General features: G+C 63.1%; 50 protein-coding genes (1 of these 50 running past the window's edge). 24 read left to right on the top strand and 26 right to left on the bottom strand.

Annotated elements, in window-relative coordinates; genetic code table 11:
* The first annotated feature begins 1,013 nt into the window (after positions 1–1,013).
* The 7 genes from QQL24_RS23330 (at position 1,014) to QQL24_RS23300 (ending at position 8,329) form a co-directional block, all read left to right on the top strand.
* On the top strand, positions 1,014–2,078 hold the full coding sequence (locus tag QQL24_RS23330) for an efflux RND transporter periplasmic adaptor subunit (RefSeq protein WP_431310743.1): 1,065 nt from the start codon (positions 1,014–1,016) through the stop codon (positions 2,076–2,078).
* A 4-nt stretch (positions 2,079–2,082) separates the two neighbouring features.
* The gene (locus QQL24_RS23325; RefSeq protein ID WP_284314691.1) at positions 2,083–5,292 is read left to right on the top strand and encodes an efflux RND transporter permease subunit; all 3,210 of its coding nucleotides are present in this window, start codon (positions 2,083–2,085) and stop codon (positions 5,290–5,292) included.
* Complete coding sequence (locus QQL24_RS23320) at positions 5,289–5,711, top strand: hypothetical protein (protein WP_284314690.1); 423 nt, start codon at positions 5,289–5,291, stop codon at positions 5,709–5,711. Before QQL24_RS23325 ends, QQL24_RS23320 begins: the two co-directional genes overlap by 4 nt.
* A 62-nt stretch (positions 5,712–5,773) precedes the next feature.
* Complete coding sequence (locus QQL24_RS23315; protein ID WP_284314689.1) at positions 5,774–6,235, top strand: hypothetical protein; 462 nt, start codon at positions 5,774–5,776, stop codon at positions 6,233–6,235.
* Between the two features lie 17 nt (positions 6,236–6,252).
* Entirely contained in the window at positions 6,253–7,047 is a 795-nt protein-coding gene (gene ppk2, locus QQL24_RS23310; RefSeq protein ID WP_284314688.1) for a polyphosphate kinase 2, read from the top strand.
* Between the two features lie 121 nt (positions 7,048–7,168).
* Positions 7,169–7,741, top strand: a complete 573-nt coding sequence (locus QQL24_RS23305) for a hypothetical protein (protein ID WP_284314687.1) — start codon at positions 7,169–7,171, stop codon at positions 7,739–7,741.
* A 138-nt stretch (positions 7,742–7,879) separates the two neighbouring features.
* On the top strand, positions 7,880–8,329 hold the full coding sequence (locus QQL24_RS23300; protein ID WP_284314686.1) for a hypothetical protein: 450 nt from the start codon (positions 7,880–7,882) through the stop codon (positions 8,327–8,329).
* Positions 8,330–8,512: 183 nt separating this feature from the next.
* On the opposite strand, the gene QQL24_RS23295 is transcribed toward QQL24_RS23300, so the two are convergent.
* The 4 genes from QQL24_RS23295 to QQL24_RS23280 form a co-directional block, all read right to left on the bottom strand.
* Positions 8,513–10,276 carry a SulP family inorganic anion transporter gene (locus QQL24_RS23295; RefSeq protein ID WP_284314685.1) on the bottom strand — a complete coding sequence of 588 codons (1,764 nt, stop codon included), beginning with the start codon at positions 10,274–10,276 and terminating at the stop codon, positions 8,513–8,515.
* Positions 10,277–10,466: 190 nt separating this feature from the next.
* Positions 10,467–11,363: a DUF2950 domain-containing protein gene (locus QQL24_RS23290; protein ID WP_284314684.1), complete on the bottom strand. Its 897-nt coding sequence runs from the start codon at positions 11,361–11,363 to the stop codon at positions 10,467–10,469.
* 33 nt (positions 11,364–11,396) lie between these two features.
* Positions 11,397–12,731, bottom strand: coding sequence for a DUF3300 domain-containing protein (locus QQL24_RS23285; RefSeq protein ID WP_284314683.1), 1,335 nt, complete (start codon positions 12,729–12,731; stop codon positions 11,397–11,399).
* 155 nt (positions 12,732–12,886) lie between these two features.
* Positions 12,887–13,396: a DUF992 domain-containing protein gene (locus QQL24_RS23280; RefSeq protein ID WP_284314682.1), complete on the bottom strand. Its 510-nt coding sequence runs from the start codon at positions 13,394–13,396 to the stop codon at positions 12,887–12,889.
* 548 nt (positions 13,397–13,944) lie between these two features.
* Here QQL24_RS23280 and QQL24_RS23275 point away from each other — a divergent pair.
* Entirely contained in the window at positions 13,945–14,889 is a 945-nt protein-coding gene (locus QQL24_RS23275) for a tetratricopeptide repeat protein (RefSeq protein ID WP_284314681.1), read from the top strand.
* 73 nt (positions 14,890–14,962) lie between these two features.
* Positions 14,963–15,121: a hypothetical protein gene (locus QQL24_RS23270; protein WP_284314680.1), complete on the top strand. Its 159-nt coding sequence runs from the start codon at positions 14,963–14,965 to the stop codon at positions 15,119–15,121.
* Positions 15,122–16,080: 959 nt separating this feature from the next.
* Here QQL24_RS23270 and QQL24_RS23265 read toward each other — a convergent pair.
* Positions 16,081–17,202 (bottom strand): ATP-NAD kinase family protein, encoded by a 1,122-nt coding sequence (locus QQL24_RS23265; protein ID WP_284314679.1) that lies wholly within the window; start codon positions 17,200–17,202, stop codon positions 16,081–16,083.
* A 247-nt stretch (positions 17,203–17,449) separates the two neighbouring features.
* Between QQL24_RS23265 and gcvPA the strand changes: the two genes are divergently transcribed.
* The gene (gene gcvPA / locus QQL24_RS23260; RefSeq protein ID WP_284314678.1) at positions 17,450–18,841 is read left to right on the top strand and encodes an aminomethyl-transferring glycine dehydrogenase subunit GcvPA; all 1,392 of its coding nucleotides are present in this window, start codon (positions 17,450–17,452) and stop codon (positions 18,839–18,841) included.
* Positions 18,841–20,409 (top strand): aminomethyl-transferring glycine dehydrogenase subunit GcvPB, encoded by a 1,569-nt coding sequence (gene gcvPB, locus QQL24_RS23255; protein ID WP_284314677.1) that lies wholly within the window; start codon positions 18,841–18,843, stop codon positions 20,407–20,409. Before gcvPA ends, gcvPB begins: the two co-directional genes overlap by 1 nt.
* A gap of 35 nt (positions 20,410–20,444) precedes the next feature.
* On the opposite strand, the gene QQL24_RS23250 is transcribed toward gcvPB, so the two are convergent.
* The 9 genes from QQL24_RS23250 to QQL24_RS23210 all read right to left on the bottom strand — a co-directional run bounded on the left by QQL24_RS23250 (position 20,445) and on the right by QQL24_RS23210 (position 30,194).
* Positions 20,445–21,179 carry an SDR family NAD(P)-dependent oxidoreductase gene (locus QQL24_RS23250; protein ID WP_284314676.1) on the bottom strand — a complete coding sequence of 245 codons (735 nt, stop codon included), beginning with the start codon at positions 21,177–21,179 and terminating at the stop codon, positions 20,445–20,447.
* 1 nt (position 21,180) lies between these two features.
* Entirely contained in the window at positions 21,181–21,963 is a 783-nt protein-coding gene (locus QQL24_RS23245; RefSeq protein ID WP_284314675.1) for an SDR family oxidoreductase, read from the bottom strand.
* A gap of 80 nt (positions 21,964–22,043) precedes the next feature.
* On the bottom strand, positions 22,044–23,480 hold the full coding sequence (locus tag QQL24_RS23240) for a diaminopimelate decarboxylase family protein (RefSeq protein WP_284314674.1): 1,437 nt from the start codon (positions 23,478–23,480) through the stop codon (positions 22,044–22,046).
* A gap of 40 nt (positions 23,481–23,520) precedes the next feature.
* Positions 23,521–24,426 carry a dihydrodipicolinate synthase family protein gene (locus QQL24_RS23235; RefSeq protein ID WP_284314673.1) on the bottom strand — a complete coding sequence of 302 codons (906 nt, stop codon included), beginning with the start codon at positions 24,424–24,426 and terminating at the stop codon, positions 23,521–23,523.
* A gap of 31 nt (positions 24,427–24,457) precedes the next feature.
* Entirely contained in the window at positions 24,458–25,864 is a 1,407-nt protein-coding gene (locus QQL24_RS23230; protein WP_284314672.1) for an aminotransferase, read from the bottom strand.
* A gap of 20 nt (positions 25,865–25,884) precedes the next feature.
* Positions 25,885–27,006 carry an ABC transporter ATP-binding protein gene (locus QQL24_RS23225; protein WP_284314671.1) on the bottom strand — a complete coding sequence of 374 codons (1,122 nt, stop codon included), beginning with the start codon at positions 27,004–27,006 and terminating at the stop codon, positions 25,885–25,887.
* Between the two features lie 22 nt (positions 27,007–27,028).
* The gene (locus QQL24_RS23220) at positions 27,029–27,865 is read right to left on the bottom strand and encodes a carbohydrate ABC transporter permease (RefSeq protein WP_284314670.1); all 837 of its coding nucleotides are present in this window, start codon (positions 27,863–27,865) and stop codon (positions 27,029–27,031) included.
* Entirely contained in the window at positions 27,862–28,773 is a 912-nt protein-coding gene (locus tag QQL24_RS23215; protein WP_284314669.1) for a carbohydrate ABC transporter permease, read from the bottom strand. The genes QQL24_RS23220 and QQL24_RS23215 overlap by 4 nt, the downstream gene beginning before the upstream one ends.
* A gap of 56 nt (positions 28,774–28,829) precedes the next feature.
* Entirely contained in the window at positions 28,830–30,194 is a 1,365-nt protein-coding gene (locus tag QQL24_RS23210) for an ABC transporter substrate-binding protein (RefSeq protein ID WP_284314668.1), read from the bottom strand.
* Between the two features lie 284 nt (positions 30,195–30,478).
* Between QQL24_RS23210 and QQL24_RS23205 the strand changes: the two genes are divergently transcribed.
* Positions 30,479–31,933, top strand: coding sequence for an NAD-dependent succinate-semialdehyde dehydrogenase (locus tag QQL24_RS23205; protein ID WP_284314667.1), 1,455 nt, complete (start codon positions 30,479–30,481; stop codon positions 31,931–31,933).
* On the top strand, positions 31,933–32,769 hold the full coding sequence (locus QQL24_RS23200) for an IclR family transcriptional regulator domain-containing protein (RefSeq protein WP_284314666.1): 837 nt from the start codon (positions 31,933–31,935) through the stop codon (positions 32,767–32,769). The genes QQL24_RS23205 and QQL24_RS23200 overlap by 1 nt, the downstream gene beginning before the upstream one ends.
* Before the next feature lie 13 nt (positions 32,770–32,782).
* Here the strand turns inward: QQL24_RS23200 and QQL24_RS23195 are convergent, their stop codons facing one another.
* Genes QQL24_RS23195 through QQL24_RS23185 form a run of 3 tightly spaced genes read right to left on the bottom strand, consistent with a single transcriptional unit; the run spans position 32,783 to position 36,602 of the window.
* The gene (locus QQL24_RS23195) at positions 32,783–33,943 is read right to left on the bottom strand and encodes an NAD(P)/FAD-dependent oxidoreductase (RefSeq protein ID WP_284314665.1); all 1,161 of its coding nucleotides are present in this window, start codon (positions 33,941–33,943) and stop codon (positions 32,783–32,785) included.
* A gap of 5 nt (positions 33,944–33,948) precedes the next feature.
* Entirely contained in the window at positions 33,949–35,637 is a 1,689-nt protein-coding gene (locus tag QQL24_RS23190) for an FAD-dependent oxidoreductase (RefSeq protein WP_284314664.1), read from the bottom strand.
* Entirely contained in the window at positions 35,634–36,602 is a 969-nt protein-coding gene (locus QQL24_RS23185; protein ID WP_284314663.1) for a 3-hydroxyacyl-CoA dehydrogenase, read from the bottom strand. The genes QQL24_RS23190 and QQL24_RS23185 overlap by 4 nt, the downstream gene beginning before the upstream one ends.
* Before the next feature lie 141 nt (positions 36,603–36,743).
* Between QQL24_RS23185 and QQL24_RS23180 the strand changes: the two genes are divergently transcribed.
* The 6 genes from QQL24_RS23180 (at position 36,744) to QQL24_RS23155 (ending at position 41,611) form a co-directional block, all read left to right on the top strand.
* A complete protein-coding gene (locus QQL24_RS23180) occupies positions 36,744–37,502 on the top strand; it encodes an SDR family NAD(P)-dependent oxidoreductase (protein ID WP_284314662.1) in 759 nt (252 codons plus the stop codon).
* 19 nt (positions 37,503–37,521) lie between these two features.
* On the top strand, positions 37,522–38,289 hold the full coding sequence (locus QQL24_RS23175; RefSeq protein ID WP_284314661.1) for an SDR family NAD(P)-dependent oxidoreductase: 768 nt from the start codon (positions 37,522–37,524) through the stop codon (positions 38,287–38,289).
* Positions 38,290–38,595: 306 nt separating this feature from the next.
* Positions 38,596–39,405 carry a transporter substrate-binding domain-containing protein gene (locus tag QQL24_RS23170; RefSeq protein ID WP_284314660.1) on the top strand — a complete coding sequence of 270 codons (810 nt, stop codon included), beginning with the start codon at positions 38,596–38,598 and terminating at the stop codon, positions 39,403–39,405.
* Between the two features lie 124 nt (positions 39,406–39,529).
* Entirely contained in the window at positions 39,530–40,204 is a 675-nt protein-coding gene (locus QQL24_RS23165; RefSeq protein WP_284314659.1) for an amino acid ABC transporter permease, read from the top strand.
* The gene (locus QQL24_RS23160; protein ID WP_284314658.1) at positions 40,204–40,962 is read left to right on the top strand and encodes an amino acid ABC transporter permease; all 759 of its coding nucleotides are present in this window, start codon (positions 40,204–40,206) and stop codon (positions 40,960–40,962) included. Before QQL24_RS23165 ends, QQL24_RS23160 begins: the two co-directional genes overlap by 1 nt.
* Positions 40,949–41,611, top strand: a complete 663-nt coding sequence (locus QQL24_RS23155; protein WP_284314657.1) for an amino acid ABC transporter ATP-binding protein — start codon at positions 40,949–40,951, stop codon at positions 41,609–41,611. Before QQL24_RS23160 ends, QQL24_RS23155 begins: the two co-directional genes overlap by 14 nt.
* A 27-nt stretch (positions 41,612–41,638) precedes the next feature.
* Here QQL24_RS23155 and QQL24_RS23150 read toward each other — a convergent pair whose 3' ends face one another.
* Positions 41,639–42,775 (bottom strand): NAD(P)/FAD-dependent oxidoreductase, encoded by a 1,137-nt coding sequence (locus QQL24_RS23150; RefSeq protein ID WP_284314656.1) that lies wholly within the window; start codon positions 42,773–42,775, stop codon positions 41,639–41,641.
* Between the two features lie 210 nt (positions 42,776–42,985).
* Here QQL24_RS23150 and QQL24_RS23145 point away from each other — a divergent pair, with 210 nt between their 5' ends.
* Positions 42,986–43,927 carry a dihydrodipicolinate synthase family protein gene (locus QQL24_RS23145; protein ID WP_284314655.1) on the top strand — a complete coding sequence of 314 codons (942 nt, stop codon included), beginning with the start codon at positions 42,986–42,988 and terminating at the stop codon, positions 43,925–43,927.
* A 175-nt stretch (positions 43,928–44,102) separates the two neighbouring features.
* Here QQL24_RS23145 and pcaF read toward each other — a convergent pair whose 3' ends face one another.
* The 3 genes from pcaF to QQL24_RS23130 are packed head-to-tail and all read right to left on the bottom strand — an operon-like array spanning position 44,103 to position 46,952.
* On the bottom strand, positions 44,103–45,308 hold the full coding sequence (gene pcaF, locus QQL24_RS23140; protein ID WP_284314654.1) for a 3-oxoadipyl-CoA thiolase: 1,206 nt from the start codon (positions 45,306–45,308) through the stop codon (positions 44,103–44,105).
* A gap of 17 nt (positions 45,309–45,325) precedes the next feature.
* Positions 45,326–46,096: a CoA-transferase subunit beta gene (locus tag QQL24_RS23135; RefSeq protein WP_284314653.1), complete on the bottom strand. Its 771-nt coding sequence runs from the start codon at positions 46,094–46,096 to the stop codon at positions 45,326–45,328.
* Between the two features lie 10 nt (positions 46,097–46,106).
* Positions 46,107–46,952 (bottom strand): CoA transferase subunit A, encoded by an 846-nt coding sequence (locus QQL24_RS23130; protein ID WP_284314652.1) that lies wholly within the window; start codon positions 46,950–46,952, stop codon positions 46,107–46,109.
* 162 nt (positions 46,953–47,114) lie between these two features.
* Here QQL24_RS23130 and QQL24_RS23125 point away from each other — a divergent pair, with 162 nt between their 5' ends.
* The gene (locus QQL24_RS23125; RefSeq protein ID WP_284314699.1) at positions 47,115–47,870 is read left to right on the top strand and encodes an IclR family transcriptional regulator domain-containing protein; all 756 of its coding nucleotides are present in this window, start codon (positions 47,115–47,117) and stop codon (positions 47,868–47,870) included.
* 9 nt (positions 47,871–47,879) lie between these two features.
* Positions 47,880–49,358 carry an aldo/keto reductase gene (locus QQL24_RS23120; protein ID WP_284314651.1) on the top strand — a complete coding sequence of 493 codons (1,479 nt, stop codon included), beginning with the start codon at positions 47,880–47,882 and terminating at the stop codon, positions 49,356–49,358.
* 139 nt (positions 49,359–49,497) lie between these two features.
* On the opposite strand, the gene QQL24_RS23115 is transcribed toward QQL24_RS23120, so the two are convergent.
* Positions 49,498–49,941, bottom strand: coding sequence for a Ros/MucR family transcriptional regulator (locus tag QQL24_RS23115; RefSeq protein WP_284314650.1), 444 nt, complete (start codon positions 49,939–49,941; stop codon positions 49,498–49,500).
* 312 nt (positions 49,942–50,253) lie between these two features.
* Here QQL24_RS23115 and QQL24_RS23110 point away from each other — a divergent pair, with 312 nt between their 5' ends.
* Both QQL24_RS23110 and QQL24_RS23105 read left to right on the top strand, forming a co-directional pair.
* Entirely contained in the window at positions 50,254–50,556 is a 303-nt protein-coding gene (locus QQL24_RS23110; RefSeq protein WP_284314649.1) for a hypothetical protein, read from the top strand.
* Positions 50,557–51,145: 589 nt separating this feature from the next.
* On the top strand, positions 51,146–51,718 hold the full coding sequence (locus QQL24_RS23105) for a tail fiber domain-containing protein (RefSeq protein WP_284314648.1): 573 nt from the start codon (positions 51,146–51,148) through the stop codon (positions 51,716–51,718).
* A gap of 167 nt (positions 51,719–51,885) precedes the next feature.
* Here the strand turns inward: QQL24_RS23105 and QQL24_RS23100 are convergent, their stop codons facing one another.
* The 4 genes from QQL24_RS23100 to QQL24_RS23085 all read right to left on the bottom strand — a co-directional run.
* Entirely contained in the window at positions 51,886–52,080 is a 195-nt protein-coding gene (locus tag QQL24_RS23100; RefSeq protein WP_284314647.1) for a hypothetical protein, read from the bottom strand.
* A 65-nt stretch (positions 52,081–52,145) separates the two neighbouring features.
* Positions 52,146–54,473: a caspase family protein gene (locus QQL24_RS23095; protein WP_284314698.1), complete on the bottom strand. Its 2,328-nt coding sequence runs from the start codon at positions 54,471–54,473 to the stop codon at positions 52,146–52,148.
* Between the two features lie 196 nt (positions 54,474–54,669).
* The gene (locus QQL24_RS23090; protein WP_284314646.1) at positions 54,670–55,944 is read right to left on the bottom strand and encodes a type VI secretion system protein TssA; all 1,275 of its coding nucleotides are present in this window, start codon (positions 55,942–55,944) and stop codon (positions 54,670–54,672) included.
* 287 nt (positions 55,945–56,231) lie between these two features.
* A protein-coding gene (locus tag QQL24_RS23085; protein WP_284314645.1) for a sensor histidine kinase crosses the window boundary here: on the bottom strand, positions 56,232–57,130 show its 3' portion. Its footprint extends 469 nt past the window's final position; 899 of the gene's 1,368 nt are visible here — the last part of the coding sequence; its start codon lies beyond the right edge, outside the window; it ends in the stop codon at positions 56,232–56,234.

Raw genomic sequence — 57,130 nt, 5'->3', positions numbered from 1 at the left:
CGGAGATCCAGATTCTTCCCGTTGAGTGTTACAGGCGCGGCAGCATTCTGGTTCACGGCAGCACGTAACGCGGAGAAGACCACGGCATGGAAAGAACTGCTGACGTTGGGCTCTGGGTGCACCAGCATCGCACGTGCAGACTGCCCCCGAGCAGTCGGCACTTCGGCAGCGAGGGACACCAAAAGGCAGAGCATTAACTTACCTAAAGGGCGCATCTGACAGTTACTGCCATACCGCTTGGATAGCCAAGTGATTAAAGCCATACGCAATAAGTTGTAACACAACCCATTATCGAGTCACGACAGATGTTGATCGTGAAAGGCTGCCACCTATCGCCTTGAATCAGGTATTATACTACCCTATATCACCTCGCGCTTTAAGCCAAACATCTGAAAAGACGAGAAAAAATGGGACTGCTCACCTAAATTTGCGCAAGCCTCAATAGGAGGGGCATTGCTCCAAAGTACAATGCCTGTTTGGACAATAGAGGGCAAATGATCGGTGTTGTAGCCTCTTCTAAAATAGACATAGCAGAAATATGGGAGGTTTAGAAATTCAAAAGCACGACAAGGTTATTTTGAAATATATTTCCAATAAAGATACCTTTTATGAAATATTTCGTCAACAATTTGTAGTAATGAAGTCATAAATCTTAAATCTCTGGCAACAATCTATGATTTCATATTTACTTCTAGAGTACTAGGCATACCAGAGAAGAAGACACTATTCCAATATAGACAACAACAAATCAAGCGGGCTCGCGCTTGGATTTAATACCGGAATTTTTCCCTTGGAGAATATCGTATAATTAATGATATTAAAGGTATATTAAATCCATGCACGCTCATTGTTCAGACATTTTTCAGATCAAGCGTCGCTATTTTTCTTATGACTCTACGTAATAAGCCGTCAGGAGCGGGAGGTTTAAAGTGGTGGATCTTAAGAGAGAAAATCTGCCTGCCATTCTACAAAAAAATACGGCTATCATTCTGCTCGCGACAGCCTTTCATCTCATGCCTGTGCTTTCCACCCGTGCCGCAGATGAGGCGGGTGTCTCGGTCGTGGCCGCTCCCGCTGAGCTTAAACCGATCTCGAATGCGCTGGAGTTCGTAGGACGTGTAGAAGCTCCTGAAAAAGTGGCAATCCGCGCACGCGTCAAGGGTGTACTTGAGGACGTGCTCTTCCGGGAAGGCGACACGATCAAGGCCGGCACGCCGCTCTACCGGATCGAGAAGTCCCTTTTCGACGCCGACGTCCAACAGGCGGAAGGTACCCTCCAGCGAACCCAGGCTGAACTCACGCTTGCGAGCATTCAGCGCCAGCGCGCTCAGCAGTTGCTCGAGCGCAATGCCGGTACGGCTGTCGCCTTCGACCAGGCTGTCGCTCAGGAAGCCCAGGCGAAGGCGGCCACGATTTCCGCCGGCGCCAATCTCGACACAGCCAAGATCAATCTTGGCTATACCGATATCACCGCCCCGATCTCCGGTCGCATCGGCATGACCGCCGTCTCCAAAGGCAACCTGGTTGGACCCGACAGCGGTGAGCTGACGTCCATCGTCAGCCAGGATCCGATGTATGTGACCTTTCCCGTAAGCCAGCGGGATATCACGGCCGCCCAGAAGGCAGGAAAAGTCAACGATCCAAAATCGATCAAGCTTCGAATCCGCTTCTCGGACGGCACGCTCTATGACCAGATCGGACAGATCAGTTTTCTCGATGTAAGCGTCGATCGTTCGACCGATACGCTGATCGTACGCGGCGATATCGCCAATCCAACGAAGACCCTGGTCGACGGACAATTGGTCAAGGTCGAGCTCGAGGCCGGCACACCGGAAGAACGCGTTGTCGTTCCTCAATCCGCCCTCATTGCGGACCAGCAGGGGGTCTATGTCTTCATCGTGGAGGATGGCAAAGCGGCGATCCGGCGCCTGAAGACGCAAGGGAGTAGCGGCGCGAACGCCGTGGTGTCGAGCGGCCTGAACGGTGGCGAGCTTGTCATTACCGATGGTTTCCAGAGTATTCGCCCCGGTGTCGCGGTGCGGCCCAGTCCTGCGCCCGCCCTGAATACCGGAGGCTAGGTTCATGCTTTCCTCCGTCTTCGTCGATCGCCCCCGTCTCGCCATCGTCATCGCGATCGTTACGGTAATCGCCGGCCTTCTCTCCCTCCTGGCCATCCCGGTCGCGCAATATCCCGATATCGTGCCGCCGCAGGTTTCGGTGACGACCACCTATCCCGGCGCTTCGGCCGATGTGGTGGATTCCACCATCGCCCAGCCCATCGAGGCACAGGTCGTGGGCGTCGACAAGCTCATGTACATGAAGAGCGTGAGCGGCAATGACGGCAGCTATAGCCTGACGGGCTCCTTCGAACTGGGCACGGACCCAGACATCAACACCGTCAACATGAACAATCGCGTGCAGACTGCGCTCTCGAAACTGCCGCAGGAGGCGCAGAAGCAAGGCGTCACCGTCAAGAAGAAATCCTCGGCACTGCTCGGCGTGCTGGCGGTCTACTCGCCCAAGCACAGCTATGATCCGCTCTTCATCTCGAACTATGTGACCATCAACATCCTCGACGACATCAAGAGCACTCCCGGCGTCGGCGACGCCACTCTCTGGGGACCGCAGGACTATGCCGTCAGGGCGTGGATCCGCACTGATCGTCTCGCCGGTCTCAACCTCACCACCAACGACATCATCAAGGCCATTCAGGCGCAGAATATCCAGGCCGCGGTCGGCCGTGTCGGCGCCCGCCCGATCTCCGACGACCAGCAGTTGCAGTTGAACCTGCTGACCAAGGGCCGCCTTTCCTCGATCGAAGAGTTCAACGCCATCGTGCTCAGAACCAATCCGGATGGTTCCCTCCTGCGTCTGGGCGATGTCGCCCGCGTGGAGATGGGCGCCGCCAATCTCGACCGCGAGACGCTGTTCAACGGTGGTCCAGCCTCGGTGCTCGCCATCTACCAGGCGCCCGGCGCCAATGCGATCTCGACCATCGACGCCATCCGGACTCGCATGGGGGAGCTGTCGGCGCGTTTTCCCGACGATCTACAATGGAAGATCACTTACGATCCCACAGTCTTCGTGAAAGATACCATCCACGAAGTGCAGAAGACGTTGATCGAGGCCTTCGTCCTCGTCGTCATCGTGGTCTACCTCTTCCTCGGCAGCCTCCGGGCGACCCTGATCCCCACGCTAGCCGTACCCGTCAGCCTGATCGGGACGTTTATCGCGCTCAACGCGATCGGCTATTCGGCGAACACCGTTTCCCTCCTGGCCATCGTGCTGTCGATCGGCATCGTCGTCGATGACGCTATCGTGGTCGTCGAAAATGTCGAGCGCGTGATGGAGGAAAATCCCGCACTCTCTGTGGCAGATGCCACCAAGAAGGCGATGAGCGAAATCACCGCGCCGATCATCGCCATCACCCTCGTGCTGCTCTCGGTGTTCGTGCCGGTCGCCTTCATCCCTGGCCTTTCCGGCGAGCTGTTCCGCCAGTTCGCGGTCACGGTGGCGGTGGGCATGTTCCTCTCGGCTATCAACGCCCTTACCTTGTCCCCAGCCCTTTGTGCGGTGTTGCTGAAATCCGGCTCGCATGGACCCAAACGAGGACCGATCGGCATGGTCATGCGCGCCATCGACCGTGTCCGAGACTCTTATGGTGCGGCCGTTGCCCGGCTGGTGCGCTTTGCGACCATCGGCCTTGTCTGCGTGGCCGCTGCGATGGGTGGCGTGTATGCTCTCGGCAAGGCGACGGCCACCGGCTTTCTGCCGGAAGACGACCAGGGTGCCTTCTTCGTCGTCGTGCAGCTGCCGGGCGGGGCCTCGCTTGGCCGCACGACCGAAGTAATCCAGCAGGCAGAAAAGGCCCTGCGCGAGGAAACCGCCGTTGCCGATTTCACATCCGTGATCGGTCTCAATTTCATCGATAACTATTCGCAGCCAAATGCCGCCTTCATTGTGGTTACCCTGAAGCCCTTCGACGAGCGTTCAGGCGAAGGACAGGGAGCGGCGGCCGTGCTGGCGCGTCTCGGCACGCGCTTGCGCCAGGTTCAGGGCGGCACAGTCGTGCCGCTCGCCCCTCCCCCGATCGTCGGCCTCGGCACGGGCGGCGGCTTTACCTATGTTTTGCAGGACCTGCGCAGTGGCGATCCCAAGACATTGGCGCAAGTGCTTCGTGGCCTTCTGGTGGCCGCCAATCAGGATCCCCAGCTTTCGCGGGTTTTCAGTACTTATTCAGCCTCCAATCCCTCGATCTATCTCGATATCGATCGCGACAAGGCGCAGATCCTCGGCTTGTCCCTCAGCGATGTCTTTCAGGCGCTGCAGACCTCGCTCGGCGGTTTCTATGTCAATGACATGAATCTCTTCGGCCGCACCTGGCAGGTCCAGGTACAGGCGGAGGCTGCGGACCGTACCTCCATCGACGACATCTATCGGATCAACGTCCGCAATGCGGGGGGCAAGATGATCCCCATGCGTTCGATCGTCGAGGCGCGCGTAGTGATCGGCCCGCCGGCCTTGATCCGCTATAATAACAAACGGGCCGTCACGATCCAGGGTACCCCTGCTGCCGGCGTGTCATCGGGTCAAGCTCTGGCGGCCATGGAAAAGGTCGCGGCGGCGACCCTGCCGGACGGCTATACGGGCGCCTGGACAGACACAGCCTTCCAGGAAAAGCGGGCCGAGGGCAAGACGGCGATCATTCTTGGCTTTGCCGTGCTCTTCGCCTTCCTGTTCCTCGTCGCCCTCTACGAGAGTTGGACGATCCCCGTGCCGGTGCTCCTCTCCGTCTCGGTGGGCATTTTTGGCTCGTTTGCGGCGATCGTCATCGCTCATCTAACGCTCGACCTCTACGGCCAGATTGGAATGATCGTTCTGATCGGCCTGGCCGCCAAAAACGGCATCCTGATCGTCGAGTTTGCCAAGGAGCAACGCGAACGCGGGGTACCGTTGCTGAAGGCGGCGACCGAGGGCGCGCGCCTGCGCTTCCGCCCGGTGATGATGACCTCCCTCGCCTTCATTCTTGGCCTCTATCCGCTTGTCGTCGCGCACGGCGCCTCGGAGATCGCCAGGCGCAATGTCGGCACGCCTGTATTCGGGGGCATGATCCTGGCGTCGTTTGTGGGAATCTTCGTGATACCGCCGCTCTACGTGCAATTCCAAGCACTGCGCGAGCGGCTGCGCTCTGGCGCTCGCCCCAAGAATCCAGAGCAGTCCATACCCGATCCCGGACAGGACCATGATCCGGTTCTTCCCGTAGCCTCGCTCCAAACAGGAGGGCACACATGACCAAGGCGGCACTCTTGCCTACAATCGCCACCGCGGGCCTGCTGATCGTGGGGGGCACCGCTAGCGCTGAGAAACCGTCGGGCTTGCAGTCGCTGCAGGGAGCCTGGGTCGAGCAAAGCACGAACTGCGACGAGGTCTACCGGCCGGCCAAGGGCAATATGGTCTTTCGCAAGGACGTCAGTGTCTTCGCCCCTGCATTCATTATCTCCGGCCGTCGTATTAGAACGCCTGGCGCGAATTGCTCGATTGGTCGCATCACCTACAAGGGCGACCGGATGATCCTGAGCCTCGGCTGCACGACGACGATCACGACAAGCCCCGTGAAAGCCTATTTGTCGATCTCAGGCGACGGAGCTCTGTATCGCTACAATGATGACGTCGATCATGTTGGCAGCAAGTACGGATCTTGCAAGCCATAACCATCGATTATGCCGTAGGAGACCGAAAGATGAATACTCAAGGCTCGACCAAGGCTACGAATATGGACACGCTCGGCGACGAATTCTTCATGTCTGCTGACGACCTTCGCAAATACATGATGGAAATGAAGATGGCGCACGTCTCCCAGGAACTCAACGCCATGACCAAGGCGGACGAGGCTCGCAGGGAGCTCATTCGTTCGCTCCAGGAACATGTCGACGTGACCCCGGAGAAGATCGCCGAACTCAAGCAGCGCCTGCAGGGCATGATCCGACGGGCCGCCGCCAATGGGGAGACGGAGACGATGGTCATGCGCTTCCCGAATGCCCTGTGCACGGACGGCGGACGGGCCATCAACAATACGGAGCCGGACTGGCCCAAGACCCTGACCGGACGGCCCCGACAGGCCTACGAGTTCTGGAAAGAGCACCTCCAACCCGCGAAATACACACTCAAGGCGATGATCATCGAGTTCCCCGGCGGCTTCCCCGGTGATGTTGGGTTCTTTCTGAGCTGGTCGTGATCAGGAGGGGAATGTCCATGGATAAGAAGGTCGACAAGCCGCTCGGGGACAAGGCCTACCTAAGCGCCCTGAAGCAGGCACATATCGAGCTGGTCAAGCTTCAGGCGTGGGTCAAGCATACCGGCGCAAAGGTCTGCATCGTCTTCGAGGGCCGTGATGGCGCCGGCAAGGGCGGCACAATCAAGGCGATTACCGAACGCGTCAGCCCACGGACTTTCCGGGTGATCGCCCTTGCTCCGCCGACCGAGCGCGAGAAGTCGCAGATGTATATTCAGCGCTATCTGCCGCATCTGCCGGCAGCCGGCGAAGTCGTGATCTTCGATCGCAGCTGGTACAACCGCGCCGGCGTCGAGAGGGTCATGGGTTTCTGCACCGAAGAGCAAGCCAAGCATTTCCTCAATGTTCTTCCGGGGGTCGAGAAAGCGATCGTCGAGTCAGGCATTACCCTGCTCAAATATTGGCTAGAAGTCAGTCCCGAGGAGCAGACGCGCCGCATCGAGGCGCGCATCACCGACCAGCGCAAGACCTGGAAGCTGTCTCCGATGGATCTGAAGTCCTACAGTCGCTGGTTCGACTATTCGCGTGCCCGCGATGAAATGTTTACCGCAACGGATACAGAGTGGGCGCCTTGGTACGCAGTCCATTCAGACGACAAGAAGCAGGCGCGTCTCAATATCATCGCACACATCCTCGACTCCATACCCTACGAGGAAGTGCCGCACGAGAAGATCAGATTGCCCAAGCGCCAGAAATCGGATGGCTATGAGGAACCGGTCTTCGCACGACACTGGGTTCCGAACGTGCATTTATAGCCTGACTGGCCGAGGAATGAGCACGACGGTATCCTCCAGAGGCAGTCCGCGGGCAAGGCTGGTAACGCCGAGCGCTGCTGCGATCGCCGGAGTATTATTTTCTGTTCTCATCCTGGCGGCCATGCTCCTCGTGATCCGCATGGTCCGGCCGGGGCTGAACGATTCAGGGGAATGGCTCCGCAGCGAGGTGTGGAAGGTCACGCTCGCCCTCAACCTTATCCCCTTCGCCGGCGTCGCCTTCCTATGGTTCATCGGTGTGCTCAGACACAGGCTCGGCGCTGCCGAGGATCGTCTCCTCGCGACGGTGTTCCTCGGCAGCGGCCTGCTCTTCGTGGCCTTGCTCTTCGTCTCGGCCTCCGCCATCGGCGCAATCCTGGTTTCCTACGCCGTCTGGCCGATGGAGCTGCCTAGATCCTCGACTTTCCTGCTGGCGCGCTCCTTTGCGTATCACCTCACGACGACCTTCGCGCTGAAGATGGCCGGCGTCTTCATGCTCAGCGCTTCAACGATCGTCCTCAGGACGCGCATTGCCCCTCGCCGGACCGCCATCCTCGGTTATGCAGCGGCGCTGATCATCCTGATCGGAAGCCAGTTCATGGATTGGACCTTCTTCGCGTTTCCGCTTTGGGTCCTCGTCGTCAGCATGGAAATACTTGTGGACGAGTTCAGAAACGGCACGAGCAAGCCCACCTAGAGCAAAGCGCGTTTAGGCGCAAACGCTGCTTTGCTCTAACCCCTTGTTTTGACACGTCTTTGCGATTCTTGCCGATTCCGTCAAATCGCAAAACGCTCTAGACCCGTGTTCCCAAACAACCGCTCTTTGGAGATTGCAATGCCCAAAACGCCGAATATCCTCCTGATGCTGTTTTCCTCGCTAGCGCTTGCAACCGCCCATCCCGCAATGGCCGCGCAGAAGAAGCCGGTTCCGAGCGGAACGGTCACCATCAGCCAAGCCCAGGCCGGCTATATCGTGGCGGCCCAATATGGCGGAGGAACGCTGCGCTACCGTGGTCGAAGCTATGCCTTCAAGATTGGTGGACTTGGACTGGGCGGACTTGGTGCTTCTTCGCTGACAGCGAGCGGGACGGTCTACAATTTGAGCGCCCTGCACAATTTTCCGGGTCGTTACATCGCGGCCCGCACTGGTCTCGTGGTGTTGGACAAGAGCGCGGGCAAGGTCTGGTTGAAAAACCAGCACGGTGTCTACATTGCGCTGAGAGCCAAGCGCAAAGGCCTGATGTTGTCTACCGGCCTGGACCGTGTTGTCATCTCCATGAAATGACAGGTCCGGTGCAAGCGATGTTCATGAGAAAGGGCCGGTTCCAGCCAACCGGCGCGGTGATTTCGCAAAAAAGCTAAATTGGTTAGAGCAAAGCGCGTTTAAGCGTAAACGCTGCTTTGCTCTCACTCTTTGTTTCGACGCGTCTTTGCGATTCTTGCCGATGCCGTCAAATCGCAAAACGCTTTAGACCCGGCGCTCCGATGCGGATGTGCGCGCTCGTGCGATGGAGTTGCCATTGGATGCCAATTCGCGCTGATACATGGTGACTTCATGTTTCTGCGATGAACGGTGTCTGAAGGCGGCCACTGCCTCTTCGAGATCTTCGAAGACCATGGTGTCGCCAATATTTTCGATGGTACCTGCCCTGGAGAGGACCTCCATCGGTTCATGGTGCAACTGGGCAATGCCAAGCTGCAGCCCTTGCTCGGCAAGATCGACCCGTAATTCGTTCAGCATCATCGCAGCAGTGGAGTCGACCTGCGCCAAGGCACTGGCGTCGAGCACGAACCATCTCGTATTGGCTGGGAGAGTCTTCGCGACTTCGAGCAGGCGGGCACGCACATAGTCGACATTGAAGAAGAGGAGGTTGCCCTGCACCAGGCAGAGGGCGAGCCCCGGAATTGGGACGGCGTTCCTGGAGCGATGCAGCTTGTAAAAGCCCTTTCGTCCAGGCGCGCGGCCGAGCAGGGCATCGCGTGGCCGCATCTCCTTGAGCAACACATAAAGGAGCGTGGCAGCCACCGCGATGACGACACCGTTCAACACGCCGACACTGATCGGCCCGGCCATGCCGATTAGGGCGAACACGAACTCCATCCGGCTCACCCGCCAGATCTCACGCAGTCCTGCCACGTCCAGGAGGCTCATCGCCGCGGCGACGAGGATGGCGCCGAGAGCCGGAATGGGAAGCACGCGTATCGCGTCCTGAAGGTAGAGCAGCATCGCCGTGAGCGTCAGGGCAGCAACGAGCCCCGACATCTGTGATCGCCCGCCCACGGACAGGTTCACCGCAGTGCGGGAATCCGAGATCGTTACCGGAAAGCCACTGAATAGGCCGGAGGCAACATTGGCCGCGCCCAGACCAACGAGCTCGGCATTGGCGTCGACCTCGAACTTGCCGCGCGCTCCGAAACTGCGCGCCCCGACAATGCCGGAACCGAAACTGACCAGCCATACGGCGGCGGCTCCAAGCAGGAGCTCTCTGATAGGCAGGCTGGCGTCGATCGGAAGGGACAGGCTTGGAAAGACGCGCGGCAGATCTCCTACGACGGCAATGCCCATGCCCTTGAAATCAAAAAGGGCAGAAGCTGCTATCGCAACCGCCACCACGACAAGCGGCGCCGGCACCGGGGAGCGCCAACGTGTCAGCAACAGCAGGAATGCAATGAGAGTGAAGCCTAGAGCAACGGACGGCCAGTGGATGAGCGCCGCCTTCTGGATGAGTTCCCACATGGGCCGAAACAATCCGTCCGCCTCGATACGCACGCCGGTAAGCCGTTGGATCTGTCCGATGATAATCGAGATCGACACGCCGCTGATGAAGCCCACCAGAATCGGCCGAGACAGGAAGGCAGCAATGACGCCAAGCCGAAGCAAACCTGCAATGATGCAGAACACGCCGACGGTCATCGCCAAGGCTGAAGCCGCAACCACCCGATCGGCAGATGTGGCCAGCGGCATAGTCGCCAGGACAGCCGCGAGAACCGTCATCGTGGCAGCGTCGGGGCCGACCATGAGTTTCTTCGAAGGTCCGAATAGAGCATAACCGATAAGAGGCAGAATGCTGGAGTAGATCCCGACCTCGGCCGGCAAGCCGGCAATCGCTGGATAGGCGATCGCGCTGGGTATGGCGACTGCCGCGACCGCCAAGCCGGCGGTAAAATCGGGCCGCAACCAGGCCGCCCTGTAGCCCCGGAAGCTTCCAAGAACCGGTAGCTGTGTCAGCATTGCCTGATCCTTCCAAAAGTTGAGGGCCAGTCGGCGCGGATCAAGCCGAAGTGATCAGCGCGGCGTCACGCGGCGTTTCTGGATCGGCCGGGTGCGGCCAGAGAACGGGGACACCTTCCTGACGACTTCGGGTGTCGACGTCCGCTCGCCCGTCGATTGAACCATGACTGTTTGCCCGGCGCTTCCCATCTCAATCATGGACCGCCTCCCATCCCGGCCTGGGATCGAAGGTGTCGATACGGGCGGCTTCGGAGGCGGTGCCTGGCCCCAGATTGCGCTGATAAACCTGCCCCTGCTGATCGCACAGGAAGGTCATCACACCCGTCTCGCCCCAGCGCTCGGGATAGGCGATCAGCGCAAATCCTGCGAGCATGCGCCCCCCGACGATATAGCCATAGGCACCGCCGGGGGCAGCGGCGCCCTGCCTCGTCAGGATGCGATAGATGTAACCATAATAGGGCGTAGGACTGTCCTTGGCGCTGGTTCTCTCGACGGCCGCCGCGGCGATAAGATCGCCGAGGGGGCTGCGGTCGCGTGGGCTTTCCGGCTTCCACCACAAGCCGTCATGCCGGCCCGGCGAACTGATGAAGCGGCGGGCATATTGCTGGACCGGCTCGTCATCGCGGATCTGGTCATAATATTCGCGCTGCGCCTCGACATAGGCGCTGCACGAGGCGATGGCCGTCAGCTCGTTGCGCCCAATGGCCCGATTGCGGATCTCCTGTCTGCCGGCGGCGAGGTCGAAGGTCCATTTGCCGTCCTTCTCCCGCAGGGGCACTGGAAATCTCCAGCCATCCGCGCCGAAGAGCAGCGTCGCGACACCCGGTCGCTCCTCCACGACACTGTGTCCATTGTCCGCGAGAGCGAGAAAGTCCGCGATGCGCTCGCGGTCCACCTCCTCGTCGCCCGCGCTGAGAATCTGCCGAGCTCCCGTGCCGAAGATGTCGTCGAGCGCGGCGCTGCCCGGATTGCGGGCAGCGTTGACCAGCGCATCGGCTGCCTCCTGAGGCGAGGAAAACACCTGCTGGGCCAGGCCTGCCTGACTGCTGCTCACCAAGAGAAGGGCGCTGAAGAGGGAACCGGCCATTGCTTGTTTCAAAGTGAACATCGTTCCGCCTCCCTATCGACGCCGTCCACCACCGCCACCAAAGCGCCGTCCGCCACCGCCGCCGCCGCCAAAGCCGCCGCGACGCCCACCTCCGCCGCCAAATCCACGATTGCCACCGAAACCGCCCCGATTGAACCCACCTCCACCGCCAAAACCCGATGGCCGGAAGGCACTGTTGCGGCTTGCAAAGCCACGTTGCGAGGCGAAATTGGATGCACGACCACCCATACGCGCATCGCCAAAAGCCGTATTGCGTGCCGGGCGATTGGCGGCCGGCCGGCGTGTCGGCCTTTGCTGGGCGCGCCCACCCTGCCGGCGATCGCCGGCACCGGCCCCCGGCCGATTGTTGCCGATCTGGGTGCGATTGCCGCCCCCGTTCATACGATCGGCGATGCCTGCGCGGTCACCGCCAGGACGCGGGCTGCCAAGACCAGGCTTGGTCCCCTGCCCCGGGCGGTAACGACCGGAGTCCGGCCGCCAGGGCCGGGAGTCGCCGCCGATGTCGATCTTATTGCCGATATTGATGCCGCCGCTCGGAAGCTGGCTGGGGTAGCGTCCATTCCCCGGCGGATAGCCCCCATAGCCGGGTGGATAGCCGCCCCAGCGCGGCGGGTAGACCCAGCCGTTGCCCCAGTTCCAGTAATTGGACATGCCGGCGCCAACGACGACGCCGAGGCCGAAACCGAGCAGGCCGGCACCAACGGTGTAGGCTGTGGAGGAGTCGTATTCGGGCACATAGATGACGCCCGGCTCGGCCGATTCAATGGCGACATAGGACTTGCCGTTCTGGACTTCCGAGCGCACCCGCTGCTGCTTGGTCGTCTTGAGCGTGCCGGCTGCCTGCGCCGCCTGCCGCAGCTCCTGGACCATGGCGGCGACATCGCTGGGCTGATTGACGAAGGCATCGCCGAGATCGCTTGTGGCATTCAGATCGGTATTGAGCAGCTCAATCACGCCTGGAAATCGGGCCAGTGCCTTGACGGTTGGGTCGAGATCCAACTGGTCGAGGCCCGTGAAATCGTTCTTCGCCACAGCAGCCTTGTTGCGTGACAGCCATCGGGAGGCCTGCACGATATCGAGCGGATAGGCGGTCGCCGGCAGGAGCTGCGCCAGCAAGGCATCGGGATAGAGGGCGTAAGGCGCGAGGAGCTTGCGAAGTTCCTCCGAGCTGAAGACAGTATCGGCTTGCGCCGGCGCCGCTGCTGACTGGCCAGCATTGGCGCCTCCTTGCTGTTGGGCCGGAGCAGGTGCCGGCACCGCGGCCGGCGTCTGCGCAAAGGCCATACCGACTGGGGCTGTGGCCAGCATCGCGCCAACCACCAGCGCCGACATACACGTCCTGGACAAAAGAGTTCCTGCTAGCCAAAGAGTCATGAGAAGCCCCCTCGATATCGGGATCGCATGGAAAAACCGCCATCCTCCGCCGGGCTCATGGCCATCGAGGGAAATGAGCTCGATGCGGAGTTCAGAGCGTCGCAACTGGCCGGATCTTGTGGCCCGCTTCATTTCACGCGCTCGAGCGTGATCTGGCCCATGCGGATAGGCACCCCCAACCCCGATTGACCGGATCCGGAGAAGGGCTGCAAGGCAACCAACTGGTCCTCACCTCCGACCAGAGCGTCACCGCCTAACTTAACCGCGAAGGATGGTTTTTTCGTCGAGCTGAGATAGGTACCGCTGAGCTCGCGAGCATTCCCGTCCGGCTCGAACACGCGCCAAACCATGATATGCGGCCTGGTCTCTCCTCCCAAGGAACCAAGATGAAGAAATTGCGCGCTATAGCGCTGGGAAGCCAAGCGCACGGGTTTATAGGTGCACAGCCCGACGCCACCGTGGACCTGGCACGTCAATGTGCCGACTTGAACAGGTCGCGGCGCGGCCTTGGCGAGGCCGAGTGTCGTCCCGATCGTCATGACCATCGTGGCGGCAGTCAGAAAGGCAGAATGCGCCAACATGACGCCTGACGTGTCTGATTTCCGGAACACCGCCGTGATGGCGGGTCTCGCTGCCATATTTCTGGTCCGTGCCATTTCACCGACCCCAGCAACCTCTCCCTGTGCTCCGGCACCCATCGATCAGAGCGAGCTTCATGCTACTTGTAGGAGCAGGATTTACTATTGTCCTCTGAGCCAGTGTACCTAAGAACAATATTTGATAGGTCACGGCGACAAAGATTATGCGATGTTTTATACATTAAATAGAGGTAGTCCGTTAACTACAAACTTGAATTAATACAAATTAATAATCATTATAATTATTGGGTGATGTGACTAATAAAAAGATGCAATTATGCTTTCATCGCATTGAGACGATGACCATCCTAGGTATCAATGCCAATTGTACTCTGGGACAATAGCCGCAACCTATCCGCATGCATAACCTCGCCGCGGTCGCCTTCGGATCGACAAAGCCAAAGCATCTGCCAAGGAGCCGATCATTGAATTCGGGGATTGGCCAGAAGCAAACGATGCGACCGCACGTATCCACCTTGCAAAAGGACGGCTTGCGAAACATGCTCGAGGACCGATCGAACCAGAGAGCGGGTCGGAGACGACATGCTGTGGTGATCGCAATTGCCGCCGTACTGTCCGGGCTTTCCATGCAGGTGCGAGCGTCCGCACAACATGCCGACACGCTTGGCTCCGGGCCTTCGCTATCGAATGAATTGACTGCCACACAGGCCAGAGCCGCGGCAGGCGATGCGGATTCTCAATATGCGCTTGCTGCCATGTATGAGGGAGGGAACGGCGTCGAGCGTGACCAGGCGCAAGCCATTTATTGGTACCGCAAGGCCGCTCTCCAGGGACAGGCCGCTGCGCAGTATAATCTGGGCCTGATCTATGGGCTGGGCCGCGGCATGGCGCGTGACCAGGGTGCCGCTGCCAGCTGGTATCGCAAGGCGGCGGATCAAGGTATCGCCGCCGCCCAGAACAATCTCGCAATCATGTACAGTCAAGGGATAGGGATTGCGCGGGACGACGCGGAGGCGGTCGGCTGGTACCAGAAGGCCGCTGCGCAGGGTCTCGCCGCGGCTCAAAGCAACCTGGGGGCGATGTATGCCAGTGGGAGCGGCGTCCCTCGCAATATCGGCGAGGCCATCAGGTGGTATCGGCGCGCCTCGGAGCAAGGATATCCTGGTGCCCAGAACAATCTCGGCGTGCTCTACAGCCAGGGTGTGGATATCGCCAGGAACTGGCAAACCGCTTTCCGCTGGTTCAGGAAGGCCGCGGATCAGGGCTATGCCCCTGCCCAGGTTAATCTCGGGAACCTGTATCTGATGGGCCGCGGTGTTCCGCAGGACGATGGCTCGGCCGTGTCCCTTTACCGAAGTGCCGCGGAGCAGGGCTACCATCCGGGCCAGATCAATCTCGGCAACATGTACAGAGTCGGTAGAGGCGTTAAGCAAGACAGCGCTCAGGCTGCCTATTGGTACGGCAAGGCGGCGGAGCAGGCCGCGAAAAACGGTCAGGACTCCCAGGAAGATGGAACCCCCCTGGGCCCGTAAAGCTTTCCGCCCCGTTCACGTCAAACGTGACCGGGCGGACGCTGGGCCCGTCCTTTCCGAGAGGTAGCGCCGGATGAAGGATGTCAAGACCTGCATGGGGCCTACCTTCTACTACGTGCTCCCGATCACCCAAACGGCGCTTGCGGTACTGCTCTTCGCATCAATTCTGCCGCTCTTCCTGCGCATGATTGACAGCCTCGGCGACAAGCGAGGGTCGGATCTGGCAGCATAATGGGGACTGCTTGTCCCCGCCCTAGCATTTGCCGAAGCTGGATGCAGGATCCTCGCCTCAGTCGGAGCAAGTCATGCGGTCGACGCTCACAAGAAATGCCGGCCTGGCGCCACCTTCAGCGACCTCCGCGGTGTGCTTTTTCGCACATTCCCTGATCCAATCGTCACCTACCAACGTACCGTCGACGTTGATAGCGGATGACCGCTGCGTGAGGTCGATTGCCAGCATCACAGGGGAATCCGATGTCGTCGCCATTCCAGGTCATATCGAACTCATCGCCCTCCTCGATGCGCCAGCCCGCGATGACATCTAGTCAGATCGAGCTGCAATTGATGGGTACTCTGATGGCGACGAGCCAATCCCCCATGACGCCGGCTACTCGCGCCTCCATGGAGAGGGCAATCCGCTGCCTCCAAGGTCAGGCAGGGCTGCACCATGGCGCCCTGTTGGAGTTTTTGCTGTAGCCCATCCCGGTCGCGCCGTTCCTTGGCTGGCCGCGTCACTCGATCATCGACCTTGCATTGAGGCCCAGCTCCCCTTGAGCCGAAGCTGTCAGGAAAAAGCACCTCGTAGCCTTCGTCCACCAAGCGCTTCGCCCAATCGGCGTGACGGGGCGACAGCTCGCCATTTCGTCCATGAAGGCCCGGCGCAACCGTGGAGAGCTACAACCGCGGGAAATGGGCCAGAGCCCTCGGGCTTCATCAACTCTCCGCGAATAGTTACATCGCGCCCCGGGAAAGTGACCGGCTCAGCACTCGCGACCACGCACGATAAGAGGAAAGCGCCCAAGGTTGCAGCCGGCAACGCATGGCGCAACTCCAATGAGGAGGTGAGTGTTTTCATCTCATAATCTCCCGGCCGTTGTTGGACATAACTCAATGCGCCCAGGCATGGGCTTAGCAAGACTGCAGGCAAAAGCGATGCACGCTCGGTGAATGAAATTGGGTCGAGGCTGAAACCTAGAATCCGCGTACGCGCATAAGCGTCTGGATGCGAGGGGCCGTCTGGATCCTGATATAGCCGCCGAGAGAACGATCGAGTTCGGCATCACCGGTATCGACAAACAATTCACGCCGCTCCAGGGAGGAGAGCTTCGATTGAGTGGCCAGCACGCGGAGATTGTCTCGGCCGACATGTCGCAGCACTGCCGGACTGATGGGGTGATTGCCGCGGCCAAACAAGCATCCGATGCCGCCGATGACACCGACATGGATGACGGCTGGCCGTCCCTTCAGATGCTTGAGGATCACGGCTTCACTGGCGTCGCCCGCCACCAGCGCGCCATCGAGAACAAGATCGATACCGAGAAGGGTCCCCGTGAGTCCCGCCTCCGACAGCAGGCGCTGCATGGTCGAGCCGGGGCCGATGATATGCAGGTGGCCAGGCTCCAGCGCCTGCGCAGCGGCACGGCACAGGGCGCCGAGGACGGCTTCCTCGTTCTCGACAGCCGAGAACTTGGCGGCCTGCATGGCGGGATCTCGTGGCACCAGGGCATAGCCGTAAAGGCGCGTGGCGGGTCTCCCCTGCCGCAGGCTCTCCTCATCGACGTCGAGGATTTCGGCCTCGCGCAGGCCTCGCTCGGCGCCTGACAGGAAATGGCGGGCAAGCTGCCCGGCATGGGCCGGCGAGATCGCGAAAACACCCGAATACATCTTCACGCCCGCGGGTATGCCGACCAGCGGCACTTGCTGGCCGACGGCGGAGGCAATGTCCCGAGCCGTGCCGTCCCCGCCCGCAAAGAGTATGAGATCGACGCCGGCGGCGATGAACGCCCGGACGGTCGATATCGTGTCACCCGCCGTCGTCTGCCACGTCGTTGCCCCGTGCACGACCCGGGGTTCGATCCCGGCAGCCCGGCAGGCCTCCTCCCCCATGCTGCCCGCTGCGGTCAGGATCACGAGCCCCCGATCCGCCACTGCCGAAAGAGCGATGAGGGCGCGTTGCGAAGCGGCAGGCAGGGCCCCGCGAGCCAGAGCCTCCATGACGGTCGCCGAGCCATCGGACCCCTTCAGACCGACGCGGCCGCCCAGCCCGGCGAGCGGATTGACAAGGAAGCCGAGGCGTTTTGGGGAGGCCTTCATGCCCGCGCAAGCGTTCGCTTGGAGCGAGATGCAGCCTTCACCTCGCGACGTTGGTGGGAACACAGGCGTCTTGGATGAAGACGGATCGGAAGCATGTCACCCTCTAGCAAAGGCCTTCGTCCAGCGTCGCAGGCCGCAGCTCAAAGTTCGATATAACAACTTCTGTACGCAATGCGAACAAATGATTGACAGGCGCACCAAAGCTTCGGCACAGTCCACGTCAGCGAAAGGCAGCGTGCGAGGAGCCATGACCTTCACCCACCCCTTCATGGCCAATTCGGTAAGCACCATCAAACAGGAGATGCTCGACGCCATCGGCGCCAGGACGGTGGAGGAGCTGTTCGAGCAGATTCCCGCGGATCACCGCCTCGCAAAGCCGATCGAGCTGCCGCCCTCCCTGCGCTCGGAGGCCGAGCTGCGCCGCCATCTCCTGGGCTTGCTCAAGAAGAACCAGGACTGCGAGAGCAATCTGAGCTTCCTCGGAGGCGGCTGCTGGCAGCACCATGTTCCGGCCATCTGCGACGAGATCGCCGGACGCAGCGAGTTCCTGACGCCCGTTTGGGGCACGCCCTCCTCCGATCATGGCCGCAACCAGGCCTGGTTCGAGTTCACCAGCCAGTTGGGCGAACTGATCGAGATGGAGATCGTCAGCCTGCCCGTCTACAGCTGGGGCTGCGCTGCCGGCCATGCCATTCGCATGGCCTCCCGCCTCAACGGCCGCCGCGAGGTGCTGGTGCCCCGCATCATCGATCCCGAACGGCTTTCCGTGATCCGCAATTACTGCGAGCCGGAGGCGATGCCGAGCCATATCAAGGTGGTCGAGATCGGCTTCGATGCGGCGACTGGCCTGCTGGACCTGACGCATCTTGCTGCCAGGCTCTCCTCGGCAACCGCCGCTGTTTATATCGAGGTGCCCAACTATCTGGGCGTGATCGAGAGCCAGGGTGCGGCGATCGCGGACCTCGCCCACAAGGCCGGCGCCGAGTTCATCGTGGGGGTCGACCCCCTCTCGCTCGGGGTGCTCGCCCCGCCGGCGAGCTTTGGCGCCGACATCGTGGTCGGCACCACCCAGCCTCTCGGCGTGCACATGAATTGCGGCGGCGGCACCGGCGGCTTCATCGCCAGCCGCGACGAGGAACGCTATGCGCGCGAATATCCCGCGCTCCTCGTTTCCATCGCGGAGACCACCGTGCCGGGCGAGCATGCCTTCGGCCTCTCCCTTCTGCACCAATCCTCCTACGGCATGCGGGAGGAGGGCAAGGACTGGACGGGTAATTCCGTCTATCTCTGGGCCATCGCCAACGCGGTCTACATGTCGCTGATGGGTCCGCAGGGGTTTCGCGAGCTTGGTGAGCTGATCCTCCAGCGGGCGCATTATGCCGCGAGGACGATCGCCGCCGTGCCAGGCGCGGAGGTGATCTTTCCAAACGGCGTCTTCAAGGAATTCGTGGTGCGCTTCTCCGGCCGGTCGGTTGGCGAGGTCAACGCCGCGCTGCGCGCCAGAGGCATCTTCGGCGGGCATGACCTCTCCCCCATCCTGCCTGAACTCGGCCAGGCCGCCCTCTATGCGGTCACCGAAATCCACACGAAGGGCGATATCGACCGCCTCGCCAAGGCTCTTGCGGAGATCCTGCGCTGATGACCGTGCTCCCGAAGATCCCGCGCTACCACGCCGCCGTCTGGGACGAGCCGGTGGTGATGGAGATGGGCAGTCCCGGGCGCAGGGGCATCACCTTTCCCGCCGCCGAGGCCGAAATCGCCAGGCTCGCAGGCCCGGCGGAGAGCCTGATTCCGGCCGGCATGCGCCGCAAGGCCGCGCCGGTCTTGCCCGAGATGTCGGAGCCGGATGTGCTCCGGCACTATCTTCATCTGTCGCAGGAAACGCTGGGCATGATGGGCATCAGCCTGTTCGGCACCTGCACCATGAAATACAACGCTCGCCTCAACGAGGCCCTGGCCTCGCGCCCCGAGCTTGCGGAGGTCCACCCCTTGCAGGACGAGACGACCCTGCAGGGCGTCCTTGAGATCATCCACGGCTTCGACCTCATCCTGCGCGAGCTCTCGGGCATGGACCAGTTCGTGTTCCAGGCCGCGGGCGGGGCGGATGCGGCCTATGTGCACGCCTGCGTCACCCGCGCCTGGCTCGCCTCGCGGGGGGAACTGGGGGAGCGAGACGAGATCGTCACCTCGCTGCAGGCCCATCCCTGCAACCCGGCAACGGCGGCAACGGCGGGCTTCAAGGTGATCACGCTTCCCCTGGAGGAGAACGGCTATCCCTCCCTGGAGGCGCTCAAGGCCGCGCTTTCCCCGCGCACCGCCGCCTTGATGATCAACAATCCCGACGACATGGGCATCTACAATCCCAACATCAAGGAATGGGTGCGCCTGGTGCATGAGGCCGGTGGCCTGTGCTTCTACGACCACGCCAACTTCAACGGTGTGATGGGCCGCATCCGGGCCCGCGAACTCGGCTTCGACGCCTGCATGTACATGCTGCACAAGACCTTCGGCGCACCCAAGGGCGGCGGCGGGCCGGCGGTCGGCGCCTATGGCTGCAGTGCCGAGCTGGCGCCCTTCCTGCCCCGGCCGATCGTCGGCTTCGATGGCGCCGCCTATCGTCTCGACTATGACCGCAAGGAGAGCATCGGCAAGGTGCGCGAGTTCTTCGGCAACATTCCGGTCGTGCTGAAAGCCTATGCCTGGGCCCGTTCGCTCGGCGCCGAGGGCATTCGCGAGGCGGCCGATCTCTCCGTGCTCGGCAACAACTATATGGAGCACGAACTCCTCAAGCTGCCGGGCGTCTCGCGCTCGCATCCCGATATCGATGCGTGGCGCATGGAGATGACGCGCTTCAGCCTCGGCAAGCTGTTCGAGGACACCGGCGTCAGCGCCATGGACGTGCAGAACCGCATGGTGGACTACGGCATCGACGCCTTCTGGCTTTCGCATGAACCCTGGATCGTGCCGCAGCCCTTCACGCCCGAGGCTGGCGAGATGTGGTCGAAGGAAGACCTCGACACCTGGATTGCCGTCCTCGGCAAGGTGATCGAGGAGGCCTATGCCGATCCGGAACTGGTGCGTAGCGCGCCGCACAACCAGACCATCCACCAGATCAAGGCCGGGCCGCTGGAGGATCCGGGACACTGGGCGATGACCTGGCGGGCTCATCTGCGCAAGCGGGCCGGGAGCAAAGCCAAGGCGGCTTGATCACCCGCTGGGCGTACCCACCCTCAAGCGGAGCGTCAGATCCAGCTCTCCAGCCTGGTGTTCATCACCAGTTCTGCCACCGAGGCCGTGTTCGGCAGGCGCAGGAGGAAGGCGACCGTCTCGCCGACCGTCTCGGGCGCGAGGCGGTTGGCCGAGGGCGTCACGCCCGGGATGGAAGCCACGAGCTCCGTATCCACCGCGCCGGGGCAAAGGGCCGTCACGCGCACGCCCTTCTCCCATCCCGCGAATTTGGCGGCATGGCTGAGTGCCATGACGGCATGCTTGGTCATGGCGTAGGCGACCGAAACGGTATCGCGATAGCGTTTGCCGTCGGTCGAGGCGATGTTGATGATGCGGCCATGGCCGCCCGCCTCCAGATGTGGCAAGGCAAGCCGGATCAGGCGATAGGGCGCCTTCACATTCACCGCCCACATCTCGTCGAGCACGGCCTCGTCGCCGGACCTCAGGTCGAGCGGGCGCAGGATGCCGGCATTGTTGATGAGCGCGTCGAGACGGCCGAAGCGTGCCAGCGTCGCGTCGAGCCAAGCCTGCGCGGATTGCGGCTGCGTCGCATCGAAGCGATGGATCAGCACGCGCTCGGGGGGAAAGGCTGCCAAACCCGCTGCCGTCGGCGTGCGCACGCCCAAGGACAGGAAATAGCCCTCGGCCGAGAGCCGCAGGGCAATGGCGAGGCCGATGCCGCGCGAAGCGCCCGACAGCATCACCACGCGGCCGGCAGGAGCCAGCATGTCGGAAGCGGCCTCCGCCATTTCAGAAGATCCCCTGATAGACGCCGCCATCATTCACGATGTTCTGGCCGGTCATGTAGCCGTTCTGCGCGCTGCACAGGAAAGCAATCAGGTCACCGCATTCCTGCGGATCGGCAAAGCGGCCGGCCGGCGTGCTCTTGAGGCGATCCGCCACGATGGCCTCATAGGTGGTGTTGCCGCGCGCAGCATGGCCATGCAGGTTGGTCTGCAGCGCGTCGGTGTCGAAGAAGCCGGGCAACACGCTATTAACCACCACATTATGTGCCACCAATTCGCGCACCATCGAGGCGATGGCGCCCGCCAGCGCCAGGCGCGCCGCATGGGAATGGCCGAAATTCACCTGAGGGAACTTGATGAAGCTCACCGAAATATTGACGACACGGCCGAACTTGCGATCGCACATGCCGGGAACCAGCGCCCGGATGAGTTCGAGCGCCGAGAAGAAATGCGCCTCCATCCAGCCATCCCATTGCTCGCGGCTGAGCGTGCGGAAATTGTCGGGCGTCTGGCGCACGCCGGGATTGGTGATGAGGATGTCGGGCGCCGGACAGGCCTTCAGCACCACCTCGCGACCCGCGGGCGTCGTGACATCCGCCGCGACGACGGAGACGTCGACGCCCTTGGCAGCCGCGATCTCGCGCGCCGTCGCCTCGAGGGTCTCGGCTGTGCGAGCCACAAGAGTGAGGTTCACGCCCTCTCCTGCCAGCGCCATGGCAGCCGCCTTGCCGAGGCCCTTGCTGCCGCCGCAAACCAGGGCATGGCGCCCTTTGATACCAAGGTCCATGTGTCGAACCGCTCCATGCGAAAAAAGGAACGACAGCACCGGCCTTGGCCCGAAGCCAGGCTCGGTACTGTCGAGGAAGCTCAAGGCTTCGGCGTGAAGGAGGATGCCAGCAACCGCGGGGGGACGCGGAAGCGGCCGGCGACGTCCTTCATCTGCTCGCGCTCGGTGATGATCTCGGCCTGCGTCCCCGAAACCAGGACCGTCGCCGGCAGGAGTTGCGCATTGTAGCGGGCCGCCGAAGATTCGGTGTAGCCGCCGGCATCGAGGAAGGCGACGAAGTCGCCGCGCTTCAGGAGTGGCATCTTGCGGTGAGAACCGACCTCGTCGGAATTGCAAAGAGGCCCGACCAGATCGACCACCTCGCTTGCCTCCGCTCCGGCATTCTTCACCGGCACGGCGTGATAATACCAGTCGAGCACGGCGGCCCAGGACAGGTGGTTCGTCGAAAGATCGAGGTTCACCCATTTCTTGCTGGCGCCGACCTTCACCGCGCCCACCCGGCCGGCCGCGACACCGGCGGGGCCGGACAGCGCACGGCCCGGCTCGAGGCGCAGCTTGGGCAAGGGCAGGCCCAGACGGGCCGCCTCCTCCTTGATCGCCGCCGAGCACAGGCGGGCATAATCCTCGGCGGTGGGCGCCTTCGCGTCGTCGAGCTGGCTGTTGGGGCCGGTGCCGTACCATTTGCCGAAGGTCCAGCCACCGCCGATATCGATGCAGGGCGGCGTCCAGCCGGCATTGTCGCGAAGATAGCCCGACCAGGTCAGCATTTCCCCCGCCATCACGGCGAAATCATTGGGATCGTTCGACATTCGGCTGAGATGGAAATGGGTTTCCTTTAGCTTGATGTGCGGCATGCCAAGGGCGCGCTTGACGATCTCGACGGTCTGCTCGCGCGTCATGCCCCATTTGGTGGAGTCGCTCTGCTGCTTGAGCGTGCCCGGCCCATGCATGGCGACCCCGGTGCGCGCGCGCAGCGGTTCGAGGTCGAGCTTGAGGCGGATGCCGATATCGACTTCCCGATCCAGCCGCTCGGCGATCTCGACGATGCGATCGAGCTCGTCCATGGCATCGATATTGATGCAGAGCCCGTTGGCGATCGCCATTTCGAGCTCCTCATCCTGCTTGTTGGAGCCGTTGAGCACAAGCGTCCGGGCGTTGGTGCCGGCGAGCAGCGCCATATACATCTCCTGCGCGCCGAAGCAGTCGCCGCCGGCTCCCTCCTGGTTCATGATGTGGCGGATGGCGAGACCGTTGTTCGACTTGTTGGCGAACAAGATCTCGACCTCCGGATAATGCCGGCGGAAGGCATCGCGGAAGGCACGATAGGTGTGGCGCAGCTGGTTTTCCGAAATGATGTAGAGCGGCGTGCCGAACTTCTCGGCCAGGACCTGCACGTCGCAGCCATCGACGAAAAGATTACCGTTTGGTCCGATGCCGATGAACTCGCCGAACTTGACGCTGTAGTCGACCGGCGTCAGCTGCGGCGCCGAACCCGGGATCTTCTCTTGAATGGTCATGACCGTCTCCTAAAGATGAGGGTGCCGATTTGGGCCTGCATCAGAGCAGGCCGAGTTCTTTCAAGCCGCGTTCAAGCCCGGCCAGCGGTTCGCCCGCGAGCGCCCGCAGGGGCGCGCGCGGCTTGCCGCCGCCCGGCAGGCCCAGCATGTCCATCGCAGCCTTGGTGGCGGGATAGAGCGTGCGGCCGCCCGACGTGCACAGATCGGTGAGCTTGCGGCCGAGAGCCTGGACCTGCTCGGCCTTGGCCCTGTCGCCGCTCTTGGGTGCGAAATAGAGATCCAGGCCGCCGGGTGACCACATGTTCGGGAAGCAATCGATGGTACCGTCGGCGCCGAGATCCACGGCGGGAACCCCGAAGACCGAGGAGGGCCCGCAGAAGACGCGCAGGCGGTCGCGCACGGCAAGCGCGGTGCCGTAGTAATTGTTCCAGTCGCCTGAGCTCTCCTTGACGGCCACCACGCGATCGAGATCGGCGAGGCGCGAAACCAGGGCCGGCGTAAGGGCATTCACCGCATTGCCGGGAATGTTGTAGAGCACCACTGGCAGGCCGATGGCATCAGTGACATCACGATAATGGGCGTAGATCTCGTCGTCCGTGAGCTTGACGAAATAAGGCGGCAGGATCAGCGCCCCGTCGCAGCCGACCTTTTCGGCATGCCGGGACAGGGCCACGGCCTCGTCCACCGTCACCGCGCCCGTGCCGACGATCAGCGTGCCCTTGCCAGCGACCGCCTCCTTCGACACTTCATAGAGGCGCTTGCGCTCGTCATGGCTGAGCGCCCAGAACTCGCCCGTGCAGCCGCCCGCCACCACGCCGGTCGCGCCATCCTTGATGAGGCGCTCGATATTGGCCGCGAACTCGGCCTCGTCGATGCGTCCGTCATCGTGAAAGGACGTGGTGATGGCCGGCATCGGGCCGGCCCAGTTGACGCTTGTCCTATCCATTAAGAAATTCCCTGATGAAATGGCGGTCGGCTCAAGCCGACCAGATCTTTTCGCGCACCAGCTCGTCCATCACCGTGTCGACGGCCTTGCGGGCACGCGAGACCATCAAGGCGACTTCCTCCTCCGAAATCACGAAGGGCGGGGAGAAGGAGATGGTGTCCGCGTGCGGCAAAGCGCGCGTGATCAGCCCCTCCGCCAGGGCAGCCTTGACGATGCGGCCGGCGATCTTGAGCGTGGGATCGAAGCGCGTCGCCGGTTCCTTCTTCGCCACGAATTCCACGGCGCCGACGAGGCCGCGCCCGCGGATCTCGCCCACGAGGGGATGGCCAGCAAAGGCCTGCTGCAATTTCTCGTGCATGAGCGCGCCGCGGCTGGCGGCCTGCGCCACCAGGCCGTCATCCTCGATGATCTTGAGGTTGGCGAGAGCCGCCGCGGCCGCCAGCGGATGGGCGGAATAGGTGTAGCCATGCCCGAAGGCGCCGAGCTTGGACTGGCCGTCGACAATGGTGCGCCAGACCTTCTCCGATACGATACAGCCCGAGAGCGGCACATAGGCCGAGGTGATGCCCTTGGCGACGGTGATGAGATCGGGCTGCATCGCCATGGCCGTGGAGCCGAACATGGTGCCGAGGCGTCCGAAACCGGAGATCACCTCGTCCGCGATGAGGAGCACGTCATACTTGTCCAGCACGGCACGGATGGCGACGTAATAGCCCTCGGGCGGCACGATCACGCCGCCAGCCCCCATCACTGGCTCCATGATCACCGCCCCCACCGTCTCCGGCCCCTCGGCTAGGATGAGGTCCTCGAGATCCCTGGCGAGCTTGGCGGTGAAGGCGGCGTCCGACATGCCGGGCGTGGCTTCCCACAGGCGATAAGGCGCGGTGGTGTAGCGCACGAAGGGCAGCGGCAGGTCGAAGCCGGAATGGAGGGCGGGCATGCCCGTGAGGCTGGCGGACACCACGGTCACGCCGTGATAGCCACGGTTGCGGGCGATGATCTTCTTCTTCTCGGGCTTGCCCCGCGCATTGTTGTAATACCAGACGAGCTTGACCTGCGTGTCGTTGGCGTCCGAACCGGACTGGCCGAAGAACACCTTCGACATCGGCACCGGCGCCATTTCGATGATCTTCTCCGCCAGCAGGATCGGCGTGTCGGTGGCCCAGGACGAGAAGGCATGGAAATAGGGCAGCGTCACCGCCTGGTGGTGGATGGCATCGGCAATTTCGCGGCGGCCATAGCCGACATTGACGCACCACAGGCCCGCCATGCCATCGATATAGCGGCGCCCGTGGTTGTCTTCGAGCCAGACGCCTTCGCCCTTGACGATCACCATCGGGCCGTTGCGCTCATGGTCCGCCAGGGCGGTGAAGGGATGGAAGAGATAGCGCTTGTCGAGCGTTTCCAGGTCGGGCGTGTTGCGCAAGAGCTCATGCATGACGGTATCTCCAGATGAAATCAGACGGTGACGCTCAGGCGGGCAGGCCCGGATGCCAGGTCACGGTCGGCATTGAGCCGGCGCCCGCTCGCGCGCTCGAAGATGTGCAGGCGCTCGCGCCTGAGATCGAAGGGCACGGTGTCGCCGGGCCGCAGCGGGCTGTCCCCCGGCACGCGCACCGTGAAGACGACATCACCGGCATTCGCCAGCACGATGGATTCATGGCCTGTGGGCTCGACCACCCGTATGCTGGCCTGACCGTCGCCGGCGCCGAGCACGACATCCTCCGGGCGCACGCCGACCGTGACGGGCAGGACGCCTGTCGGCGCCTGGCTGAGATGATCGGGCGGCAGCTCCATTTGCAAGGTACCGAGCTTCAGCATCGCCCTCCCCTGCCCGGCGGCGATCTCGCCATCGGCCAGCGTCATGGCGGGCGTACCGATGAAGCCGGCGACGAAAGCGTTGGCGGGCCGGTGATAGATCTCCGCCGGGGTGGCGAATTGCTGGAGTTCGCCGCCCCGCATCACCGCGATGCGCGTCGACATCGTCATGGCTTCGAGCTGGTCATGCGTGACATAGACCATGGTCTTGCCGAGGCGACGGTGCAGCTCGATCAGCTCCGCCCGCATATGGGCGCGCAATTGGGCATCGAGATTGGAGAGCGGCTCGTCCAGCAGGAAGACCTTGGGTTCGCGCACCAGCGCCCGGCCGAGCGCCACGCGCTGCTGCTGGCCACCCGAGAGCTGCCGGGGCTTGCGTTCGAGCAGCGGCCCGAGTTGCAGGAGATCGGCCACCGCCTTCACCCTGGCCGGGCGTTCCGCCTTGGGCACGCCGCGCTTGCGCAGGGGATAGGCGATGTTCTGCGCCACCGTCATATGCGGATAAAGGGCATAGGACTGGAATACCATGGCGATGTCCCGCTCGCCGGGCGCCAGATTGTTCACTGGGCGATCGCCGATGAGGATGCGCCCGCTGGTCGGCTGTTCGAGGCCGGCAAGCATGCGCAGCGTCGTGGTCTTGCCGCAGCCGGAGGGGCCGAGAAGGGACACGAACTCGCCGCTGCCGATGGCAAGATCGAGCCCGGGCAGTGCGACCATCGTGCCGAATTCCTTGCGCACCTTGTCGAACGTCACAGTAACCACGCCAGAAGATCCTCCGCTGCACTCAGCCCTTCACGCCGCCGGCACCGAAGCCACGGGTGAGATAGCTCTGCAGGAATGCGAAGATGATGATGAGGGGGATACTCATCATGACGGAGGCCGCCATCAGCAGCGACCATTCGATGTTGAAGGAGGTGATGAGCATGTTCATCACCCCGGTGGTGAGCGGGCGCACGTCGTCCGCATTCACCATCACCAGGGCATAAAGATATTCGTTCCAGGCCAGGATGAAGGTGAACAGCGCCGTGGAGATGATGCCCGGCAGGGCCTGGGGCAGGATCACGTCGAAGAACGCTCCCATGCGGCTGGCGCCGTCCACCAGCGCCGCCGATTCCAGGTCTTCCGGCACGCCGGCCATGAAGGAGCGCAGCAGCCAGAGCGCGTAGGGCAGCGCAAAGGTCGTGTAGGCGATCACCAGGCTGGTCAGCGTGTTGGCGAGGCCGAGCTTCACCATCATCAGATAGAGCGGGATCAGCAGGACCACCGATGGCAGGAGATAGGTGAAGAGGATCAGCCCCGCCAGCAACTCGCGGCCGCGATAGGAAAAGCGCACCAGGCTGTAGGCCCCGAGCGTGCCGATCGCCACCACCACGATGGTGGTGGAGGTCGCCAGCAGCATCGAATTGGCGAAGTAGCGCAGGAACGGCGTCTCCCACAGCAGCTTGGCGTAATGCTCGAAGGTGATCGAGCGGGGGATCAGCGTCGGCGGGATCTTGAAGAGCTCGGTCTGCGGGCGCAGCGAGGTGACCACCATCCAGATCAGCGGAAAGGAGATCACGATCACCAGGCTCCAGGTCACCAGGTTGACCAGCACGGTGTTGGCGCGGCTGGAGACCCTCATGCTGCCTGCCTCCGCACCCGGTAGAGATAGAAGAGCATGAAAACCAGCATCACCAGCATCATCAGCACGGCATAGGTAGCCGCCACGCCCATCTGGTTGAGACCGAAGGCCTGCTGGTAGACGATCAGCGGCAGGGTCCGCGTGTTGTTGAGGGGGCCGCCGCCGGTCAGCAGGTAGATCAGGTCGAATTCCTTGAAGTCCCAGATCGTGCGCAGGAGGATGACGATGGCCAGCACCTCGCGCAGCTGGGGCAGGGTGACGTCGAAGAAGCGCCCGAACACCCCCGCCCCATCGATGGTGGCGGCCTCATAGAGCTGCTCGGGAATGGTCTGCAGCCGCGCAAGCACGGCGATCACCACGAAGGGGAAGAATTTCCAGGCGCCAACCACGATGACGCTTTCCATGGCGTTCGGCATGCGGCCGAGCCAGTCTACCGGCATATGGATGATGCCGATGCTGATCAGGATATGGCTGAGGATCCCGTAGAGGTCATTGAACAGCCAGCGCCAGACCAGCACGGCCACCACGGTGGAGACGAAATAGGGAAACAGCACCAGGCTGCGTGCCAGCGAACGGAACAGGATGTTCTGGTTGAGCAGCAACGCCATGGCCACGCCCAGCACCACCTGCAGGATCAGCGTGCCGCAGGTCCAGATCAGGGTGACCAGCAAGGACGACCAGAAAGTTCGCGAGCCGATGACCGCGGCATAATTGTCGAGGCCCACCCAGCTTCCCTGCAGCGTGGGCGTGTAGATCGAGAACAGCGACAGGTAGAGCGCCGAGACCAGTGGATAGATGATGACGGCGCTGAGCGTGAGCACGGCCGGCGCGATCAGCACCACGCCCAGTAGGGCATAGCGCTTTTCGAGCGGCATTCGCTGCCTTTGCTGGCTGGCTACCATCGTCATGCAATCTCGTCCGGTCCGGGAAAGGCGGGAGCGGCGCGTGCCGCCCCCGTTGGGGGTCAGGCCTTCATCAGGCCGTCGAGCTTCTTGGCGATGTCGCCCACCGTCGCCTTGGGTTCCTCGCCATTGAGCACGACGCGCTGCACCAATTCGGCGATGACGTTGGAGGCGATGATCTCGTTGGCCTTGAGATTGGGCTTATGCTTTGCCGTCTCGTAGCCGAGATTGTTGCCGCCCGCCGCCGCGTTGGCCATCAGGGTCACTTCGGCCGTGTATTTCTTGATGATGGGATCGGCGAGATAGGCGGGATCCGCGGCGATGGTCTTCAGCACCGGCAGGATATGGCCGGGAGCCGCCAGGAGCTGCGGAATATAGCCGGCCGGTTCGAACAGGAAGGCGGCGAAAGCCTTGGTCTCCGCCACATTGGCCGGTCCCTTGGGGATGAACACCGAGGGGAAGTCGTTGAAGGTCCAGCTCGGCACGCTCGCCGAAATGGTGGGATAGGTCGCGCAGGTGACGGAATCGGCGATGCCGGGATTCTGCTTGTTGACATTGGCAAGCACGCGCCCGGCATAGATGCCGGTGGCGGTGGCACCGGAAACGAAGGCGGTCAGGCTCTCGCCCCAGGAGTAGTTGGTGGCGCCGGGCGGGCAGAAATCGCGCATCGACTTGTAGAAATCGAGCGCGTCATAGGTCGGCTGGCTGTCGATGGCGACGGCAAGATCGGGCGAGAAGATCTGGCCGCCGGCCCGATGGATGAAGCCGATGAAGATCAGCGAGGTCATCGAATTGAGGCCGTAGGGCAGCGGGGCGCCGTAGATGCCATCGCCCTGCATCTTCTGGCAGGCGGTGCGCAATTCGTCCCAGGTCGCTGGGGCTTTGCCAATGCCGGCCTTCTGCATCAGGTCCTTGCGCAGCCAGAGCATGTCGGCGGCGGTGTTGCCGATCGCCGTTCCGCAATAGTGGCCGTCGGCGGTCTTGTAAACATCGTTGGCGCCAGGGAAGTACTTGTCCTCCCCGATCGCCTTGATGACATCGTCCATCGGTTCCAGCAGGCCCTGCCCATAATAGTTCTGGGCCGCGAAGGACGGCAGATGGGTGACGATGTTGGGCAATTGCTTGGAAGCGAAGGCAGCGGCGAACTGCGCAGGATAGCCTTCGTCCGACGTCGGCTCGAAGGCGATCTTGATGCCGGGATGGGCGGCTTCGAAGGTCGCGATCTGCGCCTGGTACATTTTGAGCTGGTCGGGCGAGGCCTGCGGCGACCACCAGCGCAGCGTGACCGGCTCGGCAGCGCGGGCGCTGAGCATATGGGGCAGATTGAGCCCCATCGCGAGGCCGGCAACGCCCAGCCCCTGCAAGACTCCCCGTCGCGATACGCCAGAACCGGATGGTATGCCGAACCGAATTTCATGCGGTTTCATGCTTGTCCCCTCTTGCATCTGCGCCGCAATTGTATTCGCTATGCGCACGCATGTCCGCTATTGTGACACTCGCTTTTCAAATTTGGCAAGGGGGAAACATGTCATTGGCTGGAATTTGGCCCTATGCCGCCGCTGGCATGCCCCTTCGGCGAGGCCCTCAGTCCCTTCGGGTCGCATGCCCCTCAGGATTAATTGTCACGCTATGCGCACATTTGTTCGCATAGCGTGACAATTCTGGAATCACCATCTACCGTCCATTCATTTCGTTCTTCAGGAAGAGCACCATGCATACGCTTCAGGACCCGTCCCTCCTCCGCCAAGCCTATTTCATCAATGGCAGGTGGGAGACCGAGGGCGAGGGCGCGATCGTCGTGAAGAACCCCTCCACCGGCGAGGTGGTGGGCAGCGTCCCGAAGGCCAGCCGCGCCACGACCAGGGCGGCGATCGAGGCGGCGCGGGCGGCCCTGCCTGCCTGGTCCGCCCGGCCAGCCAAGGAGCGGGCGGCGATCATGCGCCGTTGGTTCGACCTCATCGTCGCCAACGCCGACGACCTCGCTTTCATCCTCACCGCCGAAATGGGCAAGCCCTTCCCGGAAGCGCGTGGTGAGATCCTCTATGGCGCGGCCTTCTTCGAATGGTTTGCCGAGGAGGCCAAGCGCATTGCCGGCGAGACCTTTCCCGCTCCCACCAGCGACAAGCGCATGATGGCGATCCGCCAGCCGATCGGCGTGTGCGCCGCGATCACGCCCTGGAATTTCCCGATGGCGATGATCCCCCGCAAGGCCGGGCCGGCCATCGCCGCAGGCTGCACCATGGTGCTGAAGCCTGCCAGCGCCACGCCGTTCTCGGCCCTCGCCCTCGCCGTGCTGGCCGAGCGCGCGGGCCTGCCGGCAGGCGTGTTCAGCGTGATCACGGGCGCTGCCTCGGTAGTGGGCGATGAGCTCGTCACCAGCCCGATCGTGCGCAAGGTGACCTTCACCGGTTCCACCGAGGTGGGGCGCGAGCTGATGGCCAAGGCCGCTGGCACCATCAAGAAGGTCTCGCTGGAGCTGGGCGGCAACGCGCCGCTGATCGTGTTCGACGACGCCAACCTGGAGACCGCGGTGCAGGGCGCCGTCGCCTCCAAGTTCCGTAATGCCGGGCAGACCTGCGTCTGCGCCAACCGCATCTATGTGCAGGACGGCATCTATGACGCCTTCGTCAAGCGCTTCTCGGAGGTGGTCGGCGCGCTCAAGGTCGGCGACGGCATGGCGGAGGGCGTGGTGCAGGGGCCGCTGATCGACGAGGCCGCCGTGGCCAAGGTCGAGGACCATGTGTCCGACGCGCTGGCCAAGGGCGCGAGGGTGATCACCGGCGGCAAGCGGCATCCGCTCGGGGGCACCTTCTACGAGCCCACTGTTCTTGCCGACGCCAACCCCCAGATGCGTATCTCGCAGGAAGAAACCTTCGGCCCGGTGGCGCCGATCTTCCACTTTGCTGAGGAAAAGGAAGTTATCGCACTGGCCAACGACACTGAATTCGGGCTTGCTGCCTACTTCTTCACGCGAGACCTCGCGCGCATGTGGCGCGTGGGCGAGGCCCTGGAATTCGGTATTGTTGGCGTTAATGCCGGAATTACGGCATATGAGGGCGCTCCATTCGGAGGCGTGAAGGCGTCGGGCATCGGCCGCGAGGGATCCCGACATGGCATTGAAGAGTTCCTCGAGCTGAAATATCTGTGTTTGGGTGATATCAATTGATGAGCGCCGCCGACGTGAACGAAGATCTGCTGGTGAGGGATGAAGCCCCCGGTTTCGCCGATACTCCGGCCAATGACTCCAGCGACCGCGACTATGTGAATTCGCTGGCGCGGGGCCTCGAGGTGATCAAGGTCTTCACGCGCCGCACGCCCAAGATGACCCTCAGCGAAGTGGCGCAGGCAACCGGCATGACCCGCGCCACGGTCCGCCGGTTCCTGCTCACCTTGGTGCGCGAGGGCTATGTCGAGACCAACGGCAAACATTTCAACCTGCGCCCCAAGATCCTGGAGCTCGGCTTCTCCGCCCTGTCGTCGATGGACATCTGGGACGTGGCCCAGCCGATCATGAACGACCTGTCGGAGAAGCTGCAGGAATCGTGCTTCGCGGCCGTGCTCGACCATGGCCACGTCATCTATGTCGCCCGCGCCACCTCGAACCAGCGCATCAATGTCGGCATCACCATCGGCAGCCGCGTGCCGGCACATTGCGTGTCCACCGGCCGTGTCCTGCTTTCGGCGTTGCCGCCCGACGAGCTGTACCGGCAGTTGGACGAGATCACCATGACCAAGTTCACGCCCAACACCGTGACCTCGAAGGTGCAGTTGCGCAGCATCATCGAGGAGGTCCGGCTGCAGAGCTGGTCGATCGTCGACCAGGAACTCGAGATCGGCCTGCGCTCGCTTTCCGTTCCCATCCGCGACGGCCAGGGCAAGATCGTCGCCGCGCTGAACGTCTGCTGCCCGAGCATGCGCATCACGCCCGAGGACATGCGCACCCGCGTTCTCGCCGAGGCGCTGGAGGCTTCCAACAACATCACCCGCGCGCTGCAGATCTGAAGCCAAGGGCCCTTCAGGCGCCCGGGGCAAACCGTCCAGGCGAGAAAGGCGAGACATCCTCGCCGGGATCGCGACCCAGCATCAGCTGGGCGACGATATGGGCCGAGAGCGGGCCGAGCGTATAGCCGGCATCGCCGGGAATGGCCGCGAACAGGCCCGGCACCTGCCCGACCTCCCCCAGCACGCCCCGCCCGTCCACCGATGTATTGATGCCTGCCCAGGTGCGGATGACGCGCAGAGGCGCGATGCGCGGCACGATGTGCTGGGCCAGCGTGACATTGGCGATGAGGCTCGCCAGTTCCACGGTTGGATAGCCTCGCCCGCCAGTCAGGCGGGCCGGCCAGCCGCCGCCGATGACGATCTGTCCGGTGCCGAGCTGCTTGAGGGTGATCATGCGATCGGCATGCTGGATGAGATGCCCGATCAGCGGCATGGTCGCTTCGGTGATGTTCATATGGAGCGGCTCGGGCCGGGCCGGAATCGCGACGCCGAGATCTCTGGCAAGATCGGTGCTGCCGGAGCCGGCCGCCAGCACGACGCGGCCCGCCTTGATCGGCCCGCGATCGGTCTGCACCGTGAAGCCCGCGCCCTCGCGCTGGATCCGACCAGCAGGCTCGTTCTCGAGCAGCACGACGCCCAAGCCCTTGATCCAGCGGCGGATGGCGACATTGCACAGCAGCGGGTCGAGCTTGCCCTCATTGGCGCAAAGCTCGGCCCCCACCACGGCCGGCCCGAAATAGGGCGCGATGCGATCGAGCGTGGCACGATCAAGAATCTCGACATCGAGGCCGAGTTCGCGCTCCCTTCGCGCTTTCACCTTCAGGAAATCGAGCTGGTCCTGGCTCTCCGCCACCATGAAGCCGCCGGTCATCTTGAGGTCGAACTCGCTGCCGAGCTTGGCCTGCAAGGCCTGCCAGAAGCGCACGCCCCTGGGGTAGAGCGGCAATTGCTGTTCCATGCCCGGCACATTCTCGGGATAAAGACGCATGAAGCGGCTCTGCATCTGCACATGCAGGCTGCCGGCATTGGCATTGGAGCCGCCGATGCGGCCATCATCGATTACACCGACGCCGACACCCTCCTCGGCGAGAAAGCCCGCGAGGCAGGAACCGACCACGCCGCCGCCGATGACGAGGACATCGATCTCCCCAAGAAGGGGATGGGCCGCCAGCATGCCACTCATCCCAGACGCGCGAGATCTTCGATCGCCACCGGCTTCACCGGCACGCGCGGGGCGAAACCGGTGAACTCGTCGCGCGGCCGGCCATAGCGTTCGGCCAGCAGGGCATCGAGTACCGGCGCGCAATAGCGGCCCTGGCAGCGGCCCATGCCGACGCGGGTACGCCGCTTGATTGCGCCCATCAGCCGCATCTCTTCTGAAAGCGCCTCCTCGATCTGTCCGAAGCTGACCTCCTCGCAGCGGCAGAGCAGCGTTTCCGGCGTCGCCAGCTTCGCCGAATAGGCGGGGGCGGCGTAGAGGGACCACAGGGCCTGCTGGAAGCGCCGATGCCGGGCAAGATCGGTGGCCGCGCGCGCCAGCCGGCTCGCGAGGCCGGCATCGGGCTGGTGTCCGAGCGCCCTCGCGGCAGCCACCCCGACGATGATGCCCTCGGCCAACGCCGCCCGGGCGCCGCCGAGCCCGGTACAATCGCCGAGCGCATAGATGCCGGCGATATCGGTGAGCCCGTCGCTGTTGCGGCGTGTGACCAGTTGCCGGCGCAGCGGATCATAGTCGTGGCCGCAGCCGAGCGCACGCAGGAGCTCGTTCGAAGGCTCGAAGCCATAGCCGAGGCAAAGCGCATCGACCTCGCGGCGTTGCTCCGCCGCGCCATCCTGGCTCCGCAGGTGCACCGATAGGCCCGCGGCCGTCTTCTCGATCCCGGCCACCACCATGCCGTGGATCATCGCGGCGCGTCCGGACCGCCGGGCTGCATGGTAGCGCAGGCCATCCCGGATGAGCTGCGGCGAGGCGAGCGCCATGCGAGCGATCAGGCCGGCATGGGCCACGCCAGGCCTCGGCGCGGATTCCACCACCGCGACGACCTCGGCGCCGCCGGCGATGAGTTCTGCGGCAAGCTGGAGATTGAGCGGGCCATTACCGGCGATCAGCACGCGCCTGCCCGGCAGGCGGCGGGCGGTACGCCAGAGCGTCTGCGCCGCGCCGGTGGTCATCACGCCGGGTAGCGTCCAGCCCGGCACCGGCCAGCCGCGTTCATAGGCACCGGTCGCGATGATCGCGGCCTTCGGCAGCAGGCGCAGCGTGCGCCCCTCGGCGGTTGCGGCGAACTCATTGGGCTCGAAGGCGCCCCAGACCGTGACCCCGGACCGGATCACGACACCGAGTCGCCCTGCTTCCTCGATCAGCACCGCCCCCTCGCGGTGCTGGGCATCGGGCGGAGCTTCCGGGGGCGCTTCCACGCTCAATTGCTTGAAATATTGGCCGCCCGGCTGGCTGCGTTCGTCCACCACTAGCACCGAGGCCCCTGCCCTTCGGGCGGCGATCGCGGCCGAAAGCCCGCCGGGGCCTGCCCCGATCACCAGCACTTCCGGCTCGATCATCTCGATCTCGCCGATCGTGACAGGCGGGCGGCCGGCATCGATCGGGGCCAACGGGCGGGCGTGCGCTTCGCGGCGCACGACAAGCGGCCGATCCACCTTGGTCATGCAGGCCCGCTGGTTCGGCTTGCCGTCGACCTCCACGAGGCAGTCCTGGCACACGCCCATGCCGCAGAACAGGCCGCGCTCGGCCTCGCAGCGGGTGGTGCGGAAGGCCTGGACGCCATGGGCGGCGAGCGAGGCCGCAAGGCTCTCGCCCTTGCGCGCCAAAACGGTTTCGCCCTCGAAGGTGATGTGGATCTCGGCACTCATGCAGCAGGCTCGGCTTTGCGATGGCGAATCAGGGCCATCAGGCGGCGGTCACGCCAGGCCACGCGCTCCGCCCAGCCCTCAAGCGGTAGCAGAGCGCGGCGCTCTGCGGCGACCTTTTCGACGAGACCCGGCGTCCACGGATCGTCCTGCCCGCGCTCCGCCCCCATGCGCGCATAGGCGGGGCCCATTTTCTCGGCATGGGAGGCGATGCCGCCCTGCGTGTTCAGGTCGACGGTCTCGAACGGCCCGATCACCGACCAGCGCAGGCCGAGGCCCTCGCGCACGATACGGTCGACGTCCTCGACGCTGGCCACGCCGTCGCGCACCAGGCAATAGGCCTCGCGGAGCAGTGCACCCTGCAGGCGGTTGAACACGAAACCCTCGATTTCCTTGTTGACCAGGACAGGCGCCATGCCGGCACTGGCAAGCAGTTCCCGCGCGAAGGCGACCGCTTCCCCGCTGGTGAACGGCGCCGGCACCATCTCGGCGACCGGAATCAGGAAGGGCGGGTTGCCGGGATGGACGACGAGGATGCGATCGCGTCCGGGCAGGTCCCGCGCGAAGGCCGAAGCGGTGATGGCCGAGGAGGCGCTGGCCAGCACGACGGCGGGCGACGCCAGGCGATCCAGCTCGGCAAAGATCGCCTGCTTCAGCGCCAGCCTTTCCGGCGCGCATTCCTGCACATAGATCGCCCCGGCAACCGCCTCCGCCATGTCGGCCACGACTTCGACCCGTGCTGCGATGGCGCTGGCCGGTTCGTCGATGAGATTGAAGGCTGCAAGGTCCCCGAGCTTGTGCGCGAGGATCGCGGGCACCTCGCCGCGCCGGGTCTCGTCCGGCTCGCTGAGCCTGACGCGATGGCCGGCCCGCGCGAACACCACGGCGAAGGCGATCCCGATGCTGCCGCCGCCGACGATCCCGATCGTCTTGCCGGGGTGATCGGTTTCAGGCTGGGCTGGAGACATGATCGGAACCGTTACGGGACTGGGCGCGGCGGCAAGCCACCTCATTGCGTTCGCATTGCGAACTTCTGTACACAGATTTACATTGCCCCGGGTAATTCGCAAGCCCGTTCGGCCTGCCGCCAGAAAGAGCGAGATCCATTCATGCACCCCCTCCTGGAAGGTCGCGTCGCCCTGATCACCGGCGGATCGCGAGGCCTCGGCCTTGCGATCGCTTCCTGCTTCTCGGCCGCCGGCGCCAAAGGGGGCGCCATCGACCTGCCCGAACTCGGCCGGGACGCAAGGCTGCCCGCCGGCTTCGACTTCATCGCCGGCGATGTCGGTGACGAGGCCTCGCTCGAAAAAGCCGTAGCCGCCGTCCTGGAGCGCCATGGCCGGCTCGATGTCGTCGTGGCCAATGCCGGCCTGGTGCCGCCCTGGCGCGAGACGGAGACGCTCGACCTTGTCGAGTGGGACAGGGTGATGGCCGTGAATGTGCGCGGTGTCGCCGCCACGCTCAAGCACGCCACGCCTGCCTTGAAGGCGGGCGGCGGCTCGGCCATCCTGATGGCCTCGATCAACGCCTTCGTCGCCCACCCCCGGCAGATGCTCTACACCGCCTCCAAACACGCCGTGCTCGGCATCCTGCGCGCCGCGGCCCAGGATCTCGGCCGCTATAATGTGCGCGTCAACGCCATCGCACCCGGGCCGATCGCCACCGATGCGTTGCTGGAGCGCATTCGCGCCCGCGCCCGCGACGGCGGCCCTTCGGAGGAGCAGGCCCTGGCTGGCCTGGCGTCCGGAAACGCGCTGCAAAGGCTGGCGACGGCCGAGGAGGTCGCCAAGGCCGCGCTGTTCCTCGCCAGCGACCTGTCGAGCGGCATCAGCGGCGAATTGCTTCCCGTCGATGCGGGCCTTGCCTGATTACCCCCCGGAGCACACCATGCTGGACCTCAACGGCAAGACCGTCCTGATCACAGGCGCCTCCAAAGGCATCGGCGCCGCCACTGCCCGCATCGTGGGCGACGCGGGTGCCCATGTCGTCGCCCATTATGGCTCGGACCGGGCGGGCGCCGAGGCCGCGCTTGCCGGCGTGCCGGCGGATCGCAAGCTCTTCCTGCAGGCCGACCTGCATGATCTTGCAGCCGCCGAACGCCTGTGGGACGAGGCGCAGCAATGGCGTGGGCGGATCGACGTCTTCGTCAACAACGCCGCCATCATGCGCTGGAACGGCGGCATCGAGGAAGATGACGAGACCTGGGATGCGGTGTGGGCGGAGACGCTGCAGGTCAATGTCCTCGCGCCCGCGCGTCTCGTGCGCCGAGCAATCAAGCATTATCTCGCCGTTGGCGGCGGCATGCTGATCACCATTTCGAGCTGGGGCGCCCAGCGCGGCGTCACCAATCCCGCCACCATGGCCTATGCTGCTTCCAAGGCGGCCGTGAAGGCGATGGCCCAGACGGTGGCGCGCGCCCATGCCCGCGACAACATCCTCACCTACATCATCGCGCCCGGCGTGGTCGCCACGCAGATGTCCGAGGCTTTCGCCGCGACCCAGGGCGGCACCGACAAGATCTTCGCCGGACTCGCCATGGGCGAATGGGTGCCGCCCGACGATATCGGCCACCTCGTCGCCTTCCTCGCCACCGGCAAATCGCGCCATCTATCCGGCGCCACGCTGGATGTGAACGGCGCGACCTATATCCGCTGAGGCGAGCAGGTCGGCGGGCCCATATCTTGCATATGATCACTGCCGGAGAGCGGCGGGCAGGCCTCGAAAAGGCCCGCACCGGCATGTCTTTTACGGCCAAGGATGGCGCACTTGCCGCCAATATGGCAAAAGTGCACTGTGCTTATTTCGCACAAATGTTCGTATAACGTACATTTCTGTTGACCGGCGGGCCTATGTTTTGCCAGCATGCGGGTGCGGATCGGAGGCTGAAGCCCAGGAGGGGCCGCTGCGGTCTGGCAGAGGGGTATCACGTGCCGGCTTCCGCCGGCGGAGGAGGACGACTACATGCTGCGGAAACTTCTCTCTCTCGCATCGGCGGCGCTGCTCGGCACCGTCATGCTCGCCCATGCCGTGGAAGCACGCTCGCTTGACCAGATCATCCAGGCGGGCACCATCAAGATCGGCGTCAATCCAAACTTCCCGCCCATGAGCTCCTATGGCAAGACCAACGAGTTCGAGGGCTTCGACATCGACGTCGGCAACAAGATTGCCGCGGCGATCGGCGTGAAGGCCGAATTCGTGCCCACCGAAACCGCCCAGCGCGTGCCCTATCTGGTGGCGGACCAGATCGATATCTCGCTCGGCGCCCTCACCCGTTCGGCCGAGCGCGCCAAGCTCATCGACTTCACCGTGCCGCTGCACACGGAATCGATGGCGGTGCTCACCACCGACAAGAACGACACCCAGAAGTGGACGGACTTCAACGCCGACAAATACACCCTGGTGAACATGCGCGGTAACTGGTCGGTGGACTTCCTGAAGGACAAGCTGCCCAACGCCAAGGTTCTGCTGGTCGAGAACAATGCCGACACGGTACGAGCGGTCGCTCAGGGCCGCGGCGATGCCATCATCGAGAACATCGACTTCTTCCTCGCCTTCACCAAGAACTATCCCGACGTGAAATGGCGCACCCTCAACGACACGATCTTCACCAATTACGATTCGATCGGCGTGCAGAAGGGCAATGACGGCCTGCGCAATTTCCTCAATATACTGCTCTACGACCTGCATTCGAGCAACTACGTCAACGATACCTGGCAGAAGTGGTACGGCCAGCCAATGCTGAAGCCTGTCGTCCCCAGTCCCTATTTCTGATTTGAAAAGCCGGCCCCTCCGCCCTGATCCGTCGGGCCGGAGGGGCTCGACGGAACCATGCTGTATTGACCGAGGAATGGAGTAATCTGTTCCGCTGCCAGCCTGGAGGTGGAGGCCGCGACCATTGCACTATACGTTCCAATTCAGTGTCGTCCTGGCGCAGCTGCCTTATCTGCTCGGCGGTGCCCTGCTGACACTCGAAGTTGCCTTCCTGTCCTTCTGGCTCGGCGCCCTGATCGGCCTGTTCGGCGCCCTCGGCAAGGTCTATGGCGGCAAGCCGATCCGCAGCCTGATCAACGCCTATGTGATCTTCTTCACCAACACACCTGCCCTGGTGCAGATCTACTTCCTGTTCTACGCGCTGCCCGATGCGGGCGTCGTCCTCTCGCCGATGACCGCCGTGGTGATCGGCATGACGGTGAACTCCGGCGCCTATCTCACCGACATCCTGCGTGGCGGCATCCTTTCGGTGCGGCGTGAGGAGATCGAGACGGCGCAGGTCCTGGGCATGTCGGGCTGGCAGATGGTGCGTTTCGTCATCCTGCCGCACATCGCCAAGACGATCTATGCCCCGCTGAGCAATTTCTTCATCTGGCTGGTGCTGGGCAGCTCGATCGCCGCCGTGTTCGGGGTAGAGGAGCTGACCGGACGGGCCATCAACATTTCCACCCAGAACCTGCGCACCATCGAGACCTTCTCGGTGATCGCCGTCATCTATATCGTGCTGACCTTCATCGCCTCCATGGCGCTGGCGCTGGTCGGGCGCTGGGCCTTCCGTGTCAAGGCGAGGATCTTCTGATGTGGTGGAACCGGATCCTCGAAGACGCGCCACAGTTCTTCACCTATTACAACGCCATCTTCGTGCTGCAGGCGATGGGCACCACCCTCGCCCTCACCATCGTCGGCTGCGGCATCGGCTTTTTCTTCGGCTTCCTGATCGCCGGCATCCGCTCGACACACAGCAGGCTGCTCCTGCCGCTGCGCCTGCTGGTGACGCTCTATGTCGAGATCTTCCGGCGCATTCCCTTCCTCGTCATCCTGTTCATCGTGATGTTCGGGGTGCAGGCGATCAGCCGGGGCATCTCGCTCTTCGTCATCGCGCTGATCTCGATCTGCCTGGTCTCGACGGCCTTCATGTCGGAGATCATCCGGGCCGGCATGGAGTCGGTGCCCAAGGCCCAGCGCGAGGCGGCCGAGGCGATGAATTTCGGCTTCTGGCGCACGCTGCTGTCGGTGATCCTGCCGCAGGCCTGGAAGGTGATTCTGCCGCCCGGCTTTGCCTTCATGGTGATGTTCATCAAGGACACGGCCCTCGCCTCGCAGATGGGCGTGGTCGAACTCACTTTCACCGGAAAGATGTTCGTCGGCCGCGGTTTCTCGCCCTTCCTCGTCTATGGCGTGGTGCTCGCCGGCTATTTCGTGATGTCCTACCCCCTCAGCCGCCTCGGCGCCTATCTGGAGAAACGCCTTGCCACTTCTCGAAGCAGAGAATCTCTCGAGCGCGTATGGACGGGTCCCGGTTCTGTCCAACGTGAACCTGTCGGTGAACAAGGGTGAGGTGATTAGCCTGATCGGGCCCTCGGGCTCGGGCAAGAGCACCTTCCTGCGCGTGCTGATGGGCCTGCTGCCGCCGACCGGCGGGCGGGTGCGCCTCGATGGCGGCCAGGTCGACTATGCCTCACGGGCCCAGTTGCGCGCGATGCGCGATCGCATGGCCATCGTGTTCCAGCAGTATAATCTCTTCCAGAACATGGACGTGATGCGCAATGTCACCATCGCGCCCCTCAAGATCAAGAAGCGCCCCAAGGCCGATGTCGAGAAGGAAGCGACGGCGCTGCTCGCCAAGGTCGGCCTCAGCGAGAAGCATCACGCCTATCCCGACCAGCTTTCCGGCGGCCAGCAGCAGCGCGTCGCCATCGCCCGGGCCCTGGCGCTCAAGCCCGAGATCCTGCTGCTCGACGAGGTCACCGCCGCGCTCGACCCGGAACTCGTCACCGAGGTGCTGGATACCATCCGTTCGCTCGCCAGCGAGGGCATCACCATGCTGATCGTATCGCACGAAATGGCCTTCGTGCGCGAGGTCTCCACCCGCGTGGTGATGATGGACAAGGGCCAGATCGTCGAGACCGGCGCGCCCAGGGAGATCTTCGAAAATCCGAAGGAAACCCGCACGAAGGAGTTCGTGAGCAAGATCCTCAGGCATTGAGGCCGGCTCCGCCCTCTGCACAAGGCCTCAGGCTTTGGGCAGAAATGGCCCGAGGTCCATATCGACGGGCGGCTCCCTGCCCTGCACCATGCTGGCGACGATGCGCGCCGCGAGCGGGCCTGCCGTAAAGCCCATCCAGGGAAAGAAATTCACGAAGAAGCCGGGCATGCGCGGAATCTCGCCGAGGATCGGCTTCCAGTCATCCGTGCCGCTGACGATGGCCGCCCATGTCCGCACGATCCTGATCTTCGCCAAAGCGGGCACGACGGAGACCGCGACGGCAAGGTTACGGGCGAGCGAGTCGGGATCGACAATCGGATTGCCGTGGCGCCCGAGCCGCGCCGCCCAGCCGCCGCCAATCAGCAGCGTGCCGGCATTGTTCTGCTTCAGTGTCAATTTCTCGCCGGTGAAATAGACGAGGTGCGGCACCAGCGGCGCAACCTGCTCCGTGGCGCTCGCCTGGATCGGAAAGCCCTGCACATCGGCAAGCTCGATGCCGAGCATCGCCGCGATGCGTCCCGCCTCGACCCCGGCGGCATCGACCAGCCGCGGCGCCCTGAGCATGCCGGCGCTGGTGGCGAGCGCAAAACCATCGCTCTCGCGCGTGATGCCCTGCACTTCGGTGTGCCGGAGGATCCTGACGCCGAGGCGCTCGGCCGCCGCCGCATAGGCCGGCGCGGCCAGGAAGGGACTGGCCTTGCCCTCGTCCGGGCAGAAGGCGCCACCGACCATGTGGTCGGCCAGATAGGGCGCACGCTCGCGCAGCGCGGTGCGGTCCAGCAATTCCACCGTCAGCCCCTGCTCCCGTTCGAACGCTACCTTGCGCTCGATATCGCGCAGTTGCGCCTCGTTGGGCGCGACCAGGAGACCGCCTCTCAGCGAGACCTCGAGATCCATGCCAAGCAGGGCCGGCAACTCGCGCCACATCGCGATGGAACGCGAGAGCAGGCCGATGGTGGGGGAGAAGACGTGCGCCCAGCCCTCGCCCTTGGTGATGAAGGGGTCATGAGGGATCTGGGCATGGAGACTGCCGGCATTGGAACCGGAGGCCAGGGTGTTGAGATCGGAGCGCTCGAGCAGCGTGACGGAAACACCGTCCGCGGCCAGGTAATAGGCCGTGGCACAGCCCGCGAGACCGCCGCCGATCACAATCACATCCGACATCAACGCCTCACGGAACCATCAACGGCCTTGCCTGCACCAACCCGTTCGCTATAGTAACAAACGTTCGCTGTGTGAACGCGTTTCTTCGTGATGGCGATGTCCCCAACACCGGCACATTGTCTCAGCGCAGGCAAGCACGGTCCCGGCCCATCCGTTCACCGCCCACACTTTTCACGCCTCCAACATACCTTCCAGACCGGACAATTTCCCATGGCCAAGCAGTTTCGCGGCAGTCACAGCGTCACCGTCACCCCCTTCACGCCGGACGGTGGTGCCATCGACGTGCCTGCCCTCAAGCGCTTCCTCGATTGGCAGTTGGCCTGCGGCGTGCCGGGCGTGATCATCCTCGGCACCACCGGCGAATTCCTCACCGTTACCGACGAGGAACGCCGGCATTATGTCGAGGAGACGGTGAAGCATGTCGCCGGCCGCATGCAGGTGATGGTCGGCACCATGAACGCGCATACGCCCAACGCCGTGCGCTACAGCAAGGAGGCGCAGGAAATGGGCGCCGACGGGCTGATGATCGCCCCGCCCTACTACTACACCCCCACCGAGGACGAGATCTTCACCTACTACAAGGCGATCTCGGAAGCGGTGACCCTGCCGATCATGCTCTACAACAACCCCGTCACCACCAATGTCGACATGAAGCCGGCGCTCATCGCCAAGATGACCAGGGCCTTCGAGAATGTGCGCTACATCAAGGAAGCGAGCATGAACGTCGGCCGTGTCTATGACATCGTCGAACTCACGGACGGCGTGATGAACGTCTTCGCCGGCGAACGCATCGTCGAGAGCTACCGTCTCGGCGCCGTCGGCTATGTGAACCCCTATGGCAACTATATCCCGCGGGCCTCTTCGCGCATCTGGGATTTCCTGGTCGCGGGGCGCCTCGACGATGCCCGCGCCATCCAGGCGCTGATCAACGAGATGGACCACATCATCGCCGCCGGCCATCCGACCTATGGCCACCAGTGCTATTCCAAGGCGCTGGCCGCAGCAGCGGGCTATCCCGTCGGCGATGTGCGCGCTCCGCTGACGACTTTCGCGGAACTGGGCAAGGAAGGCCTCGCCCGCCGCGAGAAGCTGCTGGCGATTATGGGCAAGCTCGATGCGCTGATGGACCGCCTCGACGCCAAGGCAGCGTAAGGCACCTTCAGTCGTCGATGAACGAAGCCCCCCTCGAACTGCGAGGGGGCATCTTAATGGGCAGATGCTAAAGCGTTTTGCGATTTGACGGCATCGGCAAGAATCGCAAAGACGCGTCGAAACAAAGAATTAGAGCAAAGCAGCGTTTGAGCCTAAACGCGCTTTGCTCTAGGGATCACACGGCCTCGAGAGCCAATGCGATGCCCTGGCCGACGCCGATGCACATGGTGACCAGCGCCCTTTTTGCCTGGCGCTCCTCAAGTTCCAGCGCCGCCGAGCCGGCAATGCGCGCTCCGCTGGCGCCGAGCGGATGGCCGAGGGCGATGGCGCCGCCATTGGCATTCACGAACGGCGCATCATCGGCCACGCCCAGTTGGCGCAACACCGCAAGCGACTGGCTGGCAAAGGCCTCGTTGAGCTCGATCACATCGAAATCCCCGATGGTCAGGCCGAGGCGCTGCATCAGCTTGCGCGAAGCCGGCACCGGGCCGATGCCCATGATGCGGGGCGGTACGCCGGCCGTAGCGCCGCCGAGGATGCGCGCGATCGGCTGCAAACCATGACGCCGGCACGCCTGTTCCGAGGCCACCAGCAGCGCCGCCGCCCCGTCATTCACACCCGAGGCGTTGCCGGCGGTGATGGTACCGCCCTCCCGAAACGGTGTCGGCAGCTTCGACAGGCCCTCCAAGCTCGTGTCGGCGCGCGGATGCTCGTCGGCTTCCACCACGGTCGCGGTGCCCTTGCGGCCCTTGATCGTCACCGGCACGATCTCCCTGGCGAGGCGCCCGCTCTTCTGGGCGGCGACGGCGCGCCGCTGGCTACGCAGCGCGAAGGCGTCCTGGTCAGCGCGCGAGACATTGAACTCGGCGGCGACGTTCTCGCCGGTCTCGGGCATGGAATCGATACCATGCAGGCTCTTCATCAGCGGGTTGACGAAACGCCAGCCGATGGTGGTGTCGAAGATCTCGGCCGCGCGGGAGAAGGCGCTCTCGGCCTTCGGCATCACGAAAGGGGCCCGCGACATGGATTCGGCGCCGCCCGCGACGATGAGGTCGGCCTCGCCCGCCCGGATCTGCTGCGCAGCGATGGCGATGGCGTCGAGCCCGGAGCCGCAAAGGCGATTGATGGTGGAACCCGGCACCGAGACGGGATAGCCGGCCAGCAGGCTCGCCATGCGCGCAATGTTGCGATTGTCCTCGCCGGCCTGGTTCGCACAGCCGAGGATGACCTCGTCGATGGCTTCCGCATCGAGCGAAGGATGCCGCTCCACCAGCGTGCGGAGGGTGATGGCAGCGAGGTCATCCGGGCGCACCGACGAGAGGGCGCCGCCAAAACGGCCAATCGGCGTGCGGACATAGCCGGCGATAAAGGCTTCCATCATCTCAATCCGCTGTCCCGTCAATCCGCGGCATGGGCGCGCTGGGTCCGGGCGTGGAGATCGCGCAGGACCGTCAATTCTTCCGCGGTCGGTGCCGGCGTTTCGGCAAGATCCCTAGCGAAGCGCAGCGGCCAGCCACAGGCCGCCTGCACCTGCTCGCGACTGACGCCGGGATGCAGCGAGACCACCGCCAATTCCTTGCTGTCGGGATCGGGTTCCATCACGCACAGGTCCGTCATCACCTTGGTTGGGCCCTTGGTGGTGACGCCCAGGCGCCGGCGATGGTCGCCGCCCTCGCCATGGCCCATCGAGGTGACGAAGGGCAGCCTGTCAACGAAGGCCCGCAGCCCCATGGCCATGGTGATGAAGACCTCGCCGCTGCTGGTGGCGATCTCGGGGGCCCCGCCCCCGCCCGGCAGGCGCACCTTGGGCCTGTCATAGGGGCCGACCACGGTGGTGTTGAGGTTGGCGAAACGGTCGATCTGCGCGCCGCCGAGGAAGCCCACGGTAATGCGCCCGCCCTGCAGCCAGTAGCGGAACATCTCCGGCACCGAGACGGTGGTGAGCGCGGTGTCGCAAAGCTCCCCATCCCCGATCGAAAGCGGCAGCACGTCCGGTTTGGTGGCGATGGTGCCGGATTCATAGATCAGCGTGATGCCCGGGGCATGGGTGAGACGGGCGAGGTTGCATGCCGCGGACGGCGCACCGATGCCCACGAAGCAGACATCCTCATTGCCGAGCGCTCGGGCGGCGGCGATCGTCATCATTTCGGTGGGGGTGAACGCGCTCATCTCCATCCCCTCAGGCGGCCCGTGCGTAGCGCGCGAACGTACCGGCATCCTTTGCGAGGATGTTCTCCTTTACCCAGGCGGCGAAGCTTTCGCGGTCTCGCGAGATCGCGTCCCAGTCTCGGTAGAAGGCGTTCGAGCGCTTGTAGTAGCCATGGGCATAAGAGGGAAAGGCGCCGCCGGGCACCACCGCGATGGCGCCCACCGTCCAGGCCGGCAGGATCACGCTGTTGGCCGAGCGCGGGCCGAACTCCTCGACCACCTCCTCGACCGTGACGATGGAGCGCCGGGCAGCGAGCACCGCCTCCTTCTGCACGCCGACGATGCCCTCGATCAGCACATTGCCGACCCGGTCGGCGCGCAGGGCGTGGATGATGGCGACATCCGGGCGTATGGCGGGCACCGCCGCCAGCACTTCGCCGGTGAAAGGACAGGTCACGGAACGGATTTGAGGGTTCACCTTGGGCAGGTCTGCACCGATATAGCCACGGAAGGTGGCGAAGGGCAGGTTTGCAGCGCCAGCCTCATAGGCGTTGGCCATGGCGGCATGCGAATGCTCCTCGACCTCGATCGGATTGGGAAAGCCGTTCTCCACCGCGTCGCGCATGCGATGCAGGGATCCCACGCCCGGATTGCCACCCCAGGAGAATTTGAGCTTTCGCGCCGCGCCCACGCCGATCAACTGGTCGTAGAGGAGATCCGGCGTCATGCGGATCAACTCGAGATCCTTGCGGCCCTGCCGGATCACTTCATGCCCCGCCGCATAGGGGATGAGATGGGTGAAGCCTTCCATGGCGACGCTGTCCCCATCGCGAAGGTTGGCCTCCACGGCCGCGGCTAGATCAAGGAACTCAGCCATTCCAGGCTTTCCTCACCACTCAGGATTTTGTCCGTATAGCGCACAAGTGTTCTCAAAACGCCCAATTTATGCACCAGCAAGCTTGCACTGGTCAAGTGCGCTGCGCACATGTACGTTCGGATATCGCACATTGCGGAGGGGCTCATGGATTCGGGATTGCGCATTCGCGACGGGGATCTGATCGCCGGTTTCGTGAAGGGCCTCTCGGTAATCGAAACCTTCGACCAGGAGCGAAACAAGCTGAGCATTGCCGATGTGGCGCGTCTGACTGGCCTGGAGCGCGCCTCGGCGCGTCGTTGCCTGCTCACGCTCGTCCATGGCGGCTATGCCGAGTTCGACGGCAAGTTCTTTCGCCTCAGCCCCCGCGTCCTCAAGCTCGGCTATGCCTATCTGTCCTCGACGCCGCTGCCGCGTATTATCCAGCCCTTTCTCGAACAATTGTCCGAATCGATCCACGAATCCTCGTCGGCTTCGATTCTGGACCGCGGCGAGATCGTCTACATCGCCCGCTCCGCCCAGCGCCGTGTCATGCTGATCGGGCTGAACGTCGGCAGCCGCCTGCCGGCCTATTGCGCCTCGATGGGCCGTGTGCTGCTGGCGGCACTGCCGGAGGAGGAGGCCCGCCGGCGGCTTGAGGCGACCAAGCGCGAGAAACATACGCCAAAGACCCTCACCGGCTTGTCGGAGCTGATGAAGGAACTCGCCAGGGTGCGCCAGCAGGGTTACGCGCTGATCGACGAGGAATTGGAGATCGGCCTGCGCTCGATCGCCGTGCCGATCCTCGACGCCCGCGGCAGCGTGATGGCCGCGGCCAATGTCGGCGTGCAGGCTCAGCGCGTCTCCTCCCAGACCCTGGTCGAGGAGGTGCTGCCACGCCTCTTCGCGATGCAGGGCGAACTGCGCAAGCTGCTTGGCTGAGACATCCGCATGACGGCGACCACACTACCCCCCGAACGCACCGAACTCGCGCCCGGTTTTTCGATCAGCCGTATCGTCACAGGTCTGTGGCAGATCGCCGACATGGAGCGCGGCGGCACATTGCTCGATCCCGTTGCATCCGCGCAGGTGATGGCAGGCTATGCCGATGCCGGCTTCGACACCTTCGACATGGCCGACCATTACGGCAGCGCCGAAGTGATCACCGGCGAGTTCCTGGCCCACGAACGCCAGGCGGGCCGGCGCCGCGCCGCCGCCTTCACCAAATGGTGCCCGTCACCCGGACCGATGACGGCCGAGGTCGTGCGGGCCGGCGTCGAGCGCAGCCTGGAGCGCATGCGCCTCGACAGCATCGATCTCCTGCAGTTCCACTGGTGGACCTTCGAGCATTCCGGCTACCTCGATGCCATGCGCGAACTGGCGAGGCTGCAGGAGGAGGGCCTGATCCGCCACCTCGGCGTCACCAATTTCGATACCGATCACCTGCGCGTGCTGAAGGGCGAGGGCATTCCCGTCATCTCCAACCAGGTCTCCTTTTCGGTTCTCGACCGGCGCGCCAGCGAGGACATGAGCGCCTTCTGCCTGGCCAACGGCATCCGGCTCCTCGCCTATGGCACGCTCGCCGGCGGGCTGCTGAACGAGCGCTGGCTCGGACAGCCGGAGCCCGATGAGATCGCCGACTGGAGCAAGATGAAGTATCGGCGCTTCGTCGAGGCGATCGGCGGCTGGGGCGTCTATCAGCGCATTCTCACCGCCTTGCAGCAGGTTGCCGCTAAGCACAAGGCGTCGATCGCCAATGTCGCTGGCCGCTGGGTGCTCGATCAACCCGTGGTCGCAGCAGTCATCGTGGGGGCGCGTCTCGGCGAGCGCGAGCATCGCGACGACAATGCCCAGACCTTCGGCCTCAGACTGGACGAAGGCGATCATGCCCTGCTCGGCGCGGCCTTCGCAGCCTCACGCCGCATCCATGGCGATTGTGGCGACGAATACCGCAAGCCTCCCTTCCTCACGGCGTCCGGCGATCTCAGCCATCATCTGGCTTCGCTGCCGAAAGTCTATCAGGCAACGCCTGTGGAAGGCCGGCCCGGCCGTCTGGTCGTCGACACCGGCAGCATCTGGGAGGGCATCTGCGGCTACAGCCGGGCTATCAAGGTTGGCAATCGCCTTCTCGTCAGCGGCACCACGGCCACGCACGGCATGGGCGAGCCCATCTGCCCTGACGATCCCGCCGGCCAGGCCGTCTATATCCTCGACAAGATTGCCGCTAGCCTGGCCGCCCTCGGCGGCGGGCTTGCCGATGTGATACGCACCCGTGTCTACCTGCAGCATGTCGACGACTGGGAGGCCGTCTCGCGCGTGCATGGCCGTTACTTTGCCGGCATCAGGCCAGCGAACACGCTGCTGGCTGTCGCCCGACTGGTCGGACCCTATCGCGTGGAGATCGAGGCGGAGGCCGTGGTCGACGCTTGAGTTTCGCAGGAGCGAATGCTTGCCGAGATTGGCAAGGCATTCCTCTGATTCGAACAATCATAGCCTTTCGCGCCGATTTTGCCGGAGACGATTGAGTTTGACGCTCGGCAGGGCCACGGGGTGCCTGCGACCTGTGCGGTTAAACGCCAGCCTGCCGTTTGCTGTTCGGCGGGAGTGCCGTCGGCCTGCTTCGCGTTTGCCCGAGGCCCAATTCTTTCGCCATGGCCGACCGCTTTGCGGCGTACTCAGGGGCGACCATCGGATAGTCATCCGGCAGCCCCCATTTGGCACGATAATCGGCAGGCGTCATGCCATACGCCGTCCGCAGATGCCGTTTGAGGGATTTGAACTGCTTGCCATCTTCAAGACAGATGAGGAAGTCCGGGGTAATCGATTTTCTGATGCGGACAGCCGGTATGGGCGCTGCCTCGACCACAACGGGCGCGGGCGCGCCCTCGGACGATCGCATCAGCGCGGCGTGCACCTGGCCGATAAGGTCAGGAAGCGCCGGTTTGGCAACGGGATTGTTCGAGACGTAGGCAGCGACGATTTCGGCTGCCAGGGCGATGGTGCTTTTGTCCAAGCTCGGGGTTCCCAGATGGCTAGGCAGATCTCGGAAAAGTGTCCTCCAGTTTTCCGACAAGAACCTGCAATAAAACAAAGAACCAAGCGGACGAAGCGTTGGCCTGCCAACGAAAGTCTGCTTAGGTTGTTGCTCTCACCAGTTCCCCAGACAGCTTGGCCGCCAGCCCTATATCTCACAGGTGGAGCATGTCTTTGTATCCCGATTGCCATCGCTCGCCAATGGCGCGTGCGCACGGAAAGGCACGGTGAAATCGAGATTTGCACAGATGCCTTTCGGCTCTGATTTGGCCGAGAACAAACGGGCCTTTCGGTGAATATGACCAAAGCGGAACTTTTCGGCTCGGATGGAATTCACCCCAGACGAATTACCGTCGCCTGCATTCAACAAAGAGGAGATACCGATATGTCGAAGGCGCGAGGACTCTTTCGAAACGAGAATAACGGCATCGAATATGCGCGCGTCGAATATGCCCTGGACGATGTTGTCGAAGTTCCGCGTTTCGAATACGAGAAACAGATGTTCGAGCCTGCTTTCGATGAACTTCCTACGTTCGAAGAATACGAGGCGAGGGATAATATCACCAGCACTCACACGCTTGGCCCGTCCGATTAAAGACGTGCGCAGCCCCACTCTGATTTGCGTTCTCATATACGGAGCTTTTCGTGCGCGGAGGCGGCCTGGGCAGACTTGCGGAGGCGGACCAACCCAAGTCCGCTGAGGTCCTTGTTTCGATGGAGGATCGGCCCAGCACCTCTCCCGCCGGGAATCCGAATCATCTTCTCCGAGCTGCTCGTCGGGCACCTGCGCTTGTCTATGAGCCCGTCCGAGGAATTTGATACTCCACGGAGGTTGGCGTATATTTGGCGGGCTCGAATACATTGGGAAGGAGCGCTGTTTGCGGGGGCGCTGACGGTGCCCCAATATGCTATGCTGGAGGTGCTGAAGCGGATGTCGCGGCCTCCTTCAACTTGTTCGTCTACTTTCTCGAGCTCGAATACAGCTACGCCGTCAACGGGTGCGGCCACATTCTCATCAAGGGCCTCCAAGCGTTTGTCTTGTCGACCTGGCTAGTGCGCCGAGCGGACAGGAAGAGCCCAGCTTGAGCTTGCTCCGTATATGCGCGACGTCACATCCGGATACGCGGCACTTGTTATAGTCCAACATCGGCCCCTTGGGTGCGGTCAGATTTTAGGAGATATCGATGACGAGCAAGTTCGATCTGCGTCGAGGCCTGTTGCTGGGAGCCTTCGGAAGTGGTTTGGCTGCTGTGCTTGCCAGCTGCGAGTCGGCCTATCGTGGCCCTCAGGTCTTCGAGGAGCCCGTGCCGGAACCGGACTGGAACAGGAGACCTGTTCATCCCCAGCGCCGGGTGATTTACCGCCGTAAGAAGCTGCCATCGGAGGCAGTCCCTGACAGCACGGCCTCCGGACCCACCCCAAGTACCACCGTTTACCCAACTGGCGGCGGCGGCGGCGGTGGAGGCGGCGGCAGCGGTGGCGGTTCAGGTGGCGGAGGGGGGTGGTCCGATCGGCGCCTCAAGACCGATATCCATGCGCTCGGCCACTCTCCCAGCGGCCTGCCGATCTATCAATTCCGCTATGTCTGGGGTGGCCCGATCTATGTGGGCGTCATGGCGCAGGATCTCCTCGAGACCCGGCCCGAGGCCGTTATCGTCACCGACAGCGGCTATCTCATGGTGGACTATGATCTCATCGACGTGAGGATGATGACGCTCGCGAATTACGAGATGTCCGCGTATCAGCTCGGGCACTGAGGACGCTACGATCGTTGCAGCATCGAGCCTGATACGAAATCAGGTTCGATGCTGCAGACGGAGCACGGCTTTGCTGGGCAAGCGCATTGGAAAGCTGAGTGCTGGCCAAGGACTTATTCGTTCCATCTGGATCGGATGAGGCTCAGGCCTTCTAGAGCAAAGCGCGTTTACACGCAAACGCCCATTGCTCTAACTCCTTGTTTTAACGCGTCTTTGCGATTCTTGCCGATACCTTCAAATCGCAAAACGCTATAGGAGACAGACGCATTTTCCGCTCGAGATGGATCGGAAAACATCTTGGCGATCGGGAACTCCCGCATGGTCGCCGCCATCGAAGAACGCCTGCCATAAGCGTCGGCCATTGTTGCCCTCCCCGGTATATCCAGGGAAGGCAAGAAAAAAGGCGTTCCGATGAAATCGCGGTCCGTCAGAACAGGTCGAGGCGTGGATTGCGCTTCTGCCAGGCTTTTCGAGCAAGAAGCACAAGCGTGTCGTCGATATCGGCGGACGGCGTCACGGCGTCGCTTCCCAGCTCGCTGTTCAGCTTCTCGACGGTCTTCTTCTTCTCGGCCAGCGGCAAGGCGCGAAGACCGTCTGCTTCCTCCTTATGCTCCCCATAGGCATCCATGGCGACGGCGAGGCTGGAATACCATACGGCCTTCTCCAGATCCCGCTGAGCCTTGGGGCCCTTCGAATAGATCCACGCCAGATTCGAGGCTGCAAAATAATCGCCACGCTCCGCGCCGATCTGATACCAGTTCATCGCGGTCGCCAGATCCTTCTTGACGCCGTCACCCTTGAAATACATCGCACCGATATTGGTGGGCGCGCTGGGGTGGCCGCCATCCGAAGCCTTTTTGAAGAGCTCCATTGCGGTTGCCGGGTTGCGCGTCACGCCCTTTCCCTCCAGATAGACGATGCCCATGTTGCGCATGGCATAAATGTCGTTGCGCGCCAACGCGGCTTCATAGAACTTGATGCCGCGCTTCGGATCGGCGGGCAGGCTCTGGCCATAGTAATACATGGCGCCGACCTCATTCATGGCATAGGTGTGCCCGAGCTCGACGGCCCGGTTCAGCAGCTTGACGCCATCGTCGACGGATTTGGGTACCCCACGGCCCTTCGCCAGATTGCGGCCATAGGCCAGCATGGCATAGGGATCGCCACGGTCCGATCCCATCTTGAACAGCCGGTTGGCCTCGACCACATCCTGGGGGCGCCCGAGGCCGCGTTCCGCCAGATAGCCCAACTCGTAATAGGCGCGCGTATACCCGACATCCGACGCAGCATTGAACTGTTCGATCGCCCCGGCCACGTCCTTGTCGGCCAGTTTGGCGCGTCCGAGTTCGTATTTATAGCGTGTGACCTCGGGAAACTTCGCGACGGCCTCGCCGCAGGCGGCAAGGGCCGGCAGGGGATCGATCTCGTTCGGCAGTTTCCCGGCGGTCACGCCTTGCGGATCGAGCGGTTCGCCCGCCTGCTCATCGCAGGCAGGCACGAAGGATTCGATCTTGCCGCTGACGACCTGGCCATTGCCGCCGGGCTGTTCGACCTTGAGCTGAACGCTCTGGACCTTGCCTTCCGAGCCGATGGAGGGCTCGAACGTCACGGCGCGAATGGCGTTCTGATCGACCACGTCGCCCTCGGCCAGAGCCTTGCCGTTGAGGTACATGGTGCCAAGGCTTGGCGCCGCCGCGATCTGGATCTGCGCCCCTGTCGCGGCGCGAACAAGCGGCAAGTCACCCAGCATGGCCACCTGGCCGACGCCGATCGGCACGCGACGCGGCGTGTTCAAGGTTTCACCCAGTAGGGCGGCCACCTGCACCGGCGCCTCCTGGGGCGGCGCCGCATTGCCCTGGTCCTGCCTTGGAGCCGGGCCGATCTTGACGGCTGCGGTCATGGCAGTCTGAACCGGCGCGGCCGCAGCGATGCGGATCGCCGGTTTGGCCAGGTAGACGGGTTGGGCCAGCGTATCGACCGACCAGGGGCGCTGGCGCTCCTCGGTCGCGTCCCACACGTCCTGCGTCACCTTGTCGAGCGCCTTCTGCACGTCGACGCCCAGCGTGAAAGAATATTTGAGCATGGACGCGGTGAACGGAGACTTGTCGCCCGTGCCATCCTCGGCGACGGCTCCCGGCTGGGTCGAATAGGCGATGAGGCTGCTGGGCACGCTGGCCGGTGGCGCCAGGCCGACGCCGGCCACCGCCATCTGCTTTTCGGGGCCGACCAGGAACGAGCGCGACTGGAACGGATTGGTGCGGCAGGAATCCAGATAGACCAGCTGCGTCTTGGAGTTCTGCTGCATATAGGCGACGATCGTCTTGACGTTGATCGTCTCGACCTCCAGGTCGGCCGGATCCTTCAGCTTCGCATCGATCGGGATGATGCGGTTGTCACCCCCGACCTGAATGCCGTGGCCGGAATAGTAGAACACGCTGAGCTCGGACCCCGGCAGCGATCGGATGAAGCGCTGGAGGGCCTTGTCGAAGTCGTTGCGATCGAGGTCGAGCGCCGACACCACTTCGAAGCCCTGACGCTTCAAGGCCGCCGCAACGGCCTGCGCGTCGTTGTCAGGATTGTTGAGCGGCGGAACCACCGCATAATGGCTGTTTCCGACGACAAAGGCGACGCGACGCTCGGCCGCCTTGGCGCTTGCCGGCAAGGCAAGCATCGCTGCCGCGAGCGCTGCGACGGGCAGGGCAGCCTTCCAGGTAAGGCAATGCCGAATACCCGGGTCTCGATTTGAGGTAAGCATCTCCACTAACGCCTCCTGAAATACTTTGGATCGCATTGTACCAGTTTTAGAAACAATTTCTCACCCCTCTCGCGATAGTGATCTCAACACCATACTCGAAAGCATAGATGAGAAATTACGGGCACCTTACTTAGATCCCCGAGCATCTCGCTCGTTAATCTCAATTCATCGCCCCGACGACTCACGACTTGTCGTTCTACTTCTCATCTTTGCGTGATATTTCCGTGAGAAGAGCATTGAAGTCCTTGGCGACGAAGTTTCTCGCCTTTTCGATCAGCATGGGAATCGGGCTCGAAGGCTCGATGTTGTTGTAGAAGATCTCAACCTGGCGCATCAGTGCCGTGGCCTCTGCACGCGAGGCGACGGTATAGCTGCGCGCCTCGGCCTCCCCCTCCGCCGGCTTGCCTTCGTCGGCTGCGAGCGCCGAAAGCTGAGCGAAATTCAGGGCGAAGGGTGCGGCGCCCCCGATCTGGACCTTGGCCTTCTCGACCAGGCCGGGCGCCAGGATCTTCATAACTTCGACAAAGGATTTGCCGACGAGCTGGTGCGCCTGCTTGACCAGCAGCCTGGCCAGGCTCGAGGGTTCATGAGCAGCATAATAAGCGAGGATTGCGGCCAGCGCATTCGAGGCCTCCTTCACGGAGGCGACATCGCGCGGCCCGGAGGGCGGCGATGCAGCGGTTGCAGTGCTTTCCTCCGTGCTTGCTTCTTCATCACCGGGCTCGGTCTCCGCGAGACCAGGCTGCCGCGTCGCGACGATATCGCCGACATAGGCGCGGATCGAGCGAACGAGGTCCGGCAGCTGCTCGAATTGCGGGGCAGTCTGGTGATCGGCCTTGTCGATGAAGAGCTGGCGCAGGCTATCGAGGCTGGCCAGGATCGTTTGCAGACTGGCTTGCAGGTCCACAAGCTGCTGCAGGGGCTCAAGACGCAGAAAGGCATCCTTGATGCCTGACGGATCGACAACCGCCTCCCCGTCGCGGGCGGGCAGCTTCTTCTCCCCGACCAGGATCGAGCGCATGGACAGTGCACCCAATCGCTTGTCGTTGATGAGGGTGGCGCTCTGCAACGGCAAGACCACCGTCGGAAGGTCGTCCAGCGATTTCAGGAAGGCGGATCTCAGCTCCGCTCCGCCGGCGGCCTCCGTCGGATGGCAATGCTCCCACTGCGCCGACAGCAACGCATTCATGGCCGTGATTGCGTCGATGAAACCCGGCAGATCATCCGACAGGATATGATATTTCGCGGCCAGGATGAGGTATCTCACATCGCGCGATTTCTTGAGATAATCTCCCAAGGCCGAAAGCGTTTGCTTGGCTTCGAACGATTTCTTGTTGAAGGAGCGATAACTCGCCGGCAGCTGGCCTTCGGCAACGCTCAGAAAATTCTGCGCCTCCGGATCGCCATCCGGATCGGGTCCACAGGGCAAGTCGGCTGAAATCTGGTCTTCGACGCCGGCATAGACAGCCATTTTGGTCTACCTGTTGGTTCCCACTTGAGCAAAATGCGTTCAGGTAGGAGCGGATTTCGAAATTAACCTACTGGTATCAAAAGAATTTTGCGATTCTTGGTGCTTCGATCCGAAAGCAAAACGCTCCAGAGCAAAATGCGTTCAGGTGGCGTTGTGCTCTAACTCTTTGTTTCGACGCGTCGTTGCGTTCCTGCCGATGCCGCCATGTCGCAAGACGCCACGGGAAATGATGATGATCCAGGCCGGTGCCCGCAACCCCCTATATGGAGGAGCCACCATACGACACTTCACAGATCAGCCGCGTGACCCGCTTCCAGGTTCAGCCCCTGCCTGCGGACCAAGGGCAGCCAAAGAATGGTTGTGGTCCCCTCGCCCGGCTTGCTCAGGACATCCAGCTTGCCGCCAAGCGCCTCGGCACGTTGGGCCATGTTTCTGCGGCCGCGGCCCATCACCGGGGCTTCGGCATTGAAACCGCTGCCATTGTCGGCAACCTCGACACGAAGGCCCGGCCTTCCCATGAGGAGCGCCATCTTGCATTTGAAGCTGAGCTGGGTCGCCTTGCTGTGGCCCATCGTATTGCTGATCGACTCCTGCAGGATGCGCAGCACATGCAGCGCGCTCGGTGCGTCGAGCCACTCGAGCTCCGGCACGTCCTCGACCATCCACTTGATGCCGATTCCGGATTTGCGCAATTCCGGCTCGTATCGATAGCGAAAGCTCGCCAGAAGCGTCGCGACATTGCCCTCCACCGGTTCGAGGGAGTCGATCGCAACACGCAGGTCGGTCAAGGCGCCCTTCAAGGCAACCACCGCGGTGGTGCTCTCCTTCCCCTGCCGCTCGGCCGAAGCCAGCGCCGCAACCAGGCTCGATCCGATGCCGTCATGGATCTCGCGCATGAGGCGCTCCCGCTCCAGCTTGACGGCATGGGCGACCTCCAGCGAATGACGCGCGCTTTCGCTGGCCAGCAGATTGGCCTTGGTGGTCTCGATGCGTTGGCCCAGTGCCTCGTTGAGCTTCTCCCGCGCCTCGGCCGTGGCCAACATATGGTGCAGGATGAGGAAGCCGCTGAAGCCCAGCAAGAGCACGCCCCCATAGGGCGAGAGCAGCAATGCGATGCCGGGCCAGATCTTCTCAGCGAACAGATCGACGGCGGTCGCGCAAAGGCCGAGCGCGTAGATCGAGACCA

It is taken from the genome of Labrys miyagiensis (genome assembly GCF_030160835.1).
GTDB classification, from domain to species: domain Bacteria; phylum Pseudomonadota; class Alphaproteobacteria; order Rhizobiales; family Labraceae; genus Labrys; species Labrys miyagiensis.
The sequence above is the reverse complement of the archived record's forward strand: the minus strand, read 5'-3'. Positions and strand labels throughout refer to the sequence as shown.

Excerpts from the sequence above, each read along its gene's own strand:
- QQL24_RS23330 (WP_431310743.1), top strand. The coding sequence starts at position 1,014 with ATGCCTGTGCTTTCCACCCGTGCCGCAGATGAGGCGGGTGTCTCGGTC.
- QQL24_RS23325 (WP_284314691.1), top strand. The coding sequence starts at position 2,083 with ATGCTTTCCTCCGTCTTCGTCGATCGCCCCCGTCTCGCCATCGTCATC.
- QQL24_RS23320 (WP_284314690.1), top strand. The coding sequence starts at position 5,289 with ATGACCAAGGCGGCACTCTTGCCTACAATCGCCACCGCGGGCCTGCTG.
- QQL24_RS23315 (WP_284314689.1), top strand. The coding sequence starts at position 5,774 with ATGGACACGCTCGGCGACGAATTCTTCATGTCTGCTGACGACCTTCGC.
- ppk2 (WP_284314688.1), top strand. The coding sequence starts at position 6,253 with ATGGATAAGAAGGTCGACAAGCCGCTCGGGGACAAGGCCTACCTAAGC.
- QQL24_RS23305 (WP_284314687.1), top strand. The coding sequence starts at position 7,169 with ATGCTCCTCGTGATCCGCATGGTCCGGCCGGGGCTGAACGATTCAGGG.
- QQL24_RS23300 (WP_284314686.1), top strand. The coding sequence starts at position 7,880 with ATGCCCAAAACGCCGAATATCCTCCTGATGCTGTTTTCCTCGCTAGCG.
- QQL24_RS23295 (WP_284314685.1), bottom strand. The coding sequence starts at position 10,276 with ATGCTGACACAGCTACCGGTTCTTGGAAGCTTCCGGGGCTACAGGGCG.
- QQL24_RS23290 (WP_284314684.1), bottom strand. The coding sequence starts at position 11,363 with ATGGCCGGTTCCCTCTTCAGCGCCCTTCTCTTGGTGAGCAGCAGTCAG.
- QQL24_RS23280 (WP_284314682.1), bottom strand. The coding sequence starts at position 13,396 with ATGGCAGCGAGACCCGCCATCACGGCGGTGTTCCGGAAATCAGACACG.
- QQL24_RS23270 (WP_284314680.1), top strand. The coding sequence starts at position 14,963 with ATGAAGGATGTCAAGACCTGCATGGGGCCTACCTTCTACTACGTGCTC.
- QQL24_RS23265 (WP_284314679.1), bottom strand. The coding sequence starts at position 17,202 with ATGAAGGCCTCCCCAAAACGCCTCGGCTTCCTTGTCAATCCGCTCGCC.
- gcvPA (WP_284314678.1), top strand. The coding sequence starts at position 17,450 with ATGACCTTCACCCACCCCTTCATGGCCAATTCGGTAAGCACCATCAAA.
- gcvPB (WP_284314677.1), top strand. The coding sequence starts at position 18,841 with ATGACCGTGCTCCCGAAGATCCCGCGCTACCACGCCGCCGTCTGGGAC.
- QQL24_RS23250 (WP_284314676.1), bottom strand. The coding sequence starts at position 21,179 with ATGGCGGAGGCCGCTTCCGACATGCTGGCTCCTGCCGGCCGCGTGGTG.
- QQL24_RS23245 (WP_284314675.1), bottom strand. The coding sequence starts at position 21,963 with ATGGACCTTGGTATCAAAGGGCGCCATGCCCTGGTTTGCGGCGGCAGC.
- QQL24_RS23240 (WP_284314674.1), bottom strand. The coding sequence starts at position 23,480 with ATGACCATTCAAGAGAAGATCCCGGGTTCGGCGCCGCAGCTGACGCCG.
- QQL24_RS23235 (WP_284314673.1), bottom strand. The coding sequence starts at position 24,426 with ATGGATAGGACAAGCGTCAACTGGGCCGGCCCGATGCCGGCCATCACC.
- QQL24_RS23230 (WP_284314672.1), bottom strand. The coding sequence starts at position 25,864 with ATGCATGAGCTCTTGCGCAACACGCCCGACCTGGAAACGCTCGACAAG.
- QQL24_RS23220 (WP_284314670.1), bottom strand. The coding sequence starts at position 27,865 with ATGAGGGTCTCCAGCCGCGCCAACACCGTGCTGGTCAACCTGGTGACC.
- QQL24_RS23215 (WP_284314669.1), bottom strand. The coding sequence starts at position 28,773 with ATGACGATGGTAGCCAGCCAGCAAAGGCAGCGAATGCCGCTCGAAAAG.
- QQL24_RS23210 (WP_284314668.1), bottom strand. The coding sequence starts at position 30,194 with ATGAAACCGCATGAAATTCGGTTCGGCATACCATCCGGTTCTGGCGTA.
- QQL24_RS23205 (WP_284314667.1), top strand. The coding sequence starts at position 30,479 with ATGCATACGCTTCAGGACCCGTCCCTCCTCCGCCAAGCCTATTTCATC.
- QQL24_RS23200 (WP_284314666.1), top strand. The coding sequence starts at position 31,933 with ATGAGCGCCGCCGACGTGAACGAAGATCTGCTGGTGAGGGATGAAGCC.
- QQL24_RS23195 (WP_284314665.1), bottom strand. The coding sequence starts at position 33,943 with ATGCTGGCGGCCCATCCCCTTCTTGGGGAGATCGATGTCCTCGTCATC.
- QQL24_RS23190 (WP_284314664.1), bottom strand. The coding sequence starts at position 35,637 with ATGAGTGCCGAGATCCACATCACCTTCGAGGGCGAAACCGTTTTGGCG.
- QQL24_RS23185 (WP_284314663.1), bottom strand. The coding sequence starts at position 36,602 with ATGTCTCCAGCCCAGCCTGAAACCGATCACCCCGGCAAGACGATCGGG.
- QQL24_RS23180 (WP_284314662.1), top strand. The coding sequence starts at position 36,744 with ATGCACCCCCTCCTGGAAGGTCGCGTCGCCCTGATCACCGGCGGATCG.
- QQL24_RS23175 (WP_284314661.1), top strand. The coding sequence starts at position 37,522 with ATGCTGGACCTCAACGGCAAGACCGTCCTGATCACAGGCGCCTCCAAA.
- QQL24_RS23170 (WP_284314660.1), top strand. The coding sequence starts at position 38,596 with ATGCTGCGGAAACTTCTCTCTCTCGCATCGGCGGCGCTGCTCGGCACC.
- QQL24_RS23160 (WP_284314658.1), top strand. The coding sequence starts at position 40,204 with ATGTGGTGGAACCGGATCCTCGAAGACGCGCCACAGTTCTTCACCTAT.
- QQL24_RS23150 (WP_284314656.1), bottom strand. The coding sequence starts at position 42,775 with ATGTCGGATGTGATTGTGATCGGCGGCGGTCTCGCGGGCTGTGCCACG.
- QQL24_RS23145 (WP_284314655.1), top strand. The coding sequence starts at position 42,986 with ATGGCCAAGCAGTTTCGCGGCAGTCACAGCGTCACCGTCACCCCCTTC.
- pcaF (WP_284314654.1), bottom strand. The coding sequence starts at position 45,308 with ATGATGGAAGCCTTTATCGCCGGCTATGTCCGCACGCCGATTGGCCGT.
- QQL24_RS23135 (WP_284314653.1), bottom strand. The coding sequence starts at position 46,096 with ATGAGCGCGTTCACCCCCACCGAAATGATGACGATCGCCGCCGCCCGA.
- QQL24_RS23130 (WP_284314652.1), bottom strand. The coding sequence starts at position 46,952 with ATGGCTGAGTTCCTTGATCTAGCCGCGGCCGTGGAGGCCAACCTTCGC.
- QQL24_RS23120 (WP_284314651.1), top strand. The coding sequence starts at position 47,880 with ATGACGGCGACCACACTACCCCCCGAACGCACCGAACTCGCGCCCGGT.
- QQL24_RS23105 (WP_284314648.1), top strand. The coding sequence starts at position 51,146 with ATGACGAGCAAGTTCGATCTGCGTCGAGGCCTGTTGCTGGGAGCCTTC.
- QQL24_RS23100 (WP_284314647.1), bottom strand. The coding sequence starts at position 52,080 with ATGGCCGACGCTTATGGCAGGCGTTCTTCGATGGCGGCGACCATGCGG.
- QQL24_RS23095 (WP_284314698.1), bottom strand. The coding sequence starts at position 54,473 with ATGCTTACCTCAAATCGAGACCCGGGTATTCGGCATTGCCTTACCTGG.
- QQL24_RS23090 (WP_284314646.1), bottom strand. The coding sequence starts at position 55,944 with ATGGCTGTCTATGCCGGCGTCGAAGACCAGATTTCAGCCGACTTGCCC.